At 72.0% G+C, this 57,671-nt stretch carries 46 protein-coding genes, 2 pseudogenes and 1 riboswitch (1 of these 49 running past the window's edge); of the genes and pseudogenes, 25 read left to right on the top strand and 23 right to left on the bottom strand.

The features are described from left to right. Window positions 1-2,228, top strand: partial view of an ATP-dependent Clp protease ATP-binding subunit gene (locus ACFXOM_RS32440; RefSeq protein WP_384928860.1) — the 3' portion only. It extends 313 nt beyond the left edge of the window; 2,228 of the gene's 2,541 nt are visible here — the last part of the coding sequence; its start codon lies beyond the left edge, outside the window; its stop codon occupies window positions 2,226-2,228. A gap of 329 nt (window positions 2,229-2,557) precedes the next feature. Beyond that, entirely contained in the window at window positions 2,558-3,064 is a 507-nt protein-coding gene (locus ACFXOM_RS32435) for a MarR family winged helix-turn-helix transcriptional regulator (RefSeq protein WP_384949061.1), read from the top strand. Window positions 3,065-3,149: 85 nt separating this feature from the next. Here ACFXOM_RS32435 and ACFXOM_RS32430 read toward each other — a convergent pair whose 3' ends face one another. Next, window positions 3,150-4,322, bottom strand: a complete 1,173-nt coding sequence (locus tag ACFXOM_RS32430; RefSeq protein ID WP_384949076.1) for a PP2C family protein-serine/threonine phosphatase — start codon at window positions 4,320-4,322, stop codon at window positions 3,150-3,152. A 266-nt stretch (window positions 4,323-4,588) separates the two neighbouring features. On the opposite strand from ACFXOM_RS32430, the gene ACFXOM_RS32425 reads away from it, so the two are divergent. Further along, window positions 4,589-4,999, top strand: coding sequence for an STAS domain-containing protein (locus ACFXOM_RS32425; RefSeq protein WP_384928867.1), 411 nt, complete (start codon window positions 4,589-4,591; stop codon window positions 4,997-4,999). A 141-nt stretch (window positions 5,000-5,140) separates the two neighbouring features. Here ACFXOM_RS32425 and ACFXOM_RS32420 read toward each other — a convergent pair whose 3' ends face one another. Beyond that, the gene (locus tag ACFXOM_RS32420; protein ID WP_384928870.1) at window positions 5,141-6,445 is read right to left on the bottom strand and encodes a PP2C family protein-serine/threonine phosphatase; all 1,305 of its coding nucleotides are present in this window, start codon (window positions 6,443-6,445) and stop codon (window positions 5,141-5,143) included. A gap of 281 nt (window positions 6,446-6,726) precedes the next feature. After that, window positions 6,727-7,827 (bottom strand): glutamate--cysteine ligase, encoded by a 1,101-nt coding sequence (locus tag ACFXOM_RS32415; RefSeq protein WP_384928873.1) that lies wholly within the window; start codon window positions 7,825-7,827, stop codon window positions 6,727-6,729. 546 nt (window positions 7,828-8,373) lie between these two features. Here ACFXOM_RS32415 and ACFXOM_RS32410 point away from each other — a divergent pair. Next, window positions 8,374-8,556, top strand: coding sequence for a hypothetical protein (locus ACFXOM_RS32410; protein WP_384928875.1), 183 nt, complete (start codon window positions 8,374-8,376; stop codon window positions 8,554-8,556). 386 nt (window positions 8,557-8,942) lie between these two features. On the opposite strand, the gene ACFXOM_RS32405 is transcribed toward ACFXOM_RS32410, so the two are convergent. Continuing rightward, entirely contained in the window at window positions 8,943-10,190 is a 1,248-nt protein-coding gene (locus ACFXOM_RS32405) for an NAD(P)/FAD-dependent oxidoreductase (protein ID WP_385040863.1), read from the bottom strand. Window positions 10,191-10,831: 641 nt separating this feature from the next. Here ACFXOM_RS32405 and ACFXOM_RS32400 point away from each other — a divergent pair. The 5 genes from ACFXOM_RS32400 to ACFXOM_RS32380 all read left to right on the top strand — a co-directional run bounded on the left by ACFXOM_RS32400 (window position 10,832) and on the right by ACFXOM_RS32380 (window position 16,009). Beyond that, window positions 10,832-11,272, top strand: coding sequence for a hypothetical protein (locus ACFXOM_RS32400; RefSeq protein ID WP_384928879.1), 441 nt, complete (start codon window positions 10,832-10,834; stop codon window positions 11,270-11,272). Window positions 11,273-11,512: 240 nt separating this feature from the next. After that, window positions 11,513-12,649 (top strand): MFS transporter, encoded by a 1,137-nt coding sequence (locus tag ACFXOM_RS32395; protein WP_385040922.1) that lies wholly within the window; start codon window positions 11,513-11,515, stop codon window positions 12,647-12,649. Between the two features lie 150 nt (window positions 12,650-12,799). Beyond that, complete coding sequence (locus tag ACFXOM_RS32390) at window positions 12,800-13,897, top strand: sugar ABC transporter substrate-binding protein (protein WP_385040860.1); 1,098 nt, start codon at window positions 12,800-12,802, stop codon at window positions 13,895-13,897. Between the two features lie 40 nt (window positions 13,898-13,937). Continuing rightward, window positions 13,938-14,723 (top strand): ATP-binding cassette domain-containing protein, encoded by a 786-nt coding sequence (locus ACFXOM_RS32385; protein WP_384928884.1) that lies wholly within the window; start codon window positions 13,938-13,940, stop codon window positions 14,721-14,723. After that, window positions 14,720-16,009, top strand: coding sequence for a sugar ABC transporter permease (locus ACFXOM_RS32380; RefSeq protein ID WP_384928887.1), 1,290 nt, complete (start codon window positions 14,720-14,722; stop codon window positions 16,007-16,009). The genes ACFXOM_RS32385 and ACFXOM_RS32380 overlap by 4 nt, the downstream gene beginning before the upstream one ends. A 157-nt stretch (window positions 16,010-16,166) precedes the next feature. Here the strand turns inward: ACFXOM_RS32380 and ACFXOM_RS32375 are convergent, their stop codons facing one another. The 3 genes from ACFXOM_RS32375 to ACFXOM_RS32365 are packed head-to-tail and all read right to left on the bottom strand — an operon-like array spanning window position 16,167 to window position 21,009. Then, on the bottom strand, window positions 16,167-17,723 hold the full coding sequence (locus ACFXOM_RS32375) for a long-chain fatty acid--CoA ligase (protein WP_385040857.1): 1,557 nt from the start codon (window positions 17,721-17,723) through the stop codon (window positions 16,167-16,169). Window positions 17,724-17,743: 20 nt separating this feature from the next. After that, window positions 17,744-19,453, bottom strand: a complete 1,710-nt coding sequence (locus ACFXOM_RS32370) for an aldehyde dehydrogenase family protein (RefSeq protein WP_384928892.1) — start codon at window positions 19,451-19,453, stop codon at window positions 17,744-17,746. After that, entirely contained in the window at window positions 19,450-21,009 is a 1,560-nt protein-coding gene (locus ACFXOM_RS32365) for a GMC family oxidoreductase (RefSeq protein WP_384928895.1), read from the bottom strand. The genes ACFXOM_RS32370 and ACFXOM_RS32365 overlap by 4 nt, the downstream gene beginning before the upstream one ends. A 283-nt stretch (window positions 21,010-21,292) precedes the next feature. Here ACFXOM_RS32365 and ACFXOM_RS32360 point away from each other — a divergent pair, with 283 nt between their 5' ends. Next, complete coding sequence (locus ACFXOM_RS32360) at window positions 21,293-22,480, top strand: PucR family transcriptional regulator (protein WP_384928897.1); 1,188 nt, start codon at window positions 21,293-21,295, stop codon at window positions 22,478-22,480. Between the two features lie 66 nt (window positions 22,481-22,546). Here ACFXOM_RS32360 and ACFXOM_RS32355 read toward each other — a convergent pair. After that, window positions 22,547-22,958, bottom strand: a pseudogene (locus tag ACFXOM_RS32355) (short-chain fatty acyl-CoA regulator family protein); the annotation flags it as partial. A 432-nt stretch (window positions 22,959-23,390) separates the two neighbouring features. Beyond that, a riboswitch (cobalamin riboswitch) is annotated at window positions 23,391-23,610 on the top strand. Window positions 23,611-23,796: 186 nt separating this feature from the next. On the opposite strand from ACFXOM_RS32355, the gene metE reads away from it, so the two are divergent. Next, the gene (gene metE, locus ACFXOM_RS32350; protein ID WP_385040854.1) at window positions 23,797-26,115 is read left to right on the top strand and encodes a 5-methyltetrahydropteroyltriglutamate--homocysteine S-methyltransferase; all 2,319 of its coding nucleotides are present in this window, start codon (window positions 23,797-23,799) and stop codon (window positions 26,113-26,115) included. Between the two features lie 324 nt (window positions 26,116-26,439). Here metE and ACFXOM_RS32345 read toward each other — a convergent pair whose 3' ends face one another. The 5 genes from ACFXOM_RS32345 to lnt form a co-directional block, all read right to left on the bottom strand. After that, window positions 26,440-27,612 carry a sensor histidine kinase gene (locus tag ACFXOM_RS32345; RefSeq protein WP_385040852.1) on the bottom strand — a complete coding sequence of 391 codons (1,173 nt, stop codon included), beginning with the start codon at window positions 27,610-27,612 and terminating at the stop codon, window positions 26,440-26,442. Window positions 27,613-27,645: 33 nt separating this feature from the next. Next, window positions 27,646-28,221, bottom strand: coding sequence for a hypothetical protein (locus tag ACFXOM_RS32340; protein ID WP_384928905.1), 576 nt, complete (start codon window positions 28,219-28,221; stop codon window positions 27,646-27,648). A 362-nt stretch (window positions 28,222-28,583) separates the two neighbouring features. Then, the gene (locus ACFXOM_RS32335) at window positions 28,584-29,444 is read right to left on the bottom strand and encodes a universal stress protein (protein WP_384928908.1); all 861 of its coding nucleotides are present in this window, start codon (window positions 29,442-29,444) and stop codon (window positions 28,584-28,586) included. Window positions 29,445-29,703: 259 nt separating this feature from the next. Continuing rightward, entirely contained in the window at window positions 29,704-30,186 is a 483-nt protein-coding gene (locus tag ACFXOM_RS32330; protein ID WP_384928910.1) for an NUDIX domain-containing protein, read from the bottom strand. Window positions 30,187-30,195: 9 nt separating this feature from the next. Beyond that, window positions 30,196-31,800: an apolipoprotein N-acyltransferase gene (gene lnt, locus ACFXOM_RS32325; RefSeq protein ID WP_384928912.1), complete on the bottom strand. Its 1,605-nt coding sequence runs from the start codon at window positions 31,798-31,800 to the stop codon at window positions 30,196-30,198. Between the two features lie 260 nt (window positions 31,801-32,060). Here lnt and ACFXOM_RS32320 point away from each other — a divergent pair, with 260 nt between their 5' ends. Next, entirely contained in the window at window positions 32,061-33,158 is a 1,098-nt protein-coding gene (locus ACFXOM_RS32320; RefSeq protein WP_384928915.1) for an O-antigen ligase family protein, read from the top strand. Window positions 33,159-33,197: 39 nt separating this feature from the next. On the opposite strand, the gene ACFXOM_RS32315 is transcribed toward ACFXOM_RS32320, so the two are convergent. Next, the gene (locus tag ACFXOM_RS32315; RefSeq protein WP_384928918.1) at window positions 33,198-33,764 is read right to left on the bottom strand and encodes a hypothetical protein; all 567 of its coding nucleotides are present in this window, start codon (window positions 33,762-33,764) and stop codon (window positions 33,198-33,200) included. Between the two features lie 134 nt (window positions 33,765-33,898). After that, the gene (locus tag ACFXOM_RS32310; RefSeq protein ID WP_384928920.1) at window positions 33,899-34,702 is read right to left on the bottom strand and encodes a glutamate racemase; all 804 of its coding nucleotides are present in this window, start codon (window positions 34,700-34,702) and stop codon (window positions 33,899-33,901) included. A gap of 58 nt (window positions 34,703-34,760) precedes the next feature. On the opposite strand from ACFXOM_RS32310, the gene ACFXOM_RS32305 reads away from it, so the two are divergent. Further along, window positions 34,761-35,942 (top strand): glycosyltransferase, encoded by a 1,182-nt coding sequence (locus tag ACFXOM_RS32305; RefSeq protein ID WP_384928923.1) that lies wholly within the window; start codon window positions 34,761-34,763, stop codon window positions 35,940-35,942. A gap of 13 nt (window positions 35,943-35,955) precedes the next feature. On the opposite strand, the gene ACFXOM_RS32300 is transcribed toward ACFXOM_RS32305, so the two are convergent. Further along, window positions 35,956-37,248 carry a TerD family protein gene (locus tag ACFXOM_RS32300; protein WP_384928925.1) on the bottom strand — a complete coding sequence of 431 codons (1,293 nt, stop codon included), beginning with the start codon at window positions 37,246-37,248 and terminating at the stop codon, window positions 35,956-35,958. Between the two features lie 249 nt (window positions 37,249-37,497). On the opposite strand from ACFXOM_RS32300, the gene ACFXOM_RS32295 reads away from it, so the two are divergent. From ACFXOM_RS32295 to ACFXOM_RS32280, 4 genes are all read left to right on the top strand, one after another. Next, entirely contained in the window at window positions 37,498-37,953 is a 456-nt protein-coding gene (locus ACFXOM_RS32295; RefSeq protein WP_384928928.1) for a DUF6643 family protein, read from the top strand. 37 nt (window positions 37,954-37,990) lie between these two features. After that, on the top strand, window positions 37,991-38,815 hold the full coding sequence (locus ACFXOM_RS32290; protein WP_384928930.1) for an MOSC domain-containing protein: 825 nt from the start codon (window positions 37,991-37,993) through the stop codon (window positions 38,813-38,815). A gap of 205 nt (window positions 38,816-39,020) precedes the next feature. Beyond that, a complete protein-coding gene (locus tag ACFXOM_RS32285) occupies window positions 39,021-39,626 on the top strand; it encodes a hypothetical protein (RefSeq protein ID WP_384928932.1) in 606 nt (201 codons plus the stop codon). 91 nt (window positions 39,627-39,717) lie between these two features. Beyond that, complete coding sequence (locus ACFXOM_RS32280; protein WP_384928935.1) at window positions 39,718-42,126, top strand: right-handed parallel beta-helix repeat-containing protein; 2,409 nt, start codon at window positions 39,718-39,720, stop codon at window positions 42,124-42,126. On the opposite strand, the gene ACFXOM_RS32275 is transcribed toward ACFXOM_RS32280, so the two are convergent. After that, complete coding sequence (locus ACFXOM_RS32275) at window positions 42,096-44,504, bottom strand: hypothetical protein (protein ID WP_384928938.1); 2,409 nt, start codon at window positions 44,502-44,504, stop codon at window positions 42,096-42,098. The genes ACFXOM_RS32280 and ACFXOM_RS32275 overlap by 31 nt on opposite strands. A gap of 183 nt (window positions 44,505-44,687) precedes the next feature. Between ACFXOM_RS32275 and ACFXOM_RS32270 the strand changes: the two are divergent. The 3 genes and pseudogenes from ACFXOM_RS32270 to ACFXOM_RS32260 all read left to right on the top strand — a co-directional run bounded on the left by ACFXOM_RS32270 (window position 44,688) and on the right by ACFXOM_RS32260 (window position 46,357). Then, a pseudogene (locus tag ACFXOM_RS32270) lies at window positions 44,688-45,284 on the top strand (hypothetical protein). After that, a complete protein-coding gene (locus tag ACFXOM_RS32265) occupies window positions 45,281-45,712 on the top strand; it encodes an SRPBCC family protein (protein ID WP_384928940.1) in 432 nt (143 codons plus the stop codon). Before ACFXOM_RS32270 ends, ACFXOM_RS32265 begins: the two are co-directional and overlap by 4 nt. Before the next feature lie 165 nt (window positions 45,713-45,877). Next, window positions 45,878-46,357, top strand: coding sequence for an SRPBCC family protein (locus ACFXOM_RS32260; RefSeq protein ID WP_384928943.1), 480 nt, complete (start codon window positions 45,878-45,880; stop codon window positions 46,355-46,357). A 1-nt stretch (window position 46,358) separates the two neighbouring features. Here ACFXOM_RS32260 and ACFXOM_RS32255 read toward each other — a convergent pair whose 3' ends face one another. After that, window positions 46,359-47,474: a PLP-dependent cysteine synthase family protein gene (locus ACFXOM_RS32255; protein ID WP_384928946.1), complete on the bottom strand. Its 1,116-nt coding sequence runs from the start codon at window positions 47,472-47,474 to the stop codon at window positions 46,359-46,361. 185 nt (window positions 47,475-47,659) lie between these two features. On the opposite strand from ACFXOM_RS32255, the gene ACFXOM_RS32250 reads away from it, so the two are divergent. Together ACFXOM_RS32250 and ACFXOM_RS32245 are read left to right on the top strand one after the other, a co-directional pair. Next, window positions 47,660-47,977, top strand: coding sequence for a hypothetical protein (locus ACFXOM_RS32250; protein ID WP_384928949.1), 318 nt, complete (start codon window positions 47,660-47,662; stop codon window positions 47,975-47,977). 185 nt (window positions 47,978-48,162) lie between these two features. Continuing rightward, the gene (locus tag ACFXOM_RS32245; RefSeq protein ID WP_384928952.1) at window positions 48,163-48,678 is read left to right on the top strand and encodes an ATP-binding protein; all 516 of its coding nucleotides are present in this window, start codon (window positions 48,163-48,165) and stop codon (window positions 48,676-48,678) included. Between the two features lie 253 nt (window positions 48,679-48,931). Here ACFXOM_RS32245 and ACFXOM_RS32240 read toward each other — a convergent pair whose 3' ends face one another. Both ACFXOM_RS32240 and ACFXOM_RS32235 read right to left on the bottom strand, forming a co-directional pair. Further along, complete coding sequence (locus ACFXOM_RS32240) at window positions 48,932-49,210, bottom strand: SHOCT domain-containing protein (RefSeq protein WP_384928955.1); 279 nt, start codon at window positions 49,208-49,210, stop codon at window positions 48,932-48,934. A 362-nt stretch (window positions 49,211-49,572) separates the two neighbouring features. Further along, window positions 49,573-50,691 (bottom strand): serine hydrolase domain-containing protein, encoded by a 1,119-nt coding sequence (locus ACFXOM_RS32235; RefSeq protein WP_385040849.1) that lies wholly within the window; start codon window positions 50,689-50,691, stop codon window positions 49,573-49,575. A 187-nt stretch (window positions 50,692-50,878) separates the two neighbouring features. Between ACFXOM_RS32235 and ACFXOM_RS32230 the strand changes: the two genes are divergently transcribed. Continuing rightward, window positions 50,879-51,538: a TetR/AcrR family transcriptional regulator gene (locus ACFXOM_RS32230; protein ID WP_384928960.1), complete on the top strand. Its 660-nt coding sequence runs from the start codon at window positions 50,879-50,881 to the stop codon at window positions 51,536-51,538. 87 nt (window positions 51,539-51,625) lie between these two features. On the opposite strand, the gene ACFXOM_RS32225 is transcribed toward ACFXOM_RS32230, so the two are convergent. Both ACFXOM_RS32225 and ACFXOM_RS32220 read right to left on the bottom strand, forming a co-directional pair. Beyond that, window positions 51,626-52,432: an SAM-dependent methyltransferase gene (locus ACFXOM_RS32225; RefSeq protein WP_385040847.1), complete on the bottom strand. Its 807-nt coding sequence runs from the start codon at window positions 52,430-52,432 to the stop codon at window positions 51,626-51,628. 218 nt (window positions 52,433-52,650) lie between these two features. Then, window positions 52,651-53,877 carry an ROK family protein gene (locus ACFXOM_RS32220; RefSeq protein WP_384928965.1) on the bottom strand — a complete coding sequence of 409 codons (1,227 nt, stop codon included), beginning with the start codon at window positions 53,875-53,877 and terminating at the stop codon, window positions 52,651-52,653. A gap of 180 nt (window positions 53,878-54,057) precedes the next feature. Here ACFXOM_RS32220 and ACFXOM_RS32215 point away from each other — a divergent pair, with 180 nt between their 5' ends. Then, window positions 54,058-55,302 carry an MFS transporter gene (locus ACFXOM_RS32215; RefSeq protein WP_384928968.1) on the top strand — a complete coding sequence of 415 codons (1,245 nt, stop codon included), beginning with the start codon at window positions 54,058-54,060 and terminating at the stop codon, window positions 55,300-55,302. Window positions 55,303-55,649: 347 nt separating this feature from the next. On the opposite strand, the gene ACFXOM_RS32210 is transcribed toward ACFXOM_RS32215, so the two are convergent. After that, window positions 55,650-56,051: a MarR family winged helix-turn-helix transcriptional regulator gene (locus tag ACFXOM_RS32210; RefSeq protein ID WP_384928970.1), complete on the bottom strand. Its 402-nt coding sequence runs from the start codon at window positions 56,049-56,051 to the stop codon at window positions 55,650-55,652. An 87-nt stretch (window positions 56,052-56,138) separates the two neighbouring features. Between ACFXOM_RS32210 and ACFXOM_RS32205 the strand changes: the two genes are divergently transcribed. After that, a partial coding sequence (locus tag ACFXOM_RS32205; protein ID WP_385040920.1) for an MFS transporter occupies window positions 56,139-57,671 on the top strand: 1,533 nt, incomplete at its 3' end.

Here is a 57,671-nt window from a genome sequence, read left to right as displayed (position 1 = left end):
GCACGGAGCCCGCGCTGACCCCGGCGGCCAAACGTGCGCTGCTCGCCGCCCACGCGCACTCCCAGGCGGCCGGCGCCTCCTACATCGGCCCGGAGCACATCCTGGCCGCCCTGGTCGACGACCCCCGTTCGGGCGCCGCACGGACCCTGCGGTCGGAAGGGGCGCAGCCGGCCGCGCTGGGCGGCGGGGGTGCCACCGGGGCGCGGAGAGGGGCGGGCAGCACGACCGACACCCCGACCCTCGACGAGTACGGGCGCGACCTCACCGCGGAAGCCCGGGGCGGCCGGCTCGACCCCGTCGTCGGACGGGCGGAGGAGATCGAGCAGACCGTGGAGGTGCTGTCCCGGCGGACGAAGAACAATCCCGTGCTGATCGGGGACCCCGGCGTCGGCAAGACCGCGATCGTCGAAGGGCTGGCCCAGCGGATCGTCGCCGAGGAAGTGCCCCGGTCGCTCCGGGACCGCCGCGTGGTGACCCTCGATCTCGCGGGGCTGGTCGCCGGATCCAAGTACCGCGGCGAGTTCGAGGAGCGGCTGAAGAAGGTGATCGACGAAGTCACCGCCGCCGGCAAGAGCATCATCCTGTTCATCGACGAGTTGCACACCGTCGTCGGTGCCGGGGCGGGCGGCGAGGGCGCCATGGACGCCGGGAACATCCTCAAGCCCGCACTCGCCCGCGGCGACCTGAGCGTCGTCGGTGCCACCACCATCGACGAGTACCGCAGGTACATCGAGAAGGACGCCGCCCTCGAACGCCGCTTCCAGCCCGTCATGGTGCCCGAGCCCTCCGTCGAGGAGACCGTCGAGATCCTGCTCGGGCTCCGCGACGCCTACGAGGCGCACCACCAGGTCCGCTTCACGGACGAGGCGCTGGACGCGGCGGCGGCCCTCTCCGACCGCTACATCACCGACCGCTTCCTGCCCGACAAGGCCATCGACCTGATGGACCAGGCCGGGGCTCGGGTCGGGCTGCGCAGCCTCGACGGTCCTGCCGGGACCGCGGACATCGAGGACCGCCTCACCAAGCTGCGCCGCGAGAAGGACGAGGCGGTCAGCACCGAGGACTACGAACGGGCCGCCCGGATCAAGGAACAGGTCCGGCAGGCGGAGAAGGAGCTCGCCGAGGCCGGCGAGGCACGGGACCAGGCCGGCACCGTCACCGCCGAGGACATCGCCGAGGTGCTGTCCGCCCGCACCGGAATCCCCGTCTCCCAGCTGACCGAGACCGAACGCGAACGACTCACCAGGCTCGAGGACGCCCTGCACGAACGGGTGGTCGGCCAGGAGGAGGCTGTCACGGCGGTCTCGCAGGCCGTGCGACGCGGCCGTGCGGGAATGGGGGATCCCGACCGGCCCACCGGCAGCTTCCTCTTCCTCGGGCCCACCGGCGTCGGCAAGACCGAGCTGGCCAAGGCGCTCGCGGAACTGCTCTTCGGGGACGCCGACCGGATGATCCGCTTCGACATGAGCGAGTTCCAGGAGAAGCACACCGTCTCCCGCCTCGTCGGCTCCCCGCCCGGGTACGTCGGCTACGAGGAAGCCGGACAGCTCACCGAAGCGGTGCGCCGCAAGCCCTACAGCGTCGTGCTGTTCGACGAGGTCGAGAAGGCCCACCCTGATGTGTTCAACCTGCTGCTCCAGGTGCTGGACGACGGACGGTTGACCGACGCCCAAGGGCGAACGGTCGACTTCCGCCACTGCGTCGTCATCATGACCAGCAACATCGCCTCCCGCCGCATCCTGGACCACCGGGGCGAGGTCGATGACATCAGGGACGATCTGATGGCCGACCTCCAGGCGCACTTCCGCCCCGAATTCCTCAACCGGGTCGACGAGGTCATCGTCTTCCACGCCCTGACCCGGGCGGACCTGGTCCGGATCGTCGACCTGCTGCTGGAGCGCAGCCGGCGCAGGCTGCACGCCCAGCGGATCACGCTGGAGATCACCGAGACGGCGAAGGAGTGGCTGGCCAACCGCGGCTACCAGCCGGAGTTCGGAGCCCGGCCGCTGCGCCGCACCATCCAGACGGAGCTCGACAACCGGCTGTCGAACATGCTGCTGGACGGCACGCTCAGTCCCGGCGACACCGTCGTCGCCGACGTCGACAACGGTGAGTTGGCGCTGGCGGTCCGTGAGGACGCCGAGCCCGACGCCGGATCGGACGCCGCCCCGAAAGCCGTGCCGGACCACAGACCGGACACCGGCCAGGGCACCGCGCAAGCGGCGTGACGGAACCGCGGAAGCGGCCTGACGGAGGAGAGCCGAACCGTTCGCGCGGATGTCCGCCGGGGTGACGGCCGGCCTGCCGTACGGCAGTCTCCGTCTTCACCTCGACGTCACCGGATCGGCTCCCCGTCGGCACAGCCGCCCGCCCTCGGGCGGGTAGGCGCACGCAGGATGAGCCCGTCGCACGGATCCGCCCCTCCCCGTGCCGTGCGCGCCGTCTCCGTACCGCGTGTGCCGGCCAAGCGCACGGGTCCGTCGGCGGACGCGAATCATCCGGCGCGGCGCCCCCGCCTGCGTCCCCCGGCCGTACGTCTGATGCGGTGCGCCCTGGCATGAGTACGCATCCCGCTCCTCCTCCGGAAGGGACCACCGACGAGACCCGGGCGGCGCGCCGCGTCGTCGAACTGCTCGAAGATTTGTGGGAACGCAGCCGGGGCGCGGCATCCCTGTTGTCGACGTCGCTCTCGACGTCGCAACTCCGCGCGCTCCGCAGCCTGGAGCGCAAGGAGGGAATCAACCTCCGTGCCCTCGGCGATGTGCTCGGCTCGGCTCCGTCATCGGTCAGCAGGCTGTGCCACCGACTCGAATCCCTGGGCTTCGTCGAACGCACGCGCAGTTCCGTGAGCCGGCGGGAACTGGAGCTGCGGTTGACCGATCGGGGCAGGCGGTGCCTCGCCGAGCTGCGGGCACGGCGCGAGGGCGTGCTGATGGCAGCCATCGAAGCGATGGCTCCGGCTTCCCGCATCGCCCTCCTGGAGGGCCTCGACGGATTCCGCCGCGCCGTAGCGACGACGGGAGCGGATCAGCCTCGGGGGGACGCTCCGACCCGTTCCGCCTGAGCGCCGGCGATCAGGCCCCGGTCCCGCACGACGTACGGGAATCCCCGCACGACGCCGTCGACCGTGCGGAACCGGCCGCGCGCCGTCACCCCCTACCGGAACGCCCGTACCAGTCGAGGCAGACCACCAGCGCGTCGTCGTCGAGGGGTTCGTCCCCGTGGTGACCGGCGAGTTCGCGGAGGACCGCATCCGGTACCTGCGAGGGCGGCAGGAGGCTGTTGGCAACGAGGGAGCGTGCCAGGGCCCGGTCGCCGTAGCGTTCGCCGGCCGGGGACGGGACGTCGTAGACGCCGTCGCTCCCGAAGAGCAGCCGGTCGCCGGAGCGCACGCTGAACCGCTCGGTCTCGTAGACCGTGCCCTCGAACCTTCCCAGGGGCTGTTGGGCGTCGAAGGAGACGGTGTCCACGGCGCGGCCGCGCAACCGCAACAGCCGCGGCGAACCGGCGTCCAAGGCCTCCACCTCGCCCGTGTGCAGATCGAAGCGGAGCAGCAGGACGGACACGTGGGCGCGGCCCTGGTACTGGGCGTAGACGGCCTGGTCGGCCAGGCTCGCCTGACCGACCAGGCCGAGGCCGGCGCGGCGCGCGTTGCGCAGGGCATTGACTGCGAGGTTGGTGAGCAGCGCCGCCTCTATGCCCTCGCCCATGCCGTTGGTGACGGTGAGCGTCAGGTGGTCCGCGCAGGCGGACCAGTCGTAGTTGTCCCCGAAGATCGCGTAGGCGGGCTCCAGGTGCGCCCCGAGCGAGAACTCGCTGCGGGTGCAGGAGCACCCCGGGAGCAACTGCCACTGCAGTTCGGCGGCCAGCGTCAGCCGCGCAGCGCGCCGGGCGAGGACGTACAGGTCCGTGTCGCGCTCCGCCACGAGGACCTCGTGGCCCAGCGCCTCGCAGAGGTGCAGCAGCTCCGCCCGCGCCTCCTCGGTGTAGGAGCCGCTTCCCATCAGCACGGTGAGCACGCCGAGGCGGTCCCCCCGGATGGTGACCGGAAGGTGCACCTCGACGTCCGCGTCACCGGCTTCGGTCGCGTACGGCTCCTGCGAGCCGAAGGCGCGTCCCTGCGGGCTCCCGTACAAGGGGACGGGAACCGTCGCGCCCGGCACGCCCTCCACGGCCTGCAGCGAGCGCATCAAGTGGTCCGCGAGCCGCAGCTCCACCGCGCGGGCGCCGTACCGCGCGGCGAGGGCGGTGGTCACCACATCCAGGAGCGCGTGCCGGGCGGCGCTGCGCAGGACCTGCTCAACGGGGGCGAACGTGTTCATCATCCACAGTTCTTTTCGCGCCGGACCCCCACGGCCCGGCAGGGCGGGACCGTGCGCGCCCCCACCGGCACCGGGAGGCACGGGCGCCGGTCACGAGCACTGCATTCTACGAATTCAGTGCAACATTTGTCACTCGGCAATGGTATGCCGGGGTGCTCCCTGGAAATGGGTGGCGTACCCGGCGGCATACGGGGCAGACGTGCCACACGCGGGGCACCCGACGTCGGCGCACGCCCCTGGAACCGACCATGCGAAAGCGGAGGATCATGTCCCCCCAAGGAGAGAACCTGGACGTCGAGGTCGAGGTCCACGATCCCGGCACGGCGATCGTGACGGTCCGCGGCGAATTGGACGTCGACACGGCGACGTTCCTCCACCACCACCTGGCGAACCAGTTCCTCCACGGACGCCGCCATCTCGTCCTGGAACTGTCCGCCCTGGACTTCATGGACTCCTCCGGACTGAACGTCCTGATCAGGATCACCCGGGAAGCACGGGCGGCCCAGGGCGACCTGCACGTAGCGGCTCCGACACCCACCGTGCGCAAGCTGTTCGACCTTACGGGTCTGAGCCTGGCGACGCCCCTCCACACCGATGTGGAAGCGGCGCTCACCGCCGTGAAGCTTGCGGAGTCCCGGCGGTCTCGCTCGGTCACCGCGGACTCACCGGCCCGCTGACCCGCCTCGCCGGATGGGGCAGCCCCGACACGCGCAGGCCGGGCGGCGTCCCTTCCCGTCGATACGCGTGCGCGTCGAACCGAGGCGGTCGAGGGAGGTCCCGAAGGCACCGGCGGGTACGGAGACGGTGCCCCGTCCCGTCTACGTCGGGCCCGGTAGGGGCGGTGCGGCCCTCGTGAGGCCCTGTGCTGCGGCGCTCCCCGGCTTCCCTGCCGTGTCGTGCGGACCGCCGTGCCACTCCATGAGCACGACCGTGGCGTCGTCGGACAGGGTGTCCCCGTGGTGCGCGAGCACGGCCCGTACCAGACGCCGTAGCGTCTCGACGACGGGCAGGCCGTCCGCCTGGTGGCGGACCACGAAGTCGACGAAGTGGGCGAGGCCGAACTGGTGCCCCCGCGCGTCACGGGCTTCGGTGATGCCGTCCGTGTACAGCAACAGGCGGTCCCCGGGCTCCAGATGCTCGTGGCAGATGGTGAGGGGGAGGTTCAGCTCCGTGCCCAGGGGATGCGAAGGCGGGCAGTCGAGCGCGGCAGTCCACCGACCGCCGCGGATGAGCACCGGTGCCGGGTGCCCGCAGTTGATCCAGGAGAGCCGGCCGGTCCGGGTGTCGAAGTCGGCCAGGATGCCCGTGGTGTAGCGGGTGTGGGCGAAATGCCTCAGCAGGGTGTCCTCGATCTCCCGGGCGATGGTGAGCAGTTCCGCGCCGTCCCGGCGCTGCGAACGGCCGGTCGCCACCGCGAGGTTGGCCGTCAGTCCGGCGGCACTGTCGTGTCCCATCGCGTCGAAGACGGCCAGGTGCACGACGCCGTCGGCGAACGCGTAGTCGAAGGCGTCCCCCGCGACCTCGTACGCCGGTTCCATGGCTGCGGCGAGGACGACCCGGTCGTTCGCGGACGCGAGTGGAGGCATGAGCTTCCACTGCATCTCCGCCGCCACGCGCATCGCCTCGGTGCGCACCAGCCGGGCGTACGCGTCGCTGGAGGGGCGTTTGCCGGCCAACAGCAGACCGGTGAGCGACGCGAGGTGGCGCAGCGCAGCGGTATCCGCTGCGGTACCCCCCACGCCTGCTTCCGCGGCGCCCGGTGCGACGTCGGCGCGCAGCACGCCCAGCCGTTGGATCCCCTCCAGGACCGGCACCCAGTACCGACGGCGCCCGCAGTCGTCGGCGGCGTGCGAGGACGCAAGGACACGGGACTCCCGGAAGGCGGCACCGGGCAGGGTTCCGTCGACGGCGTACTCCTCGCCGCCCAGCCCCGCGTCGGGTCCGCGGCCCGTCAGTTCCCTCAGCAGCTGCTGGCGCAGGTCGGCGACGTACACGCGCGCGTCCATGAGCCCGGCCATGGCCCCGCAATCGGCGATCAGCCCGGGCAGTTGCTCCACGTCCGCCAGGTGCCCGGCCTCAAGGAGGCTCCCGAGCATCCGCGCCACACCTTCCGGACCGGTCATCGCACCCATCCGTCCTGCACGGCGGTACCGCCGCCCTCGCGGTCCGTGCCGTCCTGGCCCGGATCGCCGGGCCTGCCGCCCCGTCCACGCCGGACGGCAACCTCGCTCGCCTCTGCGGCAGCGCGACCTTCAGGCTCAGCGTAGGGCGGCGGCCGGAACGGGGCGAGCCAGGACGGCACGGACTGCGGGGGCTCGCGACCGCCACGTCCCCCGCTGGGGCCGCGCGGCCGGTCCTCCCCTTGCCCCGGGAGGGCGCACCGAGGCGTACGCCGACGATGTCGCTACCGGCGGGTACCACCGCTCCGCTGCAGGCATTCGTCGACCACGCGCCGCAGGCTCCCCGTTCGCTGCAGCAGGTCCCGCTGCACCAGTGCCCCGTTGCCGGACGCGAGCAGCCGGTCCAGCGCCCGCTCGGCCGGCCGGGTGTCCCCCGCGTCGTCCAGAGCGTCCCGAACGTGGTCGAGGAGCGCGCGCACCACGGTGCCCGCGGGTGCGGGTCGCAGGCTCAGGGGGTGCAGCAGGTCCCCCTGCAGCCCGTAGCGTCCCGCGCGCCAAGAGGCCAGGCGCAACAGGGCCACGCTGTGCCGGGAGGGCGGCCCTCCGGCACGCCACTGCCTGGAGGCCGTCTCGACCAGGCCGCGCGCCAGGGTCGCCAGCAGCACCGTCGTGGTGGGCTCCAGGCACACGTCGGCGACCCTGATCTCGACCGTGGGGTAGCGGTGCGACAGCCGCGCGTCGAAGTAGATCATCCCTTCGTCGCGCAGCACACCGGTGTCGATCATCTCCCGTACCCGTGCGTGGTATCGGTCCGGCGATCCGAAGGGCTCCACCGGTCCGGCCGACGGCCAGCGGCTCCAGACCTGACTGCGGTAACTGGCGTATTCCGTGTCCCGTCCCTGCCAGAAGGGGGAGTTCGCACTCAGCGCCAGGAGCACGGCGAGCCAGGGCCGGACCCGGTCCAGTACCGCTACGCCCTCGTCGTCCGAGTCCACCGATACGTGGACGTGGCAGCCGCAGGTGAGGGCTTCCTGCACCGTCAGCCCGAAGTGTTCGCCCATCCAGCGGTAGCGCTCGCCGAAACCCACGGACGGGCTGACCGGCAGCGGCGAGGTGGCCAAGGCGGCGACGGACACGCCCAGTTCCTGAGCGTGCCGTGCCGCTTCCGCCCGCCACCGGTCGATCTCGTCCGCCAGGTCCGCCATGGACGTCTGCGGCCGCGTGGCGAACTCCAGCTGCTCCCGCTGCAGCTCCGCCTCAAAGCCCGCGCCGTCCCCGCCGGCCTGCTGGGAGGCCACGGCGAGCACGGCCGCCGACAGGGCCCTGGGCTCTCCCGTGCCTGCATCCATGAGCAGGAGCTCTTCCTCGACGCCCACGCTTCGCACGGCGACCGCCTTTCCCTCGACCGCCTCCCTGCCGCAGCTGGCCTCGGGCAGTCGATTCCCTCGCCCGTATGCCTACCCGCTTCGGTGCGCCAGCCCCGGACGGGGGCGGACCGGCGCGGAGAGCAGGGGAACCGGGGTGGTGAGGCCGGGCTCGCCCACCGCGGATCAGGACGCGCACGCCCTCACGGTGCCGGGGCGGGCCACGGGCACACGGGGCCGAGCGGACGGATCGGGCCGTAGCCGCACGTCCCCGGGGCACCGGGCGTCGTCCCCCGTTTGCCGTAACGGACATCGCGACGCAGGGTGGAGGACACGTCGGGACCACCGCATCGGAAGGACATCGGGCCGCAGGGGCGCCAACAGACCCGTGACGTCCACTCCGCTGCGGGTCCCGGAGGACCGCCCGGTGCGGTGCGCTCCCGCAGGGGCCGCGCACACCGCGGTCGCGCGCCGAACCGCCCGAAACGTCGGACTGGGGGTGGGTGAGACCGGCGGGTCCGGGTAGTCGCGCGGACAGACCCCTCAGATACGGCAGAGGAGATCGACATGAAGCGTGCCAGGCAGCACGGCAAGCCCTTCCCCGAGGCTGCGGAAGACCTCAGGAGGGAGATCAGGGACGCCGACCTGGATGTGACCGAGAGCCGCCGCCCGCAAGGGACGCCGAGGACCTCGCTCGGGGCGGAACTGCCGGGCCGTGAGGAAGTCGGCGCCGCCCAGCGACCCCGCTGAGGGCGTGCCGAGACGCCGCTGGACCGCTCGGTCGGCCGCCCGGGGTCCCGGGCGGCCGACCGGTGGACGACCACCCCGTCGGGTGGCTCTCCGGCGCGTCCGGTCCTCCTCCACCGTCCGCTCCCCCTACGGGACGTGGACGTGAAGGGGTCGAGAATGCGGGATGCACGCGCCGCCCATGCAGGCTCCGGGTGAGCACACCTATCCACGGTCAGGGGACGTCGGCACGGCTGTGCGCCCGCGGAAGGAATGCGTCCACCAGTCCGATGAACGGTGGCACGACGACGGGGGTCGCGCGCGCACTTCTGCGGCAATCTCTCGAAGGCCGGGCAACCTCTCGAAGGCCGAGTCCTCCGTGACACCGTTCCCCCTGCGGCGTCGACGGGTCACCGGCCACGGGCCGCGAGGACGTCCCGGGCCGCACGGGCTCCCGAGGCCATGGCTCCTTGGACCGAACCCGAGGCGCGGTGGTCGCCGCACACGTACAGCCCGTCCGACACCCTGCCGGAACGCGTCAGCGGCCACGGTGGGGGCATCGCCGGCAGCGCCCCGGGCACGGTGTACGCCGCCACGGTCTCCCAGTCCGCCGTGGCTGCCGCATACGCCTCGGAGAGCGCGGAGCGCACCGCGGCCTCCCTGCCCGGCGCGTCCTCCCCGAGTACCGACGTTGATACGAGTGCACGCCCGTCGGTGGAGTAGGTCGAAGAGACCTCCGTCAGCACACAGGTGTTGAGGAAGCGCCGGCGCGCATCCAGGAGCAGGGTCGGCTCCCGCAGCGGGGGCACGGAGGCCGCGTGGTAGTACGTCGTGACGGTGCGCGTCCGGGGCACCGCGAGCTCGGGGACGAGCACCGACGCGGTCTCGGCGTCCGTGGCGACGACCACCGCCCGGGCTTCACGGACGCTTCCGTCGCCGAGCACCACACCTCCCTCGGCGACCGCCGCGACAGGCGTCGCCAACTCCACGCCGCCCGGCGGCAGCGCGGCCGCCAGTTGTCCGGGGACGGCACCGATTCCGCCGGCGGGGAGGGTGAGGCTGCCGCGGACGAAACTGCGCCACACCAGGTGGAACACGCGGCTCGACGTCTCCAGTTCGTCCTCCAGGAAGACCCCCGCGAGGAAGGGGCGGAGGAAGGAGTCCACTGCTCTGTCCGACAGCCCGGCACGGGCGAGTTCGGTGCGTGTCGTGTGCTCGGGCCGTCGCTTGAGCCACCGGGGCGGCACGAGGGTGTCCCGTGCCGTCAGCGCGGCGAGGGCCGTGAGGTCACGCACCGTGGCGTGCCGCCCGTCGAGGAGGCGCGCGGCGTCCCCGGGCCGGCGGGTCGGGTCGCTGAAACGCACCCGTCCGCCGTCCGGAGTGTGCACGAGCACGCCGGGGGTGAACGGGCGCAGGCGGAGGTCCGCCAGCCTCAGGCGTCGCTTCACCTGTGGGTAGGACGTGTTGAACACCTGGAACCCGCGGTCCATCAGGAATCCGCGGTGCGCGTCCGTGCGCATCCTGCCGCCGACGCCGTCCGAGGCCTCCAGCACGCGGACGTCCCAGCCGGCGGCCGCCAGGTCGAGGGCGCAGGCGAGACCGGCGAGACCGGCGCCCACGACAATCACGTCACTGCACCCGTTCCGTACGGCGGTCATCGCTACCGTCCTTCCTCGGGTCGCCCGGTACGCGGAACACCCAGCACTGCCCCGCTCTCCATCCGTTGTCACGTCTTTCCGCGGAACGGACCACCACGGATGCGCCGTCCCGCCGATCGACCGAGCGGGCGGCGCGTACGGGCCCGTTGGCACCGGAGGTCCGCGGGACGCCGCTGCCGGGCGGGGCTCGGGAAGGCGGCACCCCCGTGCGGCGGCTCGGCTGCGTCCGCCCTACCAGGTCCCCGGACCCCTTGATGCCGCGCAGGGTGTCCAACCGACTACGGTGCATCACCGGGTGGGTTTGCGTCCGCCACCGTCCGGGGGCACCGGCACCGATCCGGCCGGGCGGGCCCGGCACGGCGATCCGGACCGGACCGGATCGCACGCCTCCGGCTCGTTTCCTGCGATGATCCAGGCGGGCAGCGGCGGCGTCGCAGGGGCGCCGGCTTCCCGGCACCGCTCGGTGATCGCCCGTACGGGTGGTGCATCCCTAGGCACGGTCGTAGCGTCGAACCCAGGAGCGTGCGCCGAAAGGGGCACCTGCAGGACGACGCTCCGGCCGCGCCGAACCGGGCGCGTGGGGCGCATCAAGGTGTAGACGGGCCGCCTGGGCTCGAGAAGAGAGCAGCTGGGGAGCCGACATGCAGGGATTCACGTTCAGGACAGCGGTGACGCTGTGTGCCGCTGCAGCGCTCGCAGCAGGAGTCGTACCGGCGTCCGCTTCCGCGGCACCATCGACGACCGACGACGTGGTGGCCGTTGACTGTTTCTCGAATTCACAGGTGCGCCCCGGTGAATTCCTGCTCGCCTGCGGCGACGGCAACAACCGCCTCACCGCGCTCCGGTGGTCCGCCTGGGGACCGACCACGGCCGTGGGCCGCGGGATCGACATGGTGAACGACTGTCAGCCCTACTGCGCCGCGGGCAAGTTCCGCGCCTATCCCGTCACCGTGACGCTCGACCGCCCCGAGACCTGGAACAAGCATCCGAAACTGCAGCACTTCACCCGTTTGCGTCTCGTGTACACGGACAACAAGCCCGCGCACGTAGCCCGGGACGTGACGTACACCCTCTGGGACTGACCGACTCCACTCCCGGGTGAAAGCCCGACCATTCGGTGGGGCCCGCCACCGCGGCCCACGCGACCGTCGGCGTGCCCGGGCGCGGGCGCCCTCCGGGCAACAGCCCGGCGAAGAGCGGGAAGGGACGTCCGTGGGAGGACGGGGAGGGGGAGGCGCGTGATCGCCCGCAAGGACACCGCGGGGGCGGCAGCCGCCCAGCGGCCCGGATACCTGGCCGCCGCCCTGGTCTTCGCCATCGGGATGGCCGGGACCACCCTGCCCTCCGCGCTGTACGGGCTGTACCAGGAGCAGATCGGCTTCTCCGAGCTGATGGTGACCGTGGTCTTCGCGGTGTACGCGGTCGCGGTCATCACCGTGCTGCTGTTGGTGGGCAATTACTCGGACGAGGTCGGCCGGCGGCCCGTGATCCTGTGCGCCATGGGGTTGTCGGCGGCGAGCGCCGCGTGCTTCCTCCTCGAAGGAGGTCTGCCCCTGCTCTTCGCCGGACGGCTGCTGTCCGGGGGTGCGGCCGGATTGCTCAGCGGCGCGGCGACCGCCGCCGTCATCGAGCTGGCGGCCCCGGGGCGCAAGGCCCGGGCGGGGTTCGCCGCCACGGCGGCGAACATGGGCGGCCTGGGGTGCGGTCCTCTGATCTCGGGCCTCATCGCGCAGTACACGCCCTGGCCCCTCGCGCTGCCGTTCTGGGTCCACCTCGGACTCGTCACCCTCGCCAGTGCGATCACCTGGTTCCTCCCCGAGACGGTGGCGGAGCCGAAGCGGTGGCCGCCTCTGAAGCCACAGGGGCTCGCGGTACCGCCGGAGGTGAAGGGGGTGTTCGCGCCCGCCGCCGTGGCGGCCTTCGCGGGCTTCTCGTTGCTCGGGCTGTTCACGGCGGTCGCCCCGAGCTTCGCCGCGGAGACGCTCGGCGTGCACAACCTGGCCGTGGCCGGTGCGGTGGTGTTCTCGGTGTTCCTCGCCTCCACGGTCGGGCAGTCCTTGACGCCGCGGATCGGCGCACGCTCCGCGCTCCCGGTGGGCTGCGGCGTCCTGATCGTGGGGCTGTTCCTGGTGGCGTCGTCGCTGGTGACCGAATCGCTGCCGCTGTTGGTCCTGGGTGCGCTGTGCGGAGGCAGCGGTCAGGGGCTGGCCTTCCGCGGGGCGCTCACCCTGATCAGTGACGCCGCACCGGCGCAACACCGCGGAAGCACCATTTCCGCGTTCTTCGTCGTCGCCTACTGCGGGATCTCCCTGCCCGTGGTCGGGGTGGGTGCCCTGGCCACGTGGCTCGGGCTGCGCGAGGCCGGGCTGATCTTCACCTGCTGCGTGATGCTGCTCGCCGCCGGGGCGGGCACCTACGCCGCCCGGCACCGGCCTGCGGGGGTCGTCCAGCGCCCTTGAGACACCGCCCCGGACGTTCGGGAGCGGCCCTCGGCACCGCCGCCTCCGGTGCCCCTTCAGCCGCGACGCCCCCTTTTCCCATACATTAGGAGTTATGTCAGTTCGACTCCCGACGGTGCACGACCACCGGCGGCGTTCCCGGAAGATCGGATGAAGCGCGTTCCACGCCGGGCCGTCGTCACGGCGGCGGCGATCTCCGTGCTCGCTGCTCCCGCCGCTTGCGGAACGGCCGACGCTCCGGGTGACGGCTCGTCCAGCGGGGGCGGTTTCACCGTCGGACTCCTCCTTCCCGACACCCACACGGCCCGCTGGGCGACCGCCGACAAGCCTCTGATCGTGAAGGAGGTCAAGGCGCTGTGCCCGGCCTGCCGGGTCACCCACGCCTACGCGTCCGCTGACGTGGCCACACAGCAGCAGCAGATCGAGTCCATGATCGCCAACGGTGCGAAGGTGCTGATCCTGGACCCCGTCGACGACAAGGCCCTGCGCTCCTCCATCACCCGCGCCCGCGACGCCCACGTTCCGGTCGTCTCCTACGACCGCCTCGCGCAGGGGCCCATCTCGGCGTACTCCAGCTACGACTCCGTGGAGATCGGAAAGATCCAGGCGCAGCAGTTGCTCAAGGCCATGGGTCCCAAGGCGCACGGCGGCCAGGTCGTGATGATGAACGGCGACCCCACCGACCCCAACACGAGGGACCTGAGGGAGGGCGCCCTCTCCGTGCTGAAGGGAAAGGTGAAGATCGCCAGGTCCTACTACACCGCAGAGTGGATCCCGGAGAACGCCTTCAGGAACATGTCCGCCGCCATCGCCGAGCTCGGTGCGGGCACGATCGACGGCGTGCTCTCGGCCAACGACGGGCTCGCGGGCGGCGTGGTGACCGCCCTCAGAGCCGCCGGAACCACACCGCTGCCTCCCGTCACCGGTCAGGACGCGGACCTCTCGGCGATCCGGCGGATCGTCAAGGGCGACCAGTACGTCACGGTCTACAAGTCCTTCGAGGCGGAGGCAGAGGCGGCCGCCCGCATGGCCGTCGCGCTGGGCCGGGGCGAGGAACTCGACACCATCGCGACGGACCGCGTCAGCAACGGCACGGACAAGGACATCCCCGCCGTCCTCGGCCCCCTGGTTGCGGTCACCGCGGACACGGTCGAGGAGACGGTCGTCAAGAGCGGCCTCTACACGGTCGATCAGATCTGCATCCCGACGGTCGCAGCGGCCTGCCGGAAGGCCGGACTCATCGAGTAGGTGCCCGAGCGGGCAGGCGGACGGCAAGGAGGTGGATGATGTGACCGGAACACCTCTGCTGGCACTGCGCGGAATCAGCAAGCGGTTCGGCGCGGTCTGGGCACTCGCGGACGTGGAGCTGGACATCCACGCCGGCGAGGTCGTCGCCCTGGTCGGCGACAACGGTGCGGGCAAGTCCACCCTCGTCAAAGTGATCACCGGCGCCGCCCCCGCCGACGAGGGCGTCATCAAGTGGGACGGCGGTCCCGTCCGGATCACCCGCCCCCGCGACGCACAGGCCCTGGGCATCGCCAGCGTCTACCAGGACCTCGCGTTGTGCGAAACCCTCGATGTCGTCGGCAACCTCTTCCTCGGCCACGAGATCGGCAGGACGGGGATCCTCGACGAGGTGTCCATGGAACGTCGGGCCCGGGAGCTGGACCTCCTGGACACCCTCTCGATCCAGATCCCGAGCGTCCGCGTCCCCGTCGCCTCGCTCTCGGCGGGCCAGCGCCAGACGGTCGCGATCGCGCGCGCCCTGCTGAGCGAACCGCGGCTGCTGATCCTCGACGAGCCGACCGCGGCGCTGGGCGTCCGGCAGGCCACGCACTTCCTCGACCTGATCGAGCAGCTCAGGGAGCGAGGGGTGGGCGTGCTCCTGGTCAGCCACAACCTGGGGGACGTCAAGGCCGTCGCGGACCAGGTGGCGGTGCTGCACCTCGGTCGCAACAACGGCTTCTTCAGCGTACCGACCACATCGCAGGAGCAGATCGTCTCCTCCATCACGGGCGCCACCGACAATGCCGTCAGCCACCGGAGGACCCGGGCGTGGGAGGGGGCACCGTGAAGAGGACACGCACGTCGGAGAGCGCCGGGGTCAGCAGAGCGGGGAGCGGTTCGGTACGGTCCGCGGCCCCTGCGGGAGACCGGCGGCGGCCACCGGAAGCAGGCGATTTCCGGAGTTACGCCAAGGACTTCACGGTCAAGCTGCGCAGCGGCGAGCTCGGTGCGATCCCCGGCATCGTCGCCGTCATCCTGATCTGGACGATCTTCCAGAGCCTCCACCCCCAGTTCATGTCCCCCCGCAACCTCTCCAACCTCAGCATCGACATCGTCGGCACGGGCATGATCGCCCTGGGCATCGTCTTCGTCCTGCTGATCGGCGAGGTCGACCTGTCCGTCGGAGCCGTCAGCGGTTTCACGGCGGCGGTGTTCGCCGTGCTGAACGTGAACGAAGGGTTGCCGGAATGGCTCGCGATCACCGCTGCCCTGCTCGCCGGAGCGGCGATCGGGGCGGTGCAGGGATTCTTCTCGGCCAGGATCGGGGTGCCCGCGTTCGTCGTCACCCTGGCGGGCCTGCTGGCCTGGAGGGGCCTCATGCTCTACATCCTGGGCGCGAGCGGCACCATCAACCTCCACGAGGTGGGTCTGGTCCCCGCACTGACCAGCTACTACTTCCACAACCCGGCGGTGGCGTACAGCCTGGCCGCACTCAGTGTGGCCGGGTTCCTCGTCGCGTCCTACCGTGACACGAGTCGTCGCCGGGCCGCCGGCGTGCCGTCGCGGCCGCTCGGCGTCGTCGCGGTGCGCACGGGTGCGGTGGCGGTGGTCGCGTTCGGCGCCGCGTACGTGCTGAACCGGTTCGAGGGCCTCCCCCTCGCGGTCCTCGTCTTCCTGTTGTTCGTCGTCGTCCTCAACTTCGTGCTGCGCCGCACGTTCTACGGGCGCAAGATCTTCTCCATCGGCGGCGGTGCCGAGGCGGCGCGTCGAGCGGGCATCAACGTCGTGTGGCTGCGCATCACGGCGTTCATGATGTCGGGGACCCTGGCCGCTGTCGGCGGGCTCTTCCTGGCTTCGCGCGTCGCCGCCGTGGGCCAGACGTCCGGCTCCGTCATCCTGCTGATCAACGCCGTCGCCGCGGCCGTCATCGGTGGTGTCAGCCTGTTCGGCGGCCGTGGTACGACCTGGTCCGTCGTGCTCGGCATGCTCGTCATCCAGTCGATCGCCTCGGGGATGGTCCTCCTCGGCATTCCGACGCCGATGCAGTCCGTGATCACCGCGGGCGTGCTGTTGGCGGCCGTGGCCCTCGACTCGCTGTCGCGCCGCTCCCAAAAGGCCCACGGCAGAGCCTGACCAGTGCGCGGACGGCGAGAGGGACGAGCGGACGAGGGTGGGCGGGCCGAGAGGGTCGGCGCTCGCGGTGCACGGCCCGCATCGACCAGGCCGGTCGCCTTCGCCCCAAACCCGCGCCCGGGCGCCGGGCCGACCGGTCCTCGCGCCGCCACGGCGGTTACGGCTGCGTCACCAGTTCCCGCTTCAAGATCTTCCCGGTCGCCGTCATCGGCAGGGCGTCACGGAATTCGACGATCCGCGGGTACTTGTAGCCGGCCATGCTGCGCTTGCACCAGGCGACGAGGTCCTCCTCGGTGACGGTCGCCCCCGGCTTGCGGATGACGTACGCCTTGACCTCCTCCCCGTGGCTCTCGTGCGGAACGCCGACCACCGCCGCGAGGCTGATGTCGGGGTGCGTAAGCAGCACCTCCTCCACCTCGCGGGGGTAGACGTTGAATCCGCCCCGGATGATCAGGTCCTTGGTGCGGTCGACGATGTAGAGGTAGCCGTCCGCGTCCCACCTGCCCACGTCTCCGGTGTGGAACCAACCGTCCGCGTCGATCGCCTCGGCCGTCGCCTCGGACCGGTTGAGGTAGCCCTTCATCACGTTGTGGCCGCGGACGCAGATCTCGCCGGGTTCCTCAGCGGCGCACCGCGTTCCGTCCTCACGGACGACCTCCACCTCGACGCCCCAGACGGGGAGCCCCACCGAGCCGGGCCGCCGGGGCCGGTCCCTGCGGTTGAACGTGGCGATCGGGCTGGTCTCGGACAGCCCGTACCCTTCGAGGATCGGCACGTTGAAGCGTTCCTCGAACTGCCTGAGCACCTCGACCGGCAGGGGCGAGCCGCCGCACACGCTCATCCGCAGGTTCCGGGTGATCGCCCCCAGGTCATGGCGGTCCGCGCCCTCGTAGGCGAGCAGGCTCCAGTACATGGTCGGCACGCCCGCGAAGAACGTGACGTTCTCGCGTTCCATCGCCTCGAGTGCGGCGCCGGCCTCGAAGCGGGGCAGCAGCACGATCGTCGCACCGCTCGCGAACGCCGCGTTGAGCTGCACCGTCTGGCCGAAGGAGTGGAACATGGGGAGCACCAGCAGATGGACGTCGTGCGGCTCCATCCCGAACAGGCCGTTCGCGAGGAGGGCGTTCTGCACCATGTTGCTGTGCGTCAGCTGCGCCCCCTTGGGACGACCGGTGGTCCCGCTCGTGTAGAGGACGACCGCGGTGTCGCCCTCACCGGTCGCGACGGTCGAGGAACCGGACGGCCTGCCGTGGGTGAACTCCGCGAGCGTCGGTACGCCGGGGACCGGTGCGGCAGCCGTCCGGTCCGAGGTGATCAGGACGAAGTGCTCGCACCCGGGGACCGCTTCGAAGGCGGAGCGACCGGACGCGCCCATGGGCAACTCGTCCGTTCCCTCGAAGCAGAAGTACGCTTTGGCCGCGGAATCCTCCAGGTGGTATGCGATCTCGCGGTCCGTGAGCAGGATGTTGAGTGGCACGACCACGGCGCCGGCCTTCAGGATGCCGAAGTAGACGACGGCGAAGTGGGGCAGGTTGGGGCAGCTGAGCGCCACCCGGTCGCCGCGGCCGACGCCGTGGGCGATCAGGGCGCTTGCGATCCGGTTGGCTTCGGCGTCCACCTGGGCGTACGACAGCCGGGTCCCGCCCAGGACCAGGGCGTCACGGTCGGGATGTTCCCGTGCGGTGTGTTCGAGGACGACGGCCAGGTTGAGCATGCGAGTCTCCCGTGTCGGTGTCAGCCGCGCAGCGCGGACGCGAAGATCTTCGGCAGCGCCGACCAGCGGGGTGCCGCTGCGAAGTCGGTGAGCCGTCGCCCCGTGGTCGCCGCGGTGCGGTTGGTGACGAACCACGGTGGCTTCGGGGTCAGGGACGGCTCCCCGTGCAGGACCGACCGGGGCGCCGGGCGGAACGGACCGCGCACCACGGTGCGTTCGGGTCCGTCGAGGAGAACGGCGTTGTGCACGACGCCGATCCCGCTCTGCACGTCGTCGACGGTGTGCCCGGGGAAGGCCCCCCAGCTCGCGTTGGCGGTGAGGTAGCCGACCCCGGTCCAGGCGTTCAGCGCCACCGTTCCGTAGCGCAGTTCGGCGATCGCGAGGTCGACGGCCGGACCGAGGTCCGCGAGGGTGCGGGGAGCAGCGATGAGGTTCACGCCGAGGGTGCCGGCGAACCGCTCGTTGGCCAGGTCCACCGCCGCGTCCAGGAAGGCCCGGGCGTCGCCCGGCAGTTCCGTGACGCCGAGCACGGGCGCGAAGTACTCGGTGGTCAGCATCGGCCCGGGCTCTTGCGGGTCGATCCCCTCGACGAGGACCCTCTGGCCGAATCGTTCGGCGCCGGGGAAGGCGTCGAGCGCCTGCTGCACCCGCTGGGCGCTGCCGGGGTAGTAGGCGGTGCGCCCGGGCGCCTCGGCGAGCACCGCGCGCAGATGGCTGAGGAACCGCTCCTTCTGCGGCCAGTCGGAGCCGACCACGACGACCTGGCCCGCGACGCAGTTGTAGCCGCCGTTGTGCAGCCGGTGCGTGGCCACGTGCTCGGCCTGGAACCGCAGGTCGGCATCGGACCAGTTGCCCGGTACCACGATGGTCGGCGACACTCCGCCCAGCTCGCTGGTGATGTCCTTGTCCAGCAGCGGCTTGCCGTCCCGCTTGCGGGCTGCGCCCTGGGCACCCGTCCCGAAGACGATCGCGTCGTGCGTCCGGGCGCTTCCGGTCATGTGCACGTGGCCGACCGCAGGGTGGTGCACGAGGTGGCCCCCGGCTTCCGCGCCGCCGGTCACGATGCGCACGGCTCCGATCTCGATCAGCGGCCCCAGTACGTTGCTGAAGACGTCGTACAGCCCGTCGGTGACCGGATTGAGCTTCAGCACGACGACCCGGTTGCGGGCGTACAGCTCGTACAGCACGTCCAGCACGGGGATCGAGGTGATGTTGCCGGCGCCGAGCACCACGCCGACGCCCGACGTCCGGGCCGGCTGTCTCAGGGCGAGTCCCGCGCGGCGGCGCACCGTCTCGGCACTCACCCCCGGCGGCATCCACACCTCCGCGCTGAACCCGCCCAGCAGCAACCGGTCGTAGATGCCGTGCGGAAGGACCCGCACGGCGACCCGGCCGCCGGGGGCGCGCCCGAGCGTGAAGCCGTCGACCGGGCTGCGGCCCTCCTCCAAGGCGCGGACGCTCGCCGCGAGCGCGGCCGTCCCGGTCAACACCGGGTATGGCCCGGAGGTCCACTCCTCACCGATGAGGGGGCTGTCCGCCGGGAGTCCCTTGTACGCGGCCGCTGCGCGTACCCAGACCTCGGACCAGTTCGCGGTCGCCGCGTGCACCTTCTCCAAGAGTTCCCTGCGCTCCGCCAGGCCGCAGGACGCCCAGGTCTCCTCCCCGCGGACCACCTCGCCCACGGCGCGGTCGAGGTCCGCCGCCGCACGGTCCGGAACGCGCGCCGTCACCGGGCACTCTCCTTGATGAGGTCGGCTGCCTTCTCAGCCGCCATGACGGTCGGGGCGTTGGTGTTGCCCCGCGGTACGGACGGGAACACCGAGGCGTCGACGACCCGGAGGCCCTCCACGCCCAGGACACGCAGGTCCGGATCGACCACCGAACCGATCGCACACGTCGACGTCGGGTGGAACAACGTCATGCCCGACCGCTTCGCCCAGGCGAGCAGCCCGACATCGTCCGAGTCCGCGGATGGCGCGTCGAACGGTTCTGACACGGCGTCGGCCAGGGGCGACTGGCGGACGATGTCCAGGGCGATCCGTACGCCGGCGACGATGCACGCGCGGTCCTCAGCGGTCGTGAGGTAGTTGTGCACGATGCGTGGTGCGGCGTCCGGGCGGGCCGACCGCAGGGTCACCGCTCCCCTGCTGGTCGGTGCCAGCACGCAGGGGCCGAGCGAGAACCCGTGCTCGGTCACGGGGCCGAGTCCGTCCTGGTGGAACAGCACCGGTGCCATGTGGAACTGGACGTCCGGGGCCTCGAGTCCGTCACGGGAGCGGAAGAATCCTCCGGCTTCGCCGATGTTGGAACTGAGCGGCCCGCGGCCCTCGCCCTGCAGCAGGGCCGCGTTGTGCGCCGTCGCGGCGGTCATCAACGACTCCACTCCGGTGCGGTAGTTCAGCAGCGCCATGAAGTGGTCCTGCAGTCCCTCCCCGACGGGGAGGTCGGCCACCGTCTCGATGCCGAACGCGGACAGCGGCCCGGCCGGACCGATCCCGGACAGCATCAGCAGTTTGGGCGACTCATACGTACCCGCACTGAGGATCACCTCGCGCTCGGCGCGGATGACCTCCACCGCTCCCCCGCGGGACACCTCGACCGCACGGGCCCGTCCCCGCTCGACCACCACCCGGTGCGCTCGGGTCGCGGTCAGCACGGACAGGTTCGTCCGTTCCCTGGCGGGGTGGAGGAACGCCACGGCGTTGCTGCAGCGCATGCCGTCGCGCTGGGTCAGTTGGTACCGGCCGACACCGAACTGACTCTCCGCGTTGAAGTCGTCGTTGTGCGGGTGTCCGGCCTTCACCGCGGCTTCGACGAAGGCGTCGGCCAGTTGGTGGTTGGACCGGCCGTCGCTGACGGTCAGGGGTCCGCCGGCGGCGTGGAAGGCGTCCGCGCCGCGTTCGTTGTCCTCGGACCGCAGGAAGTAGGGCAGGACGTCGGCGTACGACCATCCGGTGGCACCGGCAGCGGCCCAACCGTCGTAGTCGGCCCGGTTGCCGCGCATGTAGATCATCGCGTTCATGGAGCTGGTGCCGCCGAGCACCCTGCCACGGGGCAGATACGCGCGGCGCCCGTCGAGGCCGGGCTCGGGCTCGGTGTCGAGGTCCCAATCGAGGGACCCCTTGAACAACTGGGCGAACGCGGCGGGAACGTGGATCTCCTGGGCGGAGTCGGGTCCGCCCGCCTCGACCAGCGCCACGCGGACGTCCGGGTCCTCGGTGAGTCGCGCTGCGAGCACGCAGCCTGCGGACCCGGCCCCGACGATGACGTAGTCGTAGGTGTTCATGCGACCTCCGTAGGTCCTTCGGCAGCCCGGGGTCCGGTGCAGGGGTGCGTCGCTCGCCGTGCGCGGCCACCGCACGACGCCCACCCTCGGGTGGGCTGCCCGCTGGTCGCGAGGGCCTCTCGGTCGGCCACGGCCGGTGCCGAACTTCCCATGCGGTACCTCGGTGAAACACTCTGCCGGTGATTCCATCGTCCGATTCCCGGTTGGGCCATAGGCAGGGGGCCTGAATGGAGAGCCGCGGTTTGTGCCCGTGCACAACCGGGCGCGGGTCTAGAATCCGGACGTGACGACACAGCTGGGGGGCGACCGCGTGGTCGAGCTGGTCGGTCGCCTCCTGACCGAAGTGGACCGTCTCGCCGACGAGTTGACGGACAGAATCGTCGGCGGCGAGCATTCGTACGCGGAAGCACTGCTCGACCGCCACCAGTTGCGCACGACCGTCCACGACAACCTGCACACCCTGCTCACGGCACTTCAGGGCAGGCCGACGACCCTCGAAGCACCCAGGGCGGCCGGACGCCTCAAGGCCGAGCAGGGCATTCCGCTCGCCGCACTCCTGCACGCCTACCGCCTCGCCGGTCGCTTCATCTGGGACCGGCTCCTCACGGTCGCCGTGGACGAGGAGAGCACCAACCAGTTGCTGCACACGGCTTCCGACGTCTGGGCGGCGATCGACGACTACTCCGGCGCGGCCGCCGATGCCTACCGGGCGGCCGTCGAGGAGCGGGCACGGCGGGACGCCGCGGCACGGAGCGCGATGCTCACGACGCTCCTCGACGGCAGGGCCGGCACCGTCGGCCGCGCCTCGGAGATCACCCGCCTGCTGGACCTCGACGGCAAGGGACCGTTCCTCGTGGTCTGCGCGGAAACCCAGGACCACGCGGAGCCGTTGCCCGGCCTCGGGTACCGGCTGCGTGCTGCAGGTGTCGGTGCCGAGTGGGTCCGACAGGTGGGCGTGTGGGTGGGACTGCTGGCGCTTCCCGGCGAGCAGACGAGTGGTCCGGCGGTCGACCTGCTGGCGGACGTCACCGAGTCCCGCGTCGGCGTGAGCCGACCCTTCGCCTCCCCGGTGGACGCACCCACGGCGCGGCGCCAGGCGCAGCTGGCCGTCCGGTGCCTGCCGCTCGGTGCGCGCGGCGCGCACGTCTACGGCAGCTCACCGGTCTCCCTCCTCTCAGCCGCCTCACCCGACGTGGCACAGGAGGTCGCCCACGCCGTGCTGGGTCCGCTGTTATCGGAGCCGAGCGCCGAGCGGGACACGCTGTTGGAGACGCTCCACGCGTGGTTCGTCAGCGGCGGTTCGACGACGGTGGCGGCCCGGCGCCTGCACTGCCACCGCAACACGGTCCGCTACCGCCTCAACCGCGTCGCCGAACTGACCGGGCGACGCACCACGGACGCCGGGGCGTCCGCAGAGTTGTACTTCGCCCTCCAGGCCGTCCGGTTGAACGGCCTTGCTCCACCGCCCTGACGGCCGTTGACGCCGTCGGCACGGCAGCGGAGATCCCTTCCAGGAGCGACCCGCCCCTGCACGGCCTGGGGGATGCGTGGGATACGGGACGAAGGTGCCGGTGTTCCGGTCGATCCTCAGACGGCGGCCGAGGGGCGGGACGGCGCGTTGGGGACAGTCGAGCCGTTCGCACACGCGGCAGCCCATGCCGATCGGAGTGGCGGCCGAGGCGCTCGCGAGGTCCAGCCCGTCCGCGTACACGAGCCGGTGCGCGTGCCGGATCTCGCACCCCAGCCCGATGGCCTAGGTCTTGCCCGGTTCCACCCAGCCGCCGCGGTGGCGGGTGACGGCACGCGCGGTCCACAGGCAGCGCTGCCCGTCGGGCATCGCGGCGATCTGGACGTGGATCCGTCCCCGGCGCGGCGAACGCCTCGTAGACGTTCCACAAGGGGCAGGTGCCCCCGCCTCGCGAGAAGTGGCAGCCGGTCGCCGACTGTCGGGGTACTGCGCGCGGACGGCTTCTCACCGCGGTCAGGCACCAGCGCGAAGTCGGCACCGGCTACTTCGACCTCGTCTCCACCGCCGTCAACCCGGCCTCCCTCGACCACGGCGCTCACCGGCTCCACCGAGGAGGAGCAGTTCCACTAGCCACCCGGCCGGGCAACCGGTCGGTCCGGCCGCCTCTCCGGGCGGGGGCCGGCCGACCCGAAAACCGGGCAGCCGGGCCTGCAGACCGGGAGGCTGGGCCGAGGGGGCGCGGCCGACCGGGCCGAGGGGGCCCGGTCGGGCGCCGGCTGAGGGGCCGGCACCCGGCGCGGTGCGGGAAGCGCCGTCCTCGCGCTTCCCGCACCGACGCGTTCGTCTGCCCGCACGTCCCACGCGGGCCATCCGCATGGCGGACACGGCTCCCCGGAGCGTGGCATCGCCCCGTAGGCTGGTCCGCGCAGCTGGTTCGCCCCGTCCTCCAGACGGGATGCGTCGCAAGAGGGAACCCGGTGGGAATCCGGGACTGCCCCGCAGCGGTGAGCGGGAACGACCGCCGTCATACGCACTGGGCCCGGCCGGGCCTGGGAAGCGACGGCCACTAGGTGTCCTCCCCCGTGAGGACGTGCCCGCGAGTCCGAAGACCTGCCCGCTGCCCGCGCACGGACCGTCGTGCGCGGACATCCCGGTGACCTCGAGGGCGGTCGGTGGTCCCCCGGACGACGTCCGGGGGCAGTACGTACCAGGCGGACGACCGCGCTTCACGCGCGAGGTCGCACCGTCCGGTCCGTCACCCTTCGCGCTCTCGTCCCGTACCCGGGATCTCAGGGATTCATCTCGCGAAGGAGATCTCCGTGACCACCACGTCCGCAGCCACTCCGGCACGGGCCACCGTGTACGGCTACCCCCGCCAGGGGCGCAACAGGGAGCTGAAGAGGGCGATCGAGGGCTACTGGAAGGGCCGGGTCGCCGCCGATGCCCTCCACACCACCGCCGCCGACCTGCGCCGGGCCCACTGGCAGCACCTGGCAGACGCCGGCATCCACGAAGTACCGACGGGCGACTTCTCGTACTACGACCACGTCCTCGACACCACGGTCATGGTCGGCGCGGTTCCCGAACGCCACCGGGCCGCCGTCGCCGCCGACGGTCTGGACGGGTACTTCGCCATGGCACGCGGCACCCAGGACGTGGCGCCGCTGGAAATGACCAAGTGGTTCGACACCAACTACCACTACCTGGTGCCCGAGCTGGGTCCCGACACCGTCTTCGCCGCCGACCCGACCAAGCAACTCGCGGAACTCGAGGAGGCATTGGCGCTTGGCCTTTCCGCCCGGCCCGTCCTCGTCGGCCCGGTCACCTACCTCCTGCTCGCCAAACCGGCTCCCGGCGTGCCCGCGAACTTCGACCCGCTCACCCTGCTCGACCGGCTGCTGCCCGTGTACGCCGAGGTCCTCGCCGATCTGCGCGCGGCCGGCGCCGCATGGGTACAGCTGGACGAGCCGGCCCTCGTGCAGGACCGCACCCCAGCGGAACTGCACGCCGCCGAGCGTGCCTACCACGGGCTCGGTTCCCTTGCCGACCGGCCGAAGCTGCTGATCGCCTCCTACTTCGACCGGCTCGGCGACGCCCTTCCGCTGCTGGCCAAAGCCCCGGTCGACGGGCTCGCCCTGGACTTCACCGAAGCCGCCGCCGCGAACCTGGAGGGGCTCGCCACCGTCGGCGGGCTGCCCGGCAAGCGACTCGTCGCCGGCGTGGTCAACGGGCGCAACATCTGGGTCAACGACCTGGCGAAGTCCCTTGCGGTGCTCGGCACACTGCTGGGCCTGGCCGACCGCGTGGACGTCTCCGCCTCGTGTTCGCTGCTGCACGTACCGCTCGACGCAACGAGCGAACGGGACATCGACCAGCAGATCCTGCGCTGGCTGGCGTTCGCCCGGCAGAAGGTCGTGGAGACCGTCACCCTCGCCAAGGGACTGGCCAAGGGCACGGACGCCATCGCTGCCGAACTCGCCGCGAACCGCGCGGACCTGGCGTCCCGCTCCGCATCGGCCATCACCCACGATCCCGCCGTGCGCGCCCGTACCGCGGCCATCACGGACGCCGACGCCCGCCGTTCCCAGGGCTACGCCGAGCGGTCCGCGGCCCAACGGGCCCACCTCGGCCTGCCGTTGCTTCCCACCACGACCATCGGCTCGTTCCCGCAGACGAGTGAACTGCGCACCGCACGGGCTGATCTGAGGGCCGGGCGGCTCGACACCACCGGCTACGAGGAGCGCGTCAGGAACGAGATCAAGGAGGTGATCTCCTTCCAGGAGAAGACCGGCATCGACGTCCTGGTGCACGGCGAGCCCGAACGCAACGACATGGTCCAGTACTTCGCCGAGCAGCTGGCGGGCTATCTCGCCACACAGCACGGCTGGGTGCAGTCCTACGGCACCCGGTACGTCCGCCCGCCGATCCTCGCGGGAGACGTCTCCCGCCCCGAGGCGATGACGGTCCGATGGACGGCCTTCGCCCAGTCCCTCACGGCGCGCCCGGTCAAGGGCATGTTGACCGGCCCGGTAACCATGCTGGCCTGGTCCTTCGTCCGTGACGACCAGCCCGCCGCCGTGACCGCCCGACAGGTCGCCCTGGCCCTGTGCGACGAGGTCGCCGACCTGGAGGCGGCGGGCACGTCCGTCATCCAGGTCGATGAGCCCGCACTGCGCGAGACCCTGCCGCTGCGCGCCGCGGACCGCCCCGCCTACCTGGACTGGGCGACGGAGGCGTTCCGGCTCTCGACCAGCGGGGTACGCCCGGACACGCAGATCCACACCCACATGTGCTACGCGGAGTTCGGCGACGTCGTCCAGGCCATCGACGAACTCGACGCCGACGTCATCAGCCTGGAGGCCGCGCGTTCCCACATGCAGGTCGCCAGGGAACTGGCCGCCCACGGATACCCGCGTGAGGCGGGCCCCGGGGTGTACGACATCCACTCCCCACGGGTGCCGAGCGCGGAGGAGGCGGCCGCACTGCTGCGCACCGGTCTGGAGGCCATCCCACCGGAGCGGCTGTGGGTGAACCCCGATTGCGGGCTGAAGACGCGCGGCTGGCTCGAGACCCGTGCCGCACTGGAGAACGTGGTCGCGGCCGCCCGTACGGTCCGTGAGGAGCTCTCGGCTTCCTGACGGCGCCGGCCAGCACGACGCGCAGGGTGGGGTGCCGCTCCCGGACTCCCCACCCTGCGCGCACCGGGACGCACCGAAACGACTCCGGTGACGGGGTTTTGCGCTCCGTGCCCTGCCCACGGCCACGGCCACGGCCACGGCAGGACCATGTCCCAGGGGTACCGCACGCAGGACCCGACCGCGTTCACGGCGGTCGGCCGGCGCAAGGAGGCCGGCCGACCGCCCCTCCCCCGCGCCCGAGTGCCGCGACGACCGTCATCGGCCGCGCCGGCGGGTCATCACGGATCCGGCGCGCACCCGCTCCTGTCCACCAACGGGCTGGCGTCACACCTCCACCGCCGCCCCCTGCGCGGACAGGGGAAGCCGTGCACGCACTTCGAATCCTGGCCTGCGGTCCCGCCTGGGGCCCGCCGTCGCGCTGCCGCCGCAGGCTGCGGCCCGCTCGCGGAGGCCGACCAGGCCGTTCCCACCGGACGGAAGGTTCTTCCCCGCGCCACGGCCGTCGTCGACGACGGTTACCTCCAGCCCGTCGTCACACCAGAGCAACCGCACCTCGACGCGGTTCGCTCCGGCGTGCTTGACGACGTTGGTGAGTGCCTCCTGGACGATCCGGTACGCCGCGGCGCCGCATTCGGCGGACAACGCTCGCGGCTCGCCCCCCGTGGTGGTGGACACCTCCAGCCCCGTCCCCGCGACCTGGCGGGAGAGTGCGGGCAGGTCACGGAGCGTCGGCTCGGGGACGCGGGGGTCGTCGCCGACCTTGAGGACGGTCAGCACCCGGCGCAACTGGTCCAGGGCGTCACGGCCGGTGCCGGCGATCGCGTCGAACGCGGCCGAGGCGCGGGCGGGGTCCGTGTCCAGCACCACCGGTCCGGCCTCGGCCTGGACGACCATCAGGCTGATCGAATGAGCCAGCACGTCGTGCATGTCCCGGGTGATCCGGATCCGTTCGCGTTCGGCGGCGCGCTCTTCGTCGACCTGGCGTTCGCGTGCGAGGCGGGCGGCCCGCTCGGTCAGTGCCGCCGCCTCGGCGCGGGAGCCGGCGGAAGCCCGACCGAGTGCGTATGCCGCGACGTACAGGACGAAGCCCCGCGTTGCGGTGTTCGGCGAGCCGACCGAGGCGAAGCCTCCCGCACAGACCACCAGGAACACCGGGATCCGCACCCGGGGCGGCGAGACGGACGCCATCCCGTGCAGCGCAATGAGGACGCCGTACCAGAGCGGCTGCGGCGCGAGCGGGTCGGCGAGGTCGTAGAGGGTGGCGAACGCGGCGCAGACCAGCAGGACCGGCGTCGGCGCCCGGCGCCGCACCGCCAGGGGAAGCGACGCCCCGGCCGCCGCAACGTAACCCCACCAGTGCCAGGGGCGTCCGTCGGAGCTGTGCACGAACAGCAGGGGCGCCGTCTGGGCGACGGTGATGACGACGGCGAGCCCAACCTCTGACCAGGACGAACCCGCCAGGCGTCGGAGCGAAGGGAGCAACGGCGTTGTGGACACGGGGAATTGTTCCACGGCGTCGTTGACGGGTCCTCAGCAGTGGTCGGCGGCGGGAGAGGTGCTGAGACGGGGGTGCGGGGCGAGTGCAGCGCACAGCAGGAGCCCCACAGCCGGCAACGCGTCCAGCCCCAGGAGCGAGACCAGCACGGCGAGCACCACCGCCGCCGCCCGCCACACCGGTACGGCCCGGGCCAGGGCCAGCCGGCAGAACATGACCAGCAGACCGAGGTAGAGCAGTACCGGGCCCACGGTGTAGACGAGGGGTTCCACTCCGGGCACGCTCCGGACGTCGGCGAACAGTGCGCGCATGGCCTCGTGGTCCGCAGCGAGCGCCCCGACGACGAGGTCGACGGAGATCTGGGCCAGGGAGAAGACCGCACCGAACAGGCCGACGACGGCCGTGGCCGTAGCGAACCGTCCGCCGCCCGCCAGCCGCCGCAGTTCCAGCAACACCGGCACGAAAAGGATCAACGACACGAGGAACGCGAGGTGACCGGCAGTCCAGGCCGGCCCCGGACCGCGCTCGCCGTCCAGGCCGTCCAGGACGCGGAAGACCGCGTAGACGGTGACGAGGAGCGGGGCGGTGGTGAAGACGACGGATTTGTTCATGGCGTGGATCCTCGCCGCCGCACCTCCGCTTCGGCATCGCCGGCCTGACCCATCTCCGTCCTCCCCCGTAGGAGGGAGGTGCGGGGACCATCGGCCCGGAAGGACACCGCGGAACGGCACGCTCCGTGGTCCGGCTCGTGGACTCCGACCGCTCGAGCCGGCGCGACGACGTCCCGGTGGGACGACCCTCTGGTCGTCCCTTCTTCACCGCGTTCGCCGATCCGGCGACCGTGTGTCGCGACCGCGGGTCGTTGACGGCACGGCTTGACGGGCGCGACCGGAACCGCCCGGCCGGGCGACGGCACGGGTGAGGACGGCCTGCGCCCCGCCCGCCGCCCAGCCACATCAGCGACCTGCGCCCTTCAGGGATGCGGGACGACGGCCACCGGGCAGGGGGCGTGGTGCAGAACCGCGTGGGCCGCCGATCCGATGCGGCTGCCGATCGGGGAACGGCGCACCCGGCGACCGAGGACGATCAGTTGTGCTCGGGTCGAGAGCGACAGCAGCACCTGCCCCGCGCTTCCGAGCTCCACGTGGGGGACCACCGAGACGGTGGGGTACTTCTCGCGCCATGGCTTCAGCGCCTCCTCCAGCGCCTTCTTCTCGAACGGTTCCAGGCCGCCGGCCTCGTCGGCGAGGCGCATCGAACCCGGGCTGTAGGCGAAGATCGGCGGCAGGCTCCACGCCCGCACGGCTCGCAGCGTCGCGCCCCGAGCGGCTGCTTCTTCGAAGGCGAACTCGAGTACGTGGTCACTGTCCTCGGCATCGCCCTGCTGGCCCACGACGACTTCGCCCCCTTCCGTGCCCGAAGCCGCCCGGACGGAGACGACGGGACGGGGGGACGCAGCGATGACCTGCTGTCCGTAGGAGCCGAGCAGGAATCCGGCGACCGCCCCGTAGCCGCGCGATCCGAGCACCAGCATGCGAGCCCGCTCGGCTTCGGAGAGCAGGGCCTGGACCGCGGTGTCCGCCACGATCCCGGTGCTGACCGGAACGTCCGGGTACCGGCTGACCACGTGCTTCTCTGCCTCCCGCACCACAGCGAGGGCCGACTCCTCCTGCGCTTGCCTGTCCTGGACGATCGGCACGTCCAGGGGCTGCCAGAGCCAGGCGTGCACGATGCGGAGGGGCAGCCCACGGAGCGCGGCTTCGCGGGCTGCCCAGTCGGCAGCGGCCAGGCTCTCGGGGGATCCGTCCACTCCTGTGACGATGGCTCGGGTCATGTACGCCTCCAGATGGTTTCCACGGCTGCGGTCACTTCAACCGGTCCCCTCGAAGTATCCCGGCTGCCCCGAGGACCGCTCAATCTCGCCCCGGATCAGGGCAGGTTGCGCGCAATGCGTCGGGCCGAGCCGCTGTTGCCGCGCACGGGGAGATGTCGTCGGCCACTCGGGCCGACGTGCGCGAGGAGACCCGCAGACCGTGGACGGAGGAACCGTCGGGGCCCGCCCCGTCACCGACGCACACGGGCGCCCGCACAGGTCACCCGGGCAGAGTGGGGTCGAACCACGTCGGCCCATCAGCCAGCGCCTGCTTGATCCGGAACAGTGCGAAGTCCCGGAGCTCGGGGAGCGCATCCACCGGGAACCAGCCGACGGCCAGCGACTCCTCGTCGTTGACCCGCGCCTCCCCACCCACCGCGCGGCAGCGCAGGCACACGTCCATGAACTGGCACCGGTCCCCGTTCGGGTAGGTCACCGGCTTCGCCAGGGTCTGGACGAGCACGATCCGCTCGGCGACGCAGCGCACGGCGGTCTCCTCGAACACCTCGCGCACCGCCGCCACGGCCGGCTGCTCCCCCGGCTCCGGGATCCCGCCGATGATCGACCACGTACCGGTGTCGGCCCGCCTGCCCAGCAGGACACGTCCCTCGTCGTCGAACACGACCGCGCTGACGCCCGGCAGGAAGAGCAGCTGGTGGCCTGCGCTGACGCGAATCTCACGGATGAACTCGGGGGTTCCCATCCTCCGACCCTAACCGTCGCGGCGGAACCTCTCGCGGCCACGCGTGTAGCCGACCCACCCGAGTGCGCCCACGGCGAGCGCCGCCAGGACGCCCTCGGGCAGGGTGCCCATCCGGGTGGCGGGGGTGAGCGAGGAGCGCAGCGGCACTTCGGCGACCAGCGCGTCCGGGGTGAACATCCGCGTCTCCTGGACGATCTTGCCGTCCGGCTGGATGATCGCGCTCACTCCGCTGGTGACGGGGACGACGACCGCCCGGCTGTGTTCGACGGCCCGCACACGGGACATCGCGAGCTGCTGGTAGGTCATCTCGCTGCGGCCGAACGTGGCGTTGTTGCTCGGGACCGAGATGAGCTGGGCGCCGTGGGTGACGGTGTCCCGCACTGCCCAGTCGAAAGCGGCCTCGTAGCAGGTGGCGAGTCCCACCTTGGTGCCCGCCAGGTCGAAGACGCCCACCGCGTGCCCGGGGCCGAAGTCGCGGCTGACCCGGTCGACGTCCGCGCTGAAGAGTCGCACGAAGGGACGCATCGGGATGTACTCGCCGAACGGCTGGACGTGCCTCTTGTCGTACGTGGCGACCGGGCCGCGCTTCGGGTCCCACTGGATCAGCGTGTTGCGCAGGGGCCCCGTCTCGGGGGTGAGGACCGCCCCGATCACGGTCGGAACCCCGATCTTCCGCACGGCCCGGTCGATCACCTGGCGCGCGTCAGGGTTGCGGTACGGGTCGAGATCGGAGGAGTTCTCCGGCCACAGCACGAAGTCCGGCCTCGCGACCTTGCCGGCGGCGACGTCCTCGGCCAGTTGCTCGGTGCGGCGCGCGTGGTTGTCGAGGACCGCGCGGCGCTGCGCGTTGAAGTCGAAGCCGAGGCGGGGCACGTTGCCCTGGATGGCTGCGACGGTGGCCGTGCCGTCCTCGGCGCGGTCGTCGACCAGCGGTAGCGCCGCGAGGGCTGCGGTGACGGGGAGGAGGACGGCGAGCACCGCAGCCGCGAGGGGACCTGACGGCAGCCGTCCGGTCCTGCGGCGGTCGCGGACCACCCGGAGGGTCTCGTACAGACCGAAGCCGCAGAGGACGACCGCGAAACCGAGGACGGGCGTGCCGCCGACCGCGGCGAGCGGCAGGAAGACGCCGTCCGCCTGACCGAAAGCGATCTTGCCCCAGGGGAATCCGCCGAACGGCACCCGCGCCCGGGCGGCCTCCCCGAGCACCCATACGGCGGCGGCCCACAGCGGCCACAGCGGCAGTCGGCTCACGACGGCGACGCCCACGCAGGTGACGGCGACGAACAGGGCCTCCGCCGTGGCAAGGGCGAGCCACGGCACGGCCCCGACCTCTTCGCCGGTCCAGACGAGCAGCGGGAGGAGGAAGCCCAGACCGAAGAGGAGACCGAGACCGAGGGCCGCCCGCGGCCTGCGTTCCCTGAGGCACCAGCCCAGCAGCGCGAAGCCGGGGAGCACCAGCCACCACAGGGGACGGGGCGGGAAGCTGAGGTAGAGCAGCGCCCCCGAGAGCACGGCCGCACCGGGCCGGGCGAGCCGCTGCAGCAGTCTCCGGGCCCGGTCGCGCGGGACGAGGGGCGGGGCCTGCGGTTCTGCGGAGGTGATGGTGGCGCTCACGTGCCGGAGTCTACGGCCGGGAAGCGGAATCACGGCAGTCCGCCCGGGAGCCGGCGGCGCCCCTCGGTCCGTCCCGCCCGGCTCCGCACCGTTTGGTGCGCCGGGGTCGCCGTCCGGACCGATCGCCCGGGCGTCGTCCCGTCCAGTCGGCCGGAAGCGTCCGATTTCCGGGCCGACCATCCCCAAACCCGTGGCCCGGGCATTACGGTGTGCGCCAGCACGTGGGCTCCATGGCCCGTGACAGTTCGGGGGGCGACGGGATGGCGATGCCGACAGACCGGGCGGCCACCGGGCACAGTGACGTCGACCACGGGCCCGACGCCGTGGGCGTGACCGTCCTGGGCTGCTGCGCCGCCTGGGCGGTGATCAGCGCGACCGGGCGGGAGGCCAGGCCGGAGGGGGTGCTGCTGGCCGTCCTCGTGCTCGCCGGCGGATACGCAGGCGGGCGGATCTGCGGGTCGGTACTGCCGGTGACTTCCTCGGCGTCCGCGGGTCTGGGCGCGCTGTGCCTGGTGCTGGTCACCCCCCACGGACTGCCCGCGGTGCCGTTCGGCGGCCTCGATCCGCCCGGTGGCACCGGTGCCACCGCAGCGCTGCTGGTGCTCTCCGCGGGGGCGACCTGCTGTGCCGCGGCCGCGGCCGGGCGCCGGCCGGCCCGCCTCCTGCTCTGGCTGTCGGCCTTCGCCCCCGCCGGTGCGGGCCTCGCGATCGGGTCCCCCCTGGGGTGCGCGGCCGCGGCAGGTGTGGTGCTGTGTTCGCTCGGCGCGGTCCGGGTGCGACGCCGCCTCCCCGCGCTCGCTGCGTGTGCACTGGTCACCGCGGTACTGGCGGGCGGCTCCTGGGCGGTGGCGGAGCGGGCGCTGCCCGAGGCCGTCACGGTCGCAGCTGAGGGCACGCTGACCCCGCACCGGGTGCAGCTGTGGGAGGACGCTGCCGATCTCGCCGAGGCGCACCCCTTGCTGGGCGCCGGCCCCGGCCGGTTCGCCGACCTGAGTCCCACGGCGCAGCAGGCGGTCCATTCCGACGGGAAGCCCCATTCGGCCCCGCTGCAACAGGCCGCGGAACAGGGGACCGTCGGGGTGGTCCTGCTGGGCGCGCTGTACTGCTGGATGCTGTACGGACTGTGGCGGTCACCGCGCCCCACCCCCGTCGTGCTGGGTGCGGGCACGGCCCTGACCGGCCTCGCCGCCCTCGCCTGCGTGGGCAACCCGCTGAGTTTCACCCCGGTCACCGCAGGAGCGGGACTCCTCGCTGGACTGGCCATGGCACGCCCCGGGCACGAGGGTCGACGCCTCTCCCCGACGCAGGTCCCGCCCGTGAGGGAGCGGTCCGCCCCCGGTCCCCACGAGGGGCACTGAGCCCGGGACCGGGTCGGTGACGGGCCGATCGCGTGGCCGTCAGGCACCGGCGGGGGTCGAGCCCGCCGAAGCTCCGGGCCGCAGATGGCCGCGGATCACCCGTACCGCAGATTCGGCGTCGTCGACGGTGACCGTGAAGGTACGGCCGTCGCCGAGGGTGAGGACGAGCCCTTCGCCGCGTCGAACGATCACCGCGGTGCCCTTCTCCGGCCGCCATCGACAGCCCCAGCCGCCCCATTGCCGCGGGGTGACCCTGGGGGCGTATTCGGCCTCCACGACGTGGGAGAGCGGGATCCTGCGCCTGGGGAGTCCCATGTGGCCGCACCTCACCTCCATCGCGTCACGGTCGATCGTGACCGCGACGTGCACGAAGGCCAGGGTCCCGAACAGCATGAGCAGTCCGGCCAGCACGCAGCCGATCACCGACATCAGCAGCGGCACGACACCCGATGTCCAAGGCGATTCGACGGCCAGCTCGATCCCGAGCGCCATGCAGGCCGCACCTGCAGCGGCAAGCACCCACTGGAGGTGGTTGGTCGCTCGGCCGGTCCAGATCGCGGGCAGTGGCTCTCCGGTCTGCCCCTCGTCGCGGGGGTGGTCCGTCATGTCTCGCAGCGTACTCACGTTCCGCTCCGGGGACACCGGGCGGAAGGCTGCGGGACCGTCAGGCAGACGGGGTCGACGCGACGGCATCACCGCAGGTCCGGGCGCCGCTACCGGGGGTCGCCCGGCCTGCGGCCTCAGGGGGCCGGGGTGACCGGTTCCGCTGCCCCGAGGAAGCGCCCTTCGAGGTAGGCCAGCGCTGCTTCGGGGAGCCCCGATTCCCGGCCGCTGAGCAGCACCGTCATCCGGTTGCCGGGCGTGGCAGCAGGGGTGTGAACTGCACCGATGCGTCGCAGCGCCTGCGCTGCGACGGCCCCCGCGGAACCGTGCAGGACGACCGGCGGCAGCCCCTCGGGGCGGCCCGCGCCCACGGCGGCGCGGATGCGCTCGGCGACCAGCTCGTAGTGGGTGCAGCCGAGGACGACGGCTCGTACGTCCATCGGAGTGAGCGCGGCGGCGGCGGCGACGGAGCCGTCGATTGCCGCCTCGTCGGCCTCCTGGACGGCGTCCGCCAGCCCGGGGCAGGGAACCTCGGTGACGTCCGCCCCCTCGCCGAAGTCACGGATCAGGCCGCGCTGGTACGGACTACCGGTGGTGGCAGGGGTGGCCCAGATGGCGACGCGGCCACCGCCGGCGGCGGCGGGCTTGATCGCGGGGACGGTACCGATGACGGGCAGCGCGGGTTCGAGCTCCGCGCGCAGCGCCGGAAGGGCGTGCACGGACGCCGTGTTGCAAGCGACGATCAGTGCGTCCGGGCGGTGGGCGGCGGCGGCCCGGGCGACCGCGAGCGCGTGCTCGGTGACGTCGTCGGGGGTGCGGGGGCCCCACGGCATCCCGTCGGGGTCGGAGGAGAGGACCAGCTCCGCGTCCGGCCTCAGCCGGCGCACCGCGGCGGCCGCCGCGAGGAGGCCGATTCCCGAGTCCATGAGCGCGATCTTCACCCGATCACCCTAGCCCACGGCCCTTGCGGTCCTGCCGAAGTGGGGCACACTGCGGCGAATGAGCACCATTGCGTGGATCGCCCTGGGGTCGCTGGCCGTGTGGCTCTGGCTGCTACTGGGGCAGGGCTTCTTCTGGCGTACGGACCAGCGGTTGCCACGGCGCACCGCGCCCGGGGCCTGGCCGTCCGTGGTGGTCGTCGTACCCGCCAGGGACGAGGCCGGCGTGCTGCCGGAGAGCCTGCCATCGCTGCTACGCCAGTCCTATCCCGGCCCGGCGGAAGTGATCCTCGTCGACGACGGCAGTACGGACGGGACCGGTGAGCTGGCCCGCAAACTGGCCGTGCAGTACGACGGGTTGCCCCTCACCGTGGTCCCTGCGGGCGAGCCGGAGGCGGGCTGGACGGGCAAACTGTGGGCGTTGCGCCGCGGCGTTGCCCTGGCACGGACCCGGCGGCCCGCCTATCTGCTGCTCACCGACGCCGACATCGCCCACGAACCGGACAGCCTCACCGAGCTCGTCTCGGCAGCCACGACGAACGACCTGGACCTCGTGTCGCAAATGGCCCGGCTTCGGGTGTCCACGGGTTGGGAGCGGTTGGTCGTACCGGCGTTCGTCTACTTCTTCGCACAGCTCTATCCGTTCCGGCGGATCAACCGCGGGCGCAGGACCGCGGCGGCGGCGGGGGGCTGCATGCTGCTGCGCACGGAGGCGGTCGAGCAGGCAGACCTCCCGGCCTCCGTGCGCCATGCGGTGATCGACGACGTCGCGGTGGCCCGTGCGGTGCGCGGCGCCGGAGGAAGGATCTGGCTCGGGCTCGCGGAGCGCGTGGAAAGCGTCCGTCCGTACGACCGCCCGGCGGACCTGTGGCGGATGGTTTCCCGCAGCGCTTACGCGCAGCTGCGGTACGAGCCGCTGCTGCTCCTCGGGACGGTGGCCGCCCTCGGGCTTGTCTACCTCGTTCCGCCCGTCGCGCTGTGGGTGGGCCTCTTCGGCTCGCAGGCACCGGGGCGGGCGGTGGCTGCGTGGGCGGGGTTCCTGGCATGGGCGGTGATGGCCGCTACGTACGCACCGATGCTGCGCTACTACCGGCAGACGCTGTGGCTCGCTCCGCTGTTGCCGCTGACGGCGCTGCTCTACCTGCTGATGACGGTCGATTCGGCGGTGCAGCACTACAGGGGGCGCGGCGCGGCCTGGAAGGGACGTACGTACGCACGTCCCGAGGCCGCGCCCGACCGCTGATGACGGGCCTGCGTCATTTCCTGCCCGGCGTCCAGTTCATCCCCCACCCGTACGCGTGGTCGATGGTGCGCTGGGGACTGACCCCTCTTTCGGGCACCAGGTAGCGCGCCTCGCGCTGGACGACGAGGTCGCCGCCCTGATTGGTGAGGAGGGCGAGCGCGCAGACGGTCGAGGGGACGGTGCACTCGTCGAGGGAGAAGTCCACCGGGGCACCGTGTTGGGGCTGGAGGGTGACCGTCGCGTGCAGATCAGCGAAGCTGCGTGCGCCCTCGTAGATGGTGACGAAGATGACGACGCGACGGAGTTCGTTCCTGCGGTCGAGGTTGATGGTCAGGTTCTCACCGCCGGCCTGCGCTCCGGTGCGGTCGTCGCCGTCGAGATGGATGTACGGGGGCTGGTGGAGCGCCCCGTAGGCGTTGCCCAGGGCCTGGACCACCCCCTTCCGGCCGTCGGCGAGTTCGTAGAGCGCGCACAGGTCGAGGTCGAGGTCGGCGTGCACGGGGACGGCTCGACCGAGCTTGGAGCCCCAGCCGGTGAACTGCTTGCGCACCTCCCAGTTGAGGTTGACCCGCATCGTCCCGGACGTGCCGCCCTGCTTGGTGAGCGAGACCGCGGGCGACGCCTTGGTCAGCGTGACCTTGGTGAGCCGCACCGGCGCGGGCGGGGGCGCGGCTGCGGGGGCGGCCGGCCGGGCCGGCGGCGATGCGTGATGGGCGGGCGCGGGCGGGGCAGGAGGTGCCGGAAACGGGGCGGGCGGGGCCGACGCGGCGTGCTGCGGTTCGTCGACCGTGATGCCGAAGTCGGTCGCGAGTCCCTCCAGTCCGCTCGCGTAGCCCTGCCCGACCGCGCGGAACTTCCACGCCCCCTGCCGCCGGTAGAACTCGCCGAGGATGAACGCGGTCTCGACCGTCGCGTCCCGACTGTCGTAGCGCGCGATCTCCGTGCCCGCGGCGGCGTCCAGGACGCGCACGTGGAGTCCCGGCACCTGTCCGAAGGTCCCGCCGTCCGCCGAGGCCGCCAGGATGATCCGCTCGACGGAGGGCTCGACGCCCCCGAGGTCGACCACGAGCCGGTCGGTCGTGTCGTCCCCTTCGGGGTGCTTGCCCTCGTGGCGCACGGCGCCCGACGCGTGCTCGGGCTGGTTGTAGAAGACGAAGTCCGCGTCGGACCGGACCTTGCCCGTCCGCGCGTCGAGCAGCAGCGCCGACGCGTCGACGTCGGGCACGCCCTGGCCGGAACGCCACCCCAGTTCTACCCGGACATTCCGTACAGGTACTGGAACATTGGCTCCTTTGAGCATGGACATCCTCGCCCCCATGGGTCCTCGCGCCCGGTGATGTGTGTGGCGCCAACCTAGCTCTGGTGCGGCCGGAGCACCCGGTGCGACCCGTGGGTAACCCCCTCCTCAGCTTGCGCTTTACACGATTCAGGCCACCCGGGGCGACCGATTTTCCCAGATTCGCTCCCATTGGGGCTCCATGACCACGGGGAACGCGCCAAACAACCCTCTAATCGGGCTCCCCAACCAGCACATCGTGGGCTTAACTTATGTGCCATGACGTCCCCCCGCTCCACTTACGGTGGCGGCTACTACTCCGCGCCTTCGTTCCCCGACACCCCGATCTACGACTCCCTAGTCGCCGAGCGGGGCACGCCTCAGATCGCACCGATCCGAGTGCCTTCCGCGTACGACGTCGGCAACAGCTACCTGCCGGCACTGCCCGCGGCCCTGCCCGCCCTCCCGGCGGCTCCCTCCCAGCCCTCGCCCGCGTACGGGTACCCGCAGCCCATGCAGCCTCCCGTTCCGCTGCAACAGACGGCCGCGCCGTACATCCCGCAGCAGCAACCCGCCGGGATGCGCGCCGGCTACGCGGGCGTCCAACCCCAGCCCATGCCCCGCCCGGTCGCGACCGGATACGAGGCCATGCGCCCGGCCGCCCCCCGCCCCGTACCTGCCCCGGCTCCGTACGACGATCCGTACAACCGCCCCTACCAGGGCGGCGGCTACTGACGGCAGGACACCGCAGTCCGGCTGGCAGTATGGCCATATGCCGACTCCAGTGATCCGATCCGTCCACGTCCACCCGGTCAAATCGGCCCGGGGGTACGCCCCGGACGAAGCCGTGGTGGAGCCGTGGGGGCTCGCGGGCGACCGGCGGTGGATGCTCGTCGACGCCGGATGGCGCACGGTCACCCAACGCCAACAGGCCCGGCTGGCGTTGGCCGAGGTCGAGCAACTGGACGACGGCGCCGTCCGGCTGTCCGCGCCGGGACACGAGCGGTTGACCGTTGCGGTGCCCGAACCGGCGGGCGCGACGCCGGTGGAGCTTTTCGGGGACAAGGTCGAAGCGGTGCCGGCGGGGAACGCCCCGGACGCGTGGTTCAGCGATTTCCTGGGCGTGCCGGTCCGCCTGGTGTACCTCCACGATCCGGCGTACGGCAGGCCCATCGACCCGGAGTACGCACAGCCCGGCGAGACGGTCTCGTTCGCCGACGGCTATCCGTTGCTCATCGTGTCCGCGTCCTCCCTCGACGCGCTGAACTCGCTGATCGCACACGGCGACCACCCTGAAGAGGGTCCGCTGCCCATGAACCGCTTCCGGCCCAACCTCGTGGTGGAGGGTACCGGTCCCTGGGCCGAGGACGACTGGAAGCGCATCGCGGTGGGCGAGGTGACCTTCCGGGTCCCGCGACCCAGCGGGCGCTGCGTCATCACCACCACCGACCAGACGACGGCCGAGCGCGGCAGGGAGCCGCTGCGCACCCTCGGCAGACACCGGCGCTTCGGGGACCGGCTGGTCTTCGGGCAGAACCTCGTGCCGGAGAACACCGGAACCGTCCGGGTGGGCGACCCCGTACGGATCCTCGCCTGAGGCACGGGCCCGAGCCGTCCGCGCGGTGCTCCGCCATGAACCGGGGCTCCGCCGCCTCCGGTCGCCGTGCGACGGAACCCGCTCGGGACACGCCTTCCCGTGGAGCCCGGCCTCGGGGCAGCCGGGTTGATTGCCCGCCCCGCTGAACGCACACGCTCTCCGTGCCGTACGAGGTGGTGACCACGCGGAAGGGGAGTTTTGGAACATGCGGGCGCTCACGGGGCTCTGGCGCTGGCGGCACAATCCACTGCGCCGCACCACCGATCTCGTCGAGGCATGGGGGGCGTTCACCGCCGTCTTCATGCTCACGGTCGCCGTGCCGCTCATCGGCTGGGCGTGCGGTCGGGCGGCGGACGACGGGCTGCAGGAGTCCGTGCGCGCCCAGGAGGAGCGGACCCATCCCACGACGGCAAGGGTGCTGCACGCGGCAGCGGCTGCCCCCCGGGGGAGCGCGGCCGGGGAGGCCGCGCCCGGGGACCGGCGCCGCGCGGTCCTCGCGGAGTGGAAGGCGGCGGACGGGAGCCGACGCACCGGGACCCTCGTCACCGGCTCGCTGACGGCGGCCCCCGGGGACACGTTCCGGATGTGGACGGACGACAGCGGCACGGCCGTCGCCCGGCCGGTGGACCGGGAGACCGCGCGGGCACGCGCCGTGCTCGCCGGCCTCGGCGCGGCCGTCCTGACCGCCGCGTCCGTCGAGGGCGGCCGGCGTCTCTTCGTATGGCGACTGGTACAGCGGCGGTACGCCGTTCTCGACCGCGCGTGGGCGAAAGCAGGTCCCGACTGGGGCCGTACCGGCACCGGCAGCTGACCGGTCAACTCGCTGCCGCCGCGCACGCTACGGTGGTGCTCCGCGCGGCACAGCACGCAACCGACGCACGAGGTGGGGGCAGAGCAGCACCATGGCACAGGGCACGGTCCAGGTGACGCACACCGGTACGTCGCGGTGGCGGCGCCGCACAGGCGAGTACGCCTCCCTCACCGCAGCCCTGGAGGCCGCCGGCGACGGCGACGTCCTCACCGTCGCCCCGGGGACCTACCGGGAGAACCTGGTGGTCCAGCGCGCCGTCACCCTGCGCGGTCCCGAAGGGTCGGCCGGATCCGTGCGGATCGCCCCCGCCGAAGGCGTTCCGCTCACCGTACGCGCCTCGGCGAGCGTGCTGGACCTCCACGTCGAGGGGCAGGACACGGCGGCGCCGGCACTGCTCGTCGAGGACGGCACGCCCGAACTGACGGGCCTGCGCATCGTGACCCGCTCGGCGGCGGGCATAGAGGTGCGCGGAGCCGCCCGTCCGACCGTGCGCCGCTGCACGGTGGACAACCCCGCCGGGGTGGGGATCGGCGTTCTGGACGAGGCGTCCGGCGTGTTCGAGGATTGCGAGGTGGTGGCTGCCGGGCAGTCCGGGGTTTCGGTGCGCGGCGGCGCCCATCCGCGGCTCGAACGCTGCCGGGTGCACCACGCATCCGGTTCCGGGCTCAGCGTCACCGGGGAGGGGAGTGCCCTGGAGGCCCTCGGGTGCGAGGTGTACGAGATCAAGGGCGCGGGGGTACAGGTCACGGGACGCGCGACGGCCCACCTCACCGATTCCCGGGTGCACCGCACGTCGTCGGACGGGGTCACGCTCGACACGGACGCGGTACTCACACTCGCGGACTGCGACATCCACGACGTGCCCGAGAACGCGGTGGACCTGCGGTCCCGTTCGGTCCTGACGCTCACCCGCTCGACGGTGCGGCGGTTCGGCCGCAACGGGTTGTCGGTGTGGGACCCGGGTACCCGCGTGGACGCCAACCAGTGCGAGATCCACGACAGTACGGGGGACTACCCGGCGGTCTGGGTCAGTGACGGGGCGACTGCCGTGCTCGACTCCTGCCGCGTCCACGACGTTCCCGACGCCCTGTTCGTCCTGGACCGTGGCTCCCGGGCCGACGTGGTCGACAGCGATCTCTCGCAGGTGCGCAACACCGCGGTGTCGGTCAGCGACGGGGCCTCCGCACAGCTCGACGACTGCCGCATCCGGGAAGCCTCCACGGGCGCGTGGTTCCGCGACCACGGCAGCGGCGGAACGCTCAACGGCTGCACCATAGACGGGGTGCAGACCGGGGTCATCGTCACCAAGGGCGCCGATCCGGCGATCGAACGGTGCACGGTGGCCTCGCCCGCGGAGGCCGGCTTCTACGTGTCGGCGGAGGGGCGCGGAACGTTCCACGGCTGCCGGGTGACGGGCAGCGGCGGGTACGGGTTCCACGTGATGGAAGGCTGCCGCACGACGTTGAGCCGCTGCCGCACCGAACGGTGCGCGCGTGGCGGTTACGAGTACCCCGTGGAGGGCACGGTGGTCGAGGACTGCACCAGTGACGAGAGTGCGGTGCGCACCGCTGCCGCGCAGCCCCCCGCCGTCGTCCCGGCGACCCAATCGGCGGGCCTGCTGGCATCCGTGCCCGCACCACGCACCGACCGGCCGCAGGTCGATCCGGTACCGGTGGCGGCGCCCTCGGCCCGGACGTCGGACTCCGTCCTCGGTGAACTGGACGCCCTCGTGGGCCTGGAAAGCGTCAAGCGCGAGGTCCGCACGCTCACCAACATGATCGAGGTGGGCAGGAGGCGCCAGGAGGCGGGCTTCAAGGCGGCTTCGGTCCGCCGTCACCTCGTGTTCACCGGCTCCCCCGGTACCGGGAAGACCACCGTGGCCCGGCTGTACGGCGAGATCCTCGCCTCGCTCGGGGTGCTGGAGCGCGGGCACCTGGTCGAGGTGTCCCGGGTGGACCTGGTCGGCGAGCACATCGGTTCCACGGCGATCCGCACGCAGGAGGCGTTCGACCGGGCGCGCGGCGGGGTGCTGTTCATCGACGAGGCCTATGCGCTGTCACCCGAGGATTCGGGCCGTGACTTCGGCCGGGAGGCCATAGACACCCTGGTGAAGCTGATGGAGGACCACCGGGACGCGGTGGTGGTGATCGTGGCCGGGTACACCGCGGAGATGGAACGGTTCCTGTCCGTCAACCCAGGTGTGGCCTCGCGTTTCTCACGCACCATCACCTTCAGCGACTACGTTCCCGACGAGTTGCTGCGGATCGTGCAGCAGCAAGCCGAGGAGCACGAGTACCGGCTGGCGGACGGCACGGCCGAGGGACTGCACGCGTACTTCACCTCCCTGCCCAAGGGACCGGCGTTCGGCAACGGCCGTACCGCCCGCCAGACCTTCGAGTCGATGGTGGAGCGGCACGCGGGCCGGGTCGCCGTGATCGCCGAAGCGACCACGGACGACCTGACCCTGCTCTACCCGGAGGATCTGCCCGAACTCTCCTGACCCCGGAAGGAGTCGGCGCGCTGGCGCGGCAGAGCCGGGGGCAGCCGGTCGAGGAGCGCCGCGCGTTCCCGCGCGAACGCGGGATCAGCCTGGTAGTCGGAGTGGCCGAGAACGGGCTCCGGCAGCGGATGGGTGTCCGTACGCCCGTACACCACGGGGTCCTTGAGGGCGTCACGGTCCACCCGTGGCTTGCCCGACTCGGCGGGGAGCCGTACCGGACCGCCGATCGGATCCGTGTGCCGCCACAGGTTGCGCCAGCAGTGCAGCTCCTGGTGGAGCGCGCGCAGCGGGACGGCACCGAAGTAGGCAGGGAACCAACGGCCGTAGAGCCGCTCCAGCGGTGATCCGTACGTGAGGAGGGCGACCCGCCTGCGGGTGGCGGTCGACAGCTGCCAGACCGCCGCGGCAGCCAGCACGCTCCCCTGCGAGTGCCCGGAGATGACGAGCCGTCCGCCGGTGGCGGCGGTCCACGACTCCATCCGCCAGGTCAGGTCGGGGACGGCGCGCTCGGCGTAGCAGGGCGGGGCGAACGGATGGGCAGCGCGCGGCCAGAACGTGCCGACGTCCCACAGGATGCCGATCGTACGGCGGGCGGAGGCGTCCCGGTAGGCGCGTCTGCCCCAGGTGACGAACAGTATGAATCCGAGTCCGATCAGCCAGGAACCCAGCGTCTGGGCGGCGTCGGCGGTGGCCTCCACGAGAGGGTGGGCGTGGTTGAACGCCTTCGAGGGCACCTCGCCACTCACCCAGGCGCCGGCCACCGCGCCGGCGCCGAGGAGCAGGGTCGCCGCACAGACGAGGCCGACGACGGTCGGGGCGGCATCGGTGAGAGCGGCCCGGGCTCGGGTGCCGGCGATCCGTCGGCTGCGGACCTCGTCGGGCGTCTCGGCCGGATAGTCCCCTTCGACCTCGGCCGCCAGGGCACGCCCGGTGCGCCAGGTGCGCAGGGCGAGCGCGCCCAGGGGGACGAGCAGCAGGAGCAGCAGGACGGGGATCACGGAGGCCTGCCAGCTGAGCAGCACCGGCGGCCCGGTGATCGGCCCCGTCCCCTCCCCGGGCGTCCCGGGACCGTCCAGCCAGTCGGCGACGCGCTGGGCGACGCCGCCGGTCATGACTCCGCCGAGCGCGCAGGCGAGCAGGGCCACGGCGGGGCCGCCGAGCCCGTACATGGCGGTGCGCGGGTGCGGCACCCGACGGTACAGCAGGTGCGCAGCGACGACGAGCGCGACGACGAGGACGCCCTGGGCGAGGGCGAGGGCGCGGAAGGCGGCATCACCGGGCAGTGTCCCGCGGGACACCCATCCGGGCCGTGACCAGGAGGCGTACAGCATCGACAGGGTGAGCAGCACCAGGGACGTGCAGGGCAACCAGCTGACCACGGCGTGGTCGATCCGGTTGTCCAGGACCTTCTCGCTGCGCCCGCGTCGGAACACGATCGCGACGACGACGAGTCCCGCGGCCACCAGGGCCGACTCCAGGGCCCAGCCGGCGAACTCGAGCGCCGGAACGTCCGCGCCTCGGTCGTGCCGGGCGGCCGCGCCGGTCACCGCACCCCCGATGACGAGGAACCCGGCGGCGGTGTGCGCGGCACGTAACCGGGCGACGAGGCGTCGCCCGTACCAGAATCCCGGCCTGCCGAGGGCGGGTCGTACGGCCTCCGGGTCCGCGCCCCCGTCCCGAGACGCCCCGGCTCCGGCTCCGCCCTGGGGGACGGGAGGCTCCGGCGACGCACCTGCGCTGGTACCGGGCGGCCGCTGGGCCTCGTACGCGCTCCAGGTGCGGTTGGACAGGTACCACAGCAGGCCCACCAGGAGCGAGGGGAGCAGGGCTGCCAGGGACAGGCGCCGACCGGGCTGGGACCACCAGCCACCGCCCGAGGCGGACAGGAAGCCGATCCAGGAGCTGTCCGCGGAGCACCGGGCCGAACCGGCGCACTGCCAGGCCGTGAGGTCCAGGGCGACCTCGCAGGCGGCCGCCGTGAGGAGGGCCGTGAGGCTCAGCGCGACGAGCCGCACGAGCATCGCGTACAACCGCACCGTCGTGGCGGGCCCCTTCGTCGTCGGCCGCATCCAGTGGGCCAGGTTGACCACCATGAAGGGCAGGAGCAGCAGCCAGAGCGCCCGGGCTCCGTTGCCGGAGGTGAGGTTGCACCAGCAGTAGGCCTCGGGGACCGGACCGTCCGGTTGCCGGTCCGGGTGCTGGTCGGCGTACGCGTCGTCCGCGCGTCGGTACATGGCTGCGGTCCCGTCGCCGGTGATCCGTATCGTCCGGGGGTCGCCCAGCATGTCCTGCGGGGTGGCTCCGCCGACGCCGTGGACCAGCAGTTCCAGTGCCGGGCCACCACCCGGTTGGGCTGCTTCCGGTGTACCAGGGGTCACTTCTGCCTCTCGCTCTCTGCTGGGAGGTTCTACGGCGGGCCCCAGGATTCCGAACCGGCGCAGCCTGCCGCAGCCCTCTCACCGAAACTCCCTCGCGCGCACAGCCGAGGGACCGTGCGAGGATGAGATGCCCAGCTGAGCGGCGGTGAAGCGGACATCGGAACGGAAGGAACCTCCCCGGCGGTGAGCGTTCATCAGATCTTCCTCGCGGAGCAGCGGCGCGTCCTGGTCCTCGACGAGGTGCGGCGGCGCGGCGAAGGTCCCCCGATCGGTCAGGTGCGCCGGGACGCGCTCGCGCGACAGGGCGTGATCGCGAAGGGGCACGGCGGTGCCGAGCCGGTGGTCGGGGCGCGGGCGCACGAACCGGGCGACGCAGCCGGGGCACCGCTCGATCCGAGCGCCGAGGAGGACATCGCACGAGCGGCCGCGGCGGTGGTTCAGCCGGGCAGCGCGAGTCGCCCCCTCCGGCGGGACCGCGACCCACGAGCTGTTCCTCGGCGTCCACGGAATCCCGGCGGAGGACTGTCCGTATCCCGGCGGAGGACTGTCCGCGCTGCCCGCCGGGGCGGGGACGAACCGGCGCCCCGTCCGTTTCGCGCACGGTGTCGTGGTCGCCGGTCACATCAAGGAGGGCTTGGTGGGGCTGAGTTGTTCGTCCGACTGGAGGAGGTGGACGCCCTGGTGACCGACGCGGGACTGGCGGCGGGGGCGCGCGGGAAGATCACGGAGTACCGGCCCCACCCCGTGGCGGCCGGAGCAGCCGAAGGACCGACGGAATGACCGCGTTCCGGATCGGGCGTACGACGCCGCTGCCGGCCGGCGAGGCATGGCGGCGGCTCACCGACTGGCCCGCCCACGCGGCACGGGTGCCGCTGACCACGATCTCGGTGTTGACCCCCGGACCCACGCGCTGCGGCACCCGGTTCGTCGCTCGGACCGGGGTGGGGCGGATGGCCGTCGATGACCTGATGGAGGTCGTGCGCTGGGAACCGCCGGTGGCCGGTGGGCCGGGGCTCTGCCGGATCGAGAAGCGCGGGCGCACCGTCCTGGGCTGGGCCGAGATCACGGTGCGGGAGGTGTCCGACGGAACACGGGTGACCTGGGCGGAGGAACTGCGGGTGCGGTGGCTGCCCCCTGCTGCGGACGGGATGCTCGTACGGAGCGGCCGACGGGTCTTCGGCCGCGTCGTGGACGGCTTGCTGGCCTGACCCGTCGGGCCCGCACAACGGTGCCCATCCGCCGGCCCGACCGCTATCGTGTACGGGCGTTCCCGGCGATCGCGCCACCGAGCGGCGGGCTGCCGGCGGCAGCCGTGCTCCGGGTACGTCACACCGGGACCGTGGCGCTCCCACGACCGAGGAGAGAGGCGTTCCGTGGCACACCGGTTGACTCCCGTGCACCTCGAATTCGCGGATTCCGCACCGTTGCGCCTCGTGTTCACCGCGGAGGTGCGGGCCCGGCCCGACGCGGTGTACCGGGCACTCGCCGAGGACGTGACGGATTGGCCGGAGTGGTTCAGGGCAGTCGCTTCCGCCCGTCCCACCGGTCGGGGAACGGGCCGGGAGGTGCGGCTGCGAGGTGGCACCCGATTCCAGGAGACCATCATGAGCGCGGAGCCCGGCGAGCGGTACGCGTACCGCATCGACGAGACCAACGCCCCTGGGGTGCGTGCCATGGTGGAGGACTGGCGGCTCTCCCCCACGTCATCCGGAACCCGGGTGCAGTGGACCATGGCGGTGGCGGGGAGTGCTCCCGTGCGGTTCGCCCTGAAGCTGGCACGGCCGGGCGTGGGCCGCGCGTTCGAGGACGCGGTGCGCAGACTCGACCGGCGGCTCGCGGGGGCGTCGGCCTGAGTCAGTCCGACCAGGTGCCGGAGACGAGGAAGTGGTCGATCGCCGCCGCGTACGGGGCGATGTCCATCCTTTGCTCGGCCAGCCAGTCGTCCGAGTAGTACTTGTCCAGGTAGCGGTCGCCCGGGTCGCAGATGAGCGTGACCACACTGCCCCGTCGTCCCTCCGCCACCATCTCGGCGACGATCTTCAGTGCGCTCCACAGGCCGGTGCCCGTGGAACCCCCGGCCTTGCGGCCGATGGCCCGCTCCAGGGCTCGAACGGCCGCGACGGTCGCCGCGTCGGGCACCTTCATCATCCGGTCGATGGCGCCGGGCACGAAGCTGGGCTCCATGCGGGGCCGGCCGATGCCCTCGATGCGCGAGCCGCAGTCGCTCGTCGCCAGCGGGTCTCCCTCGGTCCAGCCGTCGAAGAAGCAGGAGTTCTCCGGATCGGGGACGCAGATCATGGTGTCGTACTGCATGTAGTGGACGTAGCGGGCGATGGTCGCCGACGTACCGCCCGTTCCGGCCGTTGCCACGATCCAGGCGGGCTCCGGATGGCGCTCCAACTTCAGCTGCTGGTAGATCGATTCGGCGATGTTGTTGTTGCCGCGCCAGTCGGTGGCCCGTTCGGCGTAGGTGAACTGGTCCATGTAGTGGCCGCCGGTGTGCGCGGCGAGGGCGGCGGACTCCTCGTAGATCTTCCGGGGATCGTCCACGAAGTGGCACTGGCCGCCGTGGAATTCGATGAGGCGGCACTTCTCGGCACTGGTGGTGCGCGGCATCACGGCGATGAACGGCACTCCGATGAGCTTGGCGAAGTACGCCTCGGACACCGCCGTGGAGCCGCTGGAGGCTTCGATGACGGGCTTGCCCGGCCGAACCCAGCCGTTGCAGAGTCCGTAGAGGAAGAGCGAGCGCGCCAGGCGGTGCTTGAGGCTGCCGGTGGGGTGGGTCGACTCGTCCTTGAGATAGAGGTCGATCCCCCACTGCTCGGGGAGCGGGAAGGGCAGCAGATGGGTGTCGGCCGAGCGGTTCGCATCGGCCTGCACCTTGCGGACGGCGTCTTTCAGCCACGCCCGGTACTCCGGATCGCTCCGGTCCACATCGATGGTGGCCGTCGCCTCATTTGTCGTCATGCGCCCCGCTCCTCACGGTGTCGACACCCCGTCCCACTGCCCACTCTAAGCCCCTCACCTGCACAAACGCTCACTTTGGGGTTCCATAGCGGTTGCTTGTGGAGTGGTCTGAGAAGGCACTCTGGTATCCGCGCGCTCCCCTGGGCAGACTGGGTGCAGGAGCAGGCGAGAAGGGGGCGGCGGCCATGTCGAAGCCTGAGTTCAACGCCACGGGCGTGCGGATCGAGCGGTGGCCCCGCTCGCTCACCAAGGCCGGTCAGGTCCTGATCGAGGACGGCAGGCTCGCCCTGCTGACCAGCTACGGCCGGGTGATCGACAGCGCGCCGGTACGGGCCGTTCGGGCGGGCAAGCCCTGGTTCGCAGGCGGCGACAGTACGGTCGCGACCCTCAACGGAACGCGCTACCGACTGACCATGGGCCGACCGGGGCAGGGCCTGGACGGCACGGCGCTCGCCGGCCGGTTCCTCGAGGTCGTCCGCAGGGCCGCGGACGACCGCGACTGATCACTCCCGACCCGGTCCGCGCGCACGCGGAGTTGCGCACGCGTCACTCCTGGTTCACCCTTGAGTCATCACTCAGGGTTCACCGGCGGTGACTCTACGATCCGCCGCCGGCTCAGACAGCAGGCAGCCAACTGCTGGATCCGATCCTTCGTCTTCTTCCGGACCTCATTCGGGGAGTCGCAGCCGTGATCAGCGAGGCAAGCAGGCATTGCACGGTGGAGCTCCAGGCTCTGCCGCAGCGGATCGGTCAGGTCCGCAGAATCATTTCGGCGCAGCTCCGCTACTGGCATCTCGACGCCTTGATCGACCGGGCGGCACTCGGCGTCACGGAGCTGCTGACCAACGTTCACCGGCACGCCCAGCCGGACAAGCTCTGCACCGTCGAGGTCGAGTTGCTGCTCGACAGGCTCACGGTATCGGTGCACGACCACGACCCCCGACTGCCCACGGTGGGCACCGCCGGCCCCCTCGAAACCACGGGACGGGGTCTCGCGCTGATCGCAGCGGTGAGCGAGAGCTGGGGGGTGCTGCCCAAGGGCGACGAGGGCAAGGTGGTCTGGTTCACGCTCCCGGCATCGCCGCCCGTGGCAGCGAAGGCGTCGCGCACGGTCGCGGTCGGCGCGGCCACCGCCTCGCCGTTCGCGGTCGTCGAGACCGAGCCGCGCGAACACGTCGCGGCGCGGCCGGCCCTCGCGACCTGAGCGGGCGACCGAAGAACCGACGGGGCCCTGCCGGTGGGAGCCGGCTACGGCCGAGGCGGCGGCCACCTGCCACCTGCCACCTGCCACCTGCACGAAGCTGCAGGTGGCGGGGTCTCGGCTCCTCGGTGTCCGACGCGTCGCCCGGTCACCCGGCCGCCCGTCCGTCGACGCCCTCCTCCCCAGGGGTGCGGGGCTCCGGATCGGACCGGTGTACCGGCACGCTTCTCGGACCGGTGCGCGGTGTTCGCGCCCGTCACGCCGAGCCGGGCTTGGCGTACGGTCCGAACTGCTCGTCCAACACGGACAATCGCCGCCAGTACTCGTCCTCGTCGATCTCGCCGGCGGCGAACCGGCGGCCGAGCACGGCGATCGGTGACGACTCGCCCTGGGGGTGACGCACGCGCCAGGGGCCCCGTCGGCCGCGCCACACGGTGCGGCGCAGCACGGCGACGACTCCCACGACGACGGCCGCCCAGACCAGCGGGAGGAACAGGATCCACGGGCCGGGCCCGTCATGGGCAAGGGTGGTCATGTCGGTCAACTCCTCGTGCGGTTCTCTCTCGGGTGTTTCCGAGCATCGCGCCCCGAGGCGTCCGCGTCGTCGTCCGACCGGCGGCACCCCCGGTACCACCGGGGAAGTAGGCGACACACCGCGGCTGCTCCCGCCCCCAAAGGACCCCAGCCGACCGGTCGGGTACGTGGACCGGGACGCGCCGCACGATGCGGCGGCGCACCGGCTCGGGACGCGGTGCAGGCGCGCACACCGGAATGAGAGTCGACCGGGGTCAGCCGGGGGCCTCGTGGGCGATTGGTTCGCCGGGAGCAAGGTCGCCGGGGGCTGCGGTCCGGTTGCCGGTCGAACGGGTGCCACCAACCCCTCGCCCACGGTCTCGGTCAGCCGTACATCGCCACGCGGTACAGAGTCACCAGCGCATCGTCGATGGGATGGGGCAGTGGCTTGCCGCAGGAGTCGAGCTTGTTCCACCTCTGGAGGTTCAGCGCGACAGCCATCTGCCGCTTGCCGTCGGCGCGGGTCATGGCCAGCGCTCCACCACCCCAGACCGTGCCTCCGTGGCCCCAGAAGGCGGCTTGACCGGGAGCCTCCGTCGGGTGGAGGCCGAGGCCGTAGTCGATGGTCTTTCCCTCTTGGGAGATGACCGGGACGGTGCGTTGCATCTGGACCAGCGACGACGGGCTGATGATCTCGCCGGCCAGCAGCAGGCGGTAGAAGCGGTTGAGGTCCGTGACGGTCGATATCAGGGAGGCCGCCGGACCCACCCATGACATGTCGTAGACGCTGTAGTCGCGTGGGGGGTCGATCATGCCGAACCACGACTCGTAGAGCTGCGAGTGCGGACCGTCGACGTACGGTCCGGTGGGGAATTGGGTGTCCTGGAGCCCGGCGCGCTCGATGACGTTCCGGGTGATGTACCGCTCGGCCGTGGTGCCGGTCACCTGTTCCAGTAGCTGGGCGAGCAGCAGGTAGTTGGTGTTGGAGTACACCCCCGGCGTACCGCCCGGGGCGCCGACGGCAGGTGCGGTGACCCCCATCTCGATCAGTTCAGTGGGGTCGAACCGGGTGAGCCGGTGCTCGTCCAGGCTCTGGGGTCCGGTGTCTGCGAGGGCGGGGTACGCCTTGAGTGAGGGGTACGCGTACGGGAGGTACTCGGCGAGGCCGCTGGTGTGGTTGATCAGCATCCGGACCGTGATCGTGTCGCCGCGTTCTCCGGGCACCAACTTCGGAAGGTACTGGCCGATCGGCGTGTCGAGACCGATTCGACCGCTCTCGACCTGCTGCAGGACCGCGGCAGCAGTGAAGGTCTTGGTGGTGCTGCCGACACGGTGCCGCATGTCGGCGGTGACCGGGCGACCGGTGTCGACATCGGCGACCCCGGCGGCACCGCGCCAGACCTCGTCGCCGTCACGCACCTCGGCGAACAGGCCCGGCATCCCGGCGCGGTGGACGTTCTCGATGGCGGCGTTCAGCTCCGCGTGATCCAGTGCGTTCCTCACGACATGCGTCCTTTCGCATTGCTCGGGATGAGCTCCACGTCGGTCGACCGACCCGTGCGACAGGGCACGCGCGGCACGTCGGCCCGCCTGCCGCCGGGTCGCTCGGCACGCTCACGCCCCCCATTATGCACGCACCGCGTGCAACACCAAGTGCATCGGTTAGACTGAATCCGACGAGAGGGGCGAAGTGACCGGTCGAAGGCGTTGGTCCAGCGAGGAAATCCTGGACGCGGCAACGGAGTTGCTGCGCACGAGCGACACGGAGTCGTTCAGCGTGCGCAAGCTCGCCGCGACCCTCGGGACCGATTCCTCCAGCCTCTACCGGCACTTCCGCAGCAAGACAGAACTGCTGCGCGCGGTCGCCGACCGGATCCTCCTGGCTTCCATGGACGGCTACCGCGCGGAGGGCGACTGGAAGGAGCGCATCACCGCCCTGGCCCTGCGCGTGAGGGAGGCCTTCGGCCAGCAGCCCCAGCTCGCCGCGATCTGGGGGAGATACGCGTCAGGCGGCGCCGGTTCTCGGCTGGTCATGGAAGAGGTGTTGCAGGCCCTGCGCACGTCGGGGCTCCCCGACGAGGAGATCCCGGCGCGCTACCACCGGCTCGCGGTCCTCATCGCTGCGTTGATCGCCTCCGAGGCCGGAGTCAGCACCATCACCCCGGAAGAGTACGAGCAGGGCATGGAGCTGTTCCGCGTCGCGGTACTCGGCGCCGACCCCGAACGCTTCCCCGCCCTGGCCCACTTCGCCCGCGACGTCCGCCCCCTCGGGGTGGATCGCCGCGCCGCGTTCGAAGAGATCCTCGCCGCCCAACTCGCCGACATCGAGGCCGCAATCCGCCCGGGTTAGCCCACCTGCTCGGGGGTCGAACCGGCAGCCGAGCACGGCGACGACTCCGACGACGACGGCCGCCCTGCTCCCGAGCCGCGGCGGACCTCAGCCGACCGGAATCAGCGTCAGGTGGACGAGACCCAGCACCCCGCGGTAGCCGCGCAGCCAGCTCGCCCGGTGACGGTCCACCCGCTCCCGGGTCTCCTCCGCCAGGGGGTGCCCCTCGTGGCTTGCGAGCCACTCCTCCAGATCGGCGAGGTAGCCGGATTCGAAGCGTTCCCACTCTTCCTCGGTCGCGGTTTCGATCCATTCGACGCGGAATCCGGCGGCCGTCGCGGCGGCCGTAACGGCCGCGAGCGGCAGGTGGTCGTCGGCGCTGGCGTCCGGCCACATGGTGGCCAGCTCGGCGGGGGTGGGGGTGCGCTGCCAGAACCCCTCGCCGAAGAGGAGCCGGCCGCCGGGTGCGACCAGGGGACGCAGCGCATGGAGCGCAGCCTCGGTGGCGGACGGGGCCTCCGGCCCGGCGTCGGCGTCGGCGTCGGCGTCGGCGTCGGCGTCGGCGTCGAGGAGGGCGTGGCCCGAGCTCAGACAGAGGACGACATCGGCCGGACCGCGGGGGGTGCCGACGGCACTCTCCTCGAGGAACTCGACGCGCCCGGCGAGCCCGCGCTCCGCGGCGTTGTTCCGGCCGCGGGCGAGATCGACGGCGTTGAGGTCGACGCCCAGACCCTTCGCGCCGGGGGCGGCCTCCAGGATGCGGAGCATCAACTCGCCCCAACCACAGCCGATGTCGAGCACACTGGCCGGTTCCCGACGGGTGAGCCGGGCGACCATGCCAGCGGCTCGGGATTCGGAGAGTGGGCCGTGGAAGGTGAGACGGGTGAGCCTCGGCGGAAGGTCGTTGTCTGCCATGGCGCGGGACATTACGTCAGCGGGGGTCGGGGCACACCTGAATTCCTACGGGCCGGGCACGGCGGGTCCCCGTCCGGCACGATGGCGGTGGATGCCCGACGACCGCCCCCTTGCGGGGCTCCGGCACGACGGGCCGTGCGGGGACTCCGGCACGGCGGGTCCTGCCGTTCGACTCACGGGTCGCGGGACGCCCCTTCACCGCACCCGTCCGCGGGCGGTCAGGACGCCCGTCCGGGCAGCACGCTCAACGGGTCGTCCAACACCGGCTGCCACGCCAACTCCGCAGCCCCGACCAGGCTGTTGTGGTCGAGGGTGCACGCCAGGATGGGGACACTGCCGCTGCGCCCCCAGAGGCTGCGGTCGGCGACCACCGCGCGGAGCCGTTCCGGTGCCGCATCGAGGAGTTCGCGGTGCAGTCCGCCGAGGATGATGCGGTCCGGATTGAGGATGTTCACCAGCCCCGCGAGACCCAGGCCGAGGCGGTCCACGAGTTCTTCCACCGCCGCACGCACCGAGGGGTCGTCGCGCTCCGTACGCAGCAGGTCCCGCGACTGCTGGAGCAGGGACACCTCCGGCCCCGGGGCGCGGCCGGCGGCGGTGAGGAAGGCCAGCGGGTCGGCTTCGACGTCGAGGCAGCCCCGACTTCCGCAGTGGCAGGGGCGCCCGTCGGGGTTGACGGTGAGATGGCCGACCTCGAGGGCGAGACCCGAACTACCGGTGTGCAGCCGTCCGTCGAGGACGAGCGCCCCGCCGACGCCGCGGTGCCCGGTGGCCACGCAGAGAAGGTGCTGAGCCCCGCGGCCGGCTCCGTGCCGGTGCTCGGCCAGGGCGGCCAGGTTGATGTCGTTGCCCGTGAAGGCGGGCCCGCTGATGCCGGCGGCACGGACACGTTCCGTGAAGATCTCCCGAACCTCCGCCCCTGCGGGCCAGGCGAGGTGGAGGGGATTGAGTGCGGTGCCGTCCGGCTCGGCCACCGCCGAGGGGACGGCGAGCCCGGCGCCCACACACCTGCGGCCGGTGTCGCGCAGCAGCGCAGCACCGGCGTCGACGACCTCACCGAGCACCTGGGCGGGGTCCGCGGACACCGTCACGCACCCGGGTGCGGTCGCGACGATCGTGCCACCGAGGCCCACCAGAGCGGCCCGGAAGCCGTCGGCGTGCACCTGTGCGGCCAGCGCGACCGGCCCGGTGTCGTCCACGGCGAGACGGTGCGAGGGCCGTCCCTGCGAACCGGCGGCCGCGCCGGGACGCGAGTCGACCCGGATGAGGCCGAGGGCCTCGAGTTCGGCGGCGACGGCGCCCGCGGTGGCTCGGGTGACGCCCAGCTCTGCGGTCAGAACGGCACGGGTGGGTGCGCGGCCCGTGTGGACCAGCTCCAGTGCGGGCCCGAGGGCGCTGCGGCCTCTTTCCAACCTCGTCCGGGTGCTCGCCGAATTGCCGTTCATGGGGGCGAGTCTCCCATGATCCCGGGATCGCGCGGCCCCCCGGTTGCCGGAGCCGGTGCACGCTCGTCGGCAGGACCCGCGGCCCGGTCCCTCGGCCCCGGCGACACCCTGCGCACAGTGGGGGCCCGGGGTCCCGCACCCCGGTTGTGCCCGCCGTGGCGCGGCCCCTATGCTGACTTTGTGCCGCTACTAAACAAACTAGACTTCCACTCCCCCCTCTCCCGCATCCGCGCGGCGGTCACCCTCTTCTTCGCCCTGGACGGCTTCCTCTTCGCCGGCTGGGTCGTCCGCATACCCGCCGTCAAGGAACAGACCGGCGCCTCGGCGAGCGGCCTGGGCCTGGCACTGCTCGGCGTGTCCGCCGGAGCCGTGGCGACGATGCCGCTCACCGGGCGGCTCTGCCGTCGCTTCGGCAGCCATCCCGTCACCGTCGCGGCGGCCGCCCTGCTCAGCCTGAGCATCGCACTGCCCGCCCAGGTCCACTCGACACCCGCACTCGGTCTGGTCCTTTTGGTGTTCGGCATCGCGTACGGCGGCATCAACGTGGCCATGAACAGCGCGGCGGTGGACGTCGTCGCCGCACTCGACAGGCCGGTGATGCCCGGTTTCCACGCAGCGTTCAGCCTCGGCGGGATGGTCGGTGCGGGACTCGGCGGGATGGTCGCCGCAAGCCTCTCCCCCGCGGTGCACCTCCTGGCACTCACCGGCATCGGACTGCTGGTGACCGCCACGGCCGGCCCGGTGCTGCTGCGAAACCCCGCCCCCGCCGTACCCGAACGCGCGCCGGCGCCCCCTCCCGCCCGCCACCCGTCCAGCGGTTCCCGCAGGCTCGTCGTGCTCTTCGGGTTGATCGCCCTGTGCACGGCGTACGGCGAGGGCGCTCTCGCCGAATGGGGTGCGCTCCATCTCCAGCAGGATCTCGACGCCCATCCGGGTGTCGCGGCTGCCGGATACTCACTGTTCGCCCTGGCCATGACGGCGGGGCGCCTCTCCGGCACGACCCTGCTGGAGCGACTGGGCCAGACCCGGACGCTCGTCGTGGGCAGCACGACCGCGACGCTCGGCATGCTGCTCGGTTCGCTGGCACCGACGGCGTGGCTCGCCCTGCTCGGTTTCGCCGTCACCGGTCTGGGACTGTCGAACATCTTCCCGGTGGCGGTCGCACGGGCGGGGGCCCTGACCGGCCCGGGAGGGGTGGCCACGGCGTCCACCATCGGCTACGGCGGGATGCTGCTCGGACCGCCGGCCATCGGCTTCCTCGCCGACTGGCTCTCGCTGCCGATCGCACTGACGTCGGTCGCGGTCCTGGCGGGCGCAGTGGCACTCATCGCTTGTGCCGCTCGGCACGCGACCGCCCTTCCGGACGGGGACGGCACGGGGCGCAGGACGGGCCGGGCTCGTCCGGAGCCCGCGCGCTTCTCCTAGGAACCGTGCGAGCAGACACCGGGCGCAGCGTCTGGTGGGGGACGTCGACCGGCACGGTCTCCGCACGGCGGACGGCGGGGCCCACCATGCGGGGTGTCCGCCGCGGGGTCACCCGTCGCGGCTGACGGGCTGCGCACGCGTCGCCGACGTGCGCCAACGCCCGCTCCGGCACTCCAGATCCCCCCGACTGGTGCCGAGCACGTGGCCCGGCTCACGGGGTTACGTGCACCGCGCGGAAGCCGAGTCCACGCCGGACAACCCTGCATCAGCCCGACACGACGGTGGCGCCAGAAGCCTCCGGTCAGCCGATCCCACGGAGCAGGGCTGGCGGCTGGCGGCGTACGTTGTCAGCAGGTCCGCTCGGCGAGCATGCGGGACAGGACCTCCCGCTGCAGCGGCTGCACTTCGGCGTGGCGCTCCCGCCCCAACGCCGTGAGCTCGACGCGCACCCCGCGCCGGTCCTCACTGCACATACCGCGCGTCACCAGGCCGTCCTTCTCGAGCCGGGCGACCAGGCGGGACAGCGCGCTCTGGCTCAGGTGCACGCGGGAGGCGAGCTCCTGCACGCGACACGAGCTGCCGCCGCCCTCCGGCTTCCCCTCGGCCAGCACGTCGAGGACCTCGAAGTCACTCGCGCCCAGCCCGTGCTGGTGGAGTGCACGGTCGAGCTCGCACATCGTCCGCGCGTGCAGGGCCAGCACGTCGCGCCATTCCTCCACGAGTGCACGCTCGGACCTCTTCGCCGCCATGGCCGCACGGTAGCAGAAGAAGCCTGTTTATTGCACGGGAATTAAATGCACTTGCATTCAATGCGCACGCATGTACTGTTGCTGGCCATGACCTCTCCGCTCAATCCCCGCGTAGCGCAGGACCGTTGGACGCCACGGCTCTGGGGCACCCTCCTCGTGCTGTGCGCCGCAATGTTCCTCGACGCACTCGACGTCTCGATGGTCGGCGTCGCCCTGCCCTCGATCGGCAGCGACCTCGGCCTGTCGACCTCGACCCTCCAATGGATCGTCAGCGGCTACATCCTCGGCTACGGCGGCTTGTTGCTCCTCGGCGGCCGGGCTGCCGACCTCCTCGGCAGGCGCCGTGTGTTCCTGGTCGCCCTGGCGGTGTTCGCGCTCGCGTCCCTGCTCGGCGGGATCGTCGACTCCGGACCGCTCCTCATCGCGAGCCGCTTCGTCAAGGGCCTCAGTGCCGCGTTCACCGCTCCGGCAGGACTGTCCATCATCACGACGACCTTCCGGGAGGGCCCGCAGCGCAACCGGGCCCTGTCGATCTACACGACGTGCGCGGCGACGGGATTCTCCATGGGCCTGGTGCTCTCCGGGTTGCTCACCGAGGTGAGCTGGCGCCTGACGATGCTGCTGCCCGCCCCCATCGCCCTTCTCGCGCTGGTGGCGGGCCTCGCCCTGATCCCACGGAGCAGCCGCGAGGACTCGACCACGGGTTACGACGTTCCGGGAGCCGTGACCGGCACCGCCGCCATGCTGCTGCTCGTCTTCACCGTGGTCCAGGCACCGGAAGCGGGCTGGACCTCGGCCCGCACCGCACTCTCCTTCCTGGCCACCGCCCTGCTCACCGCCGCCTTCGTCACGATCGAACGCCGCAGCACCCACCCGCTCATCCGGCTCGGGGTGCTGCGTTCGGGCAGCCAGATCAGGGCCAACCTGGGCGCCGCGTGCTTCTTCGGCAGCTACGTAGGCTTCCAGTTCATCGTCACGCAGTACATGCAGTCCCTCCTCGGCTGGTCGGCGCTGCGGACCGCTTTGGCGTTCCTCCCGGCGGGCGCCCTGGTGGCGGTCTCCTCGACGAAGATCGGCGCCGTCGTGGACCGCTTCGGAACGCCGCGCGTGATCGCCACGGGATTCTCCCTGCTGGTGGCCGGCTACGCACTGTTCCTCAGGATCGACCTGTCCCCGGTCTACGCCACGGTGATACTGCCCTCCATGCTGCTGCTGGGCGCGGCCTGCGCCCTCGTCTTCCCCTCTCTCAACATCCAGGCGACGAACGGGGTGGACGACCACGAGCAGGGCATGGTGTCAGGGCTGCTCAACACGTCGATCCAGGTGGGTGGGGCGATCTTCCTCGCCGTCGTGACCGCGGTGATCACGGCGGGCGACGGCACCGGACGCTCGCCACAGGAGACGCTCGACGGCTTCAGGCCGGGACTGGCTGTGGTGGCGGCCGTCGCCGCGGCCGGACTGCTGATCACCATGACGGGGCTCCGCAGCCGGCGCACCGGGAAGAGCGTGGTGGTGGCGACCTCCACGACGCCGACCGCTTTGACCGGCTCGACGACCACCTGCGCGACCTCGCGGCCATCGGCCGGGCGCCCACCGCGGCGTACTGGCTGGATGCCGGGG

Source organism: Streptomyces sp. NPDC059169, assembly GCF_042755225.1.
Lineage (GTDB): Bacteria > Actinomycetota > Actinomycetes > Streptomycetales > Streptomycetaceae > Streptomyces.
The sequence above is the reverse complement of the archived record's forward strand: the minus strand, read 5'-3'. Positions and strand labels throughout refer to the sequence as shown.

Excerpts from the sequence above, each read along its gene's own strand:
- ACFXOM_RS32365 (WP_384928895.1), bottom strand. The coding sequence starts at position 21,009 with ATGAACACCTACGACTACGTCATCGTCGGGGCCGGGTCCGCAGGCTGC.
- ACFXOM_RS32285 (WP_384928932.1), top strand. The coding sequence starts at position 39,021 with ATGCGGGCGCTCACGGGGCTCTGGCGCTGGCGGCACAATCCACTGCGC.
- ACFXOM_RS32255 (WP_384928946.1), bottom strand. The coding sequence starts at position 47,474 with ATGACGACAAATGAGGCGACGGCCACCATCGATGTGGACCGGAGCGAT.
- ACFXOM_RS32375 (WP_385040857.1), bottom strand. The coding sequence starts at position 17,723 with ATGCTCAACCTGGCCGTCGTCCTCGAACACACCGCACGGGAACATCCC.
- ACFXOM_RS32410 (WP_384928875.1), top strand. The coding sequence starts at position 8,374 with ATGAAGCGTGCCAGGCAGCACGGCAAGCCCTTCCCCGAGGCTGCGGAA.
- ACFXOM_RS32405 (WP_385040863.1), bottom strand. The coding sequence starts at position 10,190 with ATGACCGCCGTACGGAACGGGTGCAGTGACGTGATTGTCGTGGGCGCC.
- ACFXOM_RS32265 (WP_384928940.1), top strand. The coding sequence starts at position 45,281 with ATGACCGCGTTCCGGATCGGGCGTACGACGCCGCTGCCGGCCGGCGAG.
- ACFXOM_RS32390 (WP_385040860.1), top strand. The coding sequence starts at position 12,800 with ATGAAGCGCGTTCCACGCCGGGCCGTCGTCACGGCGGCGGCGATCTCC.
- ACFXOM_RS32305 (WP_384928923.1), top strand. The coding sequence starts at position 34,761 with ATGAGCACCATTGCGTGGATCGCCCTGGGGTCGCTGGCCGTGTGGCTC.
- ACFXOM_RS32290 (WP_384928930.1), top strand. The coding sequence starts at position 37,991 with ATGCCGACTCCAGTGATCCGATCCGTCCACGTCCACCCGGTCAAATCG.
- ACFXOM_RS32340 (WP_384928905.1), bottom strand. The coding sequence starts at position 28,221 with ATGAACAAATCCGTCGTCTTCACCACCGCCCCGCTCCTCGTCACCGTC.
- ACFXOM_RS32430 (WP_384949076.1), bottom strand. The coding sequence starts at position 4,322 with ATGAACACGTTCGCCCCCGTTGAGCAGGTCCTGCGCAGCGCCGCCCGG.
- ACFXOM_RS32335 (WP_384928908.1), bottom strand. The coding sequence starts at position 29,444 with ATGACCCGAGCCATCGTCACAGGAGTGGACGGATCCCCCGAGAGCCTG.
- ACFXOM_RS32280 (WP_384928935.1), top strand. The coding sequence starts at position 39,718 with ATGGCACAGGGCACGGTCCAGGTGACGCACACCGGTACGTCGCGGTGG.
- ACFXOM_RS32295 (WP_384928928.1), top strand. The coding sequence starts at position 37,498 with ATGACGTCCCCCCGCTCCACTTACGGTGGCGGCTACTACTCCGCGCCT.
- ACFXOM_RS32320 (WP_384928915.1), top strand. The coding sequence starts at position 32,061 with ATGGCGATGCCGACAGACCGGGCGGCCACCGGGCACAGTGACGTCGAC.
- ACFXOM_RS32220 (WP_384928965.1), bottom strand. The coding sequence starts at position 53,877 with ATGAACGGCAATTCGGCGAGCACCCGGACGAGGTTGGAAAGAGGCCGC.
- ACFXOM_RS32210 (WP_384928970.1), bottom strand. The coding sequence starts at position 56,051 with ATGGCGGCGAAGAGGTCCGAGCGTGCACTCGTGGAGGAATGGCGCGAC.
- ACFXOM_RS32315 (WP_384928918.1), bottom strand. The coding sequence starts at position 33,764 with ATGACGGACCACCCCCGCGACGAGGGGCAGACCGGAGAGCCACTGCCC.
- ACFXOM_RS32400 (WP_384928879.1), top strand. The coding sequence starts at position 10,832 with ATGCAGGGATTCACGTTCAGGACAGCGGTGACGCTGTGTGCCGCTGCA.
- ACFXOM_RS32240 (WP_384928955.1), bottom strand. The coding sequence starts at position 49,210 with ATGACCACCCTTGCCCATGACGGGCCCGGCCCGTGGATCCTGTTCCTC.
- ACFXOM_RS32420 (WP_384928870.1), bottom strand. The coding sequence starts at position 6,445 with ATGACCGGTCCGGAAGGTGTGGCGCGGATGCTCGGGAGCCTCCTTGAG.
- ACFXOM_RS32250 (WP_384928949.1), top strand. The coding sequence starts at position 47,660 with ATGTCGAAGCCTGAGTTCAACGCCACGGGCGTGCGGATCGAGCGGTGG.
- ACFXOM_RS32395 (WP_385040922.1), top strand. The coding sequence starts at position 11,513 with ATGGCCGGGACCACCCTGCCCTCCGCGCTGTACGGGCTGTACCAGGAG.
- ACFXOM_RS32225 (WP_385040847.1), bottom strand. The coding sequence starts at position 52,432 with ATGGCAGACAACGACCTTCCGCCGAGGCTCACCCGTCTCACCTTCCAC.
- ACFXOM_RS32300 (WP_384928925.1), bottom strand. The coding sequence starts at position 37,248 with ATGTCCATGCTCAAAGGAGCCAATGTTCCAGTACCTGTACGGAATGTC.
- ACFXOM_RS32425 (WP_384928867.1), top strand. The coding sequence starts at position 4,589 with ATGTCCCCCCAAGGAGAGAACCTGGACGTCGAGGTCGAGGTCCACGAT.
- ACFXOM_RS32330 (WP_384928910.1), bottom strand. The coding sequence starts at position 30,186 with ATGGGAACCCCCGAGTTCATCCGTGAGATTCGCGTCAGCGCAGGCCAC.
- ACFXOM_RS32435 (WP_384949061.1), top strand. The coding sequence starts at position 2,558 with ATGAGTACGCATCCCGCTCCTCCTCCGGAAGGGACCACCGACGAGACC.